This window comes from Phenylobacterium sp. LjRoot97 (genome assembly GCF_964254345.1).
Taxonomy (GTDB): Bacteria; Pseudomonadota; Alphaproteobacteria; order Caulobacterales; family Caulobacteraceae; genus Phenylobacterium.
This window is the reverse complement of record NZ_CAXUTH020000002.1, coordinates 1-55240: the sequence shown is the minus strand read 5'-3', so window position 1 is coordinate 55240 and position 55240 is coordinate 1. Positions and strand designations below refer to the sequence as shown.

Below are 55240 nucleotides of genomic sequence, written 5' to 3'. Positions count from 1 at the left end.
TCCGGCCCGCGCTTGACGGCCAGGCTCTCGCGGCCGTCCCATTCATGGACTGGCGGAAACCGAAAAGCGCTTGGCCGCGTGAGGACCGACCGCTCGCCTTCTTCGCCGGCATCTGGACCCCGAACGCCTGCGTCCAGATGAGTCGACGTCTGGATGCGGGCGCCGTGGGAAGAGGCCAAGGCGCTTCAACGGCCCCGGCCGGAAGGGGCGCTGCAGATCGTGGCGCGGGGTCTAAAGAGGTCGCGATCGAGGCTCTCCGAGCCGCGCGATGATCCGCAGATTTCCGCTTCACCCGGAAACCAGCGCCGGCCGAATACCCGGCCAGGAGAAATGTCCCGGTTTCACCTAAGCCTCACTTAGGGGGTGAAACAAAGGTCGCTGCGCCCGCGTCGACGAGAAATTCGTCGAGATACTGACGCATGCTCATCGCGGCCGCTCGAACGTCGTCGAGGGGCAGACTGTCGTCGATGATCTTCGTCATGTCGTCGGTGAGCGCGGACATGTACGCGCGAGGGTTGGCCGTGCGATCAGCCTCCCGGCAGACGAGCTGCATCAAGAGATGGTGGTGTACCACTGCCCGCGCCTGAAGGTCCGCGATGAGCCGCGTGAGCTCGAGTTCCTTATCCATGAGGACCTTTCCTGAGGACGCGGAGGGCGCATCCGGTTCAGTGTTGGCCGACGGTCTAATCCGCCGGAGGGCCCGTCTCGATCCAGGTCGCAGGTTGGTCCTCCGAGGGTCCTTACCTACGCGGCTGACGGGCAGGGTTTCGCTTCGCGCGGGGCCCTGGCTTCAGCGCGGACATGAAAAAGGCGGCCGGCTTACGCCCGCCGCCCATCCAGTCCTGTCGACAAGCCGACGGACGCCGATTTAGGCCGACTGAAGCTGGCCAGCCGACGTCTTGCCGCTGCGCTGGTCACGCTCGAGCTCATAGCCGAGCTTCTGACCTTCATTGAGCGAGGCCATGCCCGCGCGTTCGACAGCGCTGATGTGCACGAACACGTCCGGGCCGCCGTTGTCGGGTTGGATGAAGCCGAAGCCCTTGGCGGGATTGAACCACTTCACGGTACCAGTAGTCATAGTAATCACCATTTTTTGCATGTTTCCGCGCGCCCAAAATGGGGCGTGGGATCAAAAATTCGGAGAGGGTCGAGGTGGGCTCGGGCTCGATCCGAAGGGCAAGCGTGGAGAGCAACCGAACCGAAAACGATATTCGATCAGCCTTTATTGCATCTCTTTTCGTCCGACGCGAGACAATTCAGCGAATAATTTGTTCGCTCTCGATTTCTACGCGCGCCGCTCAGGTTTTTGGCCGTAAGCACCAGTATGAGCCGCGGCTTTGACTATCGCCGAAAGTCTAGCGCGAAGGTCAGCTAGGGGTCGGATGCGGTACTGGGTCGGTGTGTCAGGGACCCTGGCCGGTTATCCTGTGAGGAAAGGTCGGCCTGCGGCATCGAACTCATCGACGTCGCCAACCGCGCGTCCGCCATGGCGACGCGCGAAGTCGATGAATGCCTTGAACGCAGCAGTCGGGTTGCGCCGGCTAGGATAATAGAGGCTCAAGGGCAGCAGCGTAGGCGTCCAATCCTCCAACACACGGACAAGGCGGCCCGCATCGATGTCGTCTGGCACGTAGGACTCCATCGCCAGAGTGAGACCCGCGGACACCAGCGCCGCGGTGCGGGCGAGGCTCGCCTCGTCGAGAGTAAGACCGCCTTCCACGTCGACATGGATCGATCGCCCATTCTTCTCGAAGGGCCATCGATAGATGGCGCCATTGGGAAGGCGGACGCGGAGACAGGTATGTGCGGTGAGGTCCTGCGGGATCTTCGGTGTCCCGCGCCCCCAGATAGCTCGGCGCGCCGACCACCACATTGCGCCGGGAACCACCCAGCGGCAGGGCGATCATATCGGCGGCAACGAGATCTTCGCTGCGCACGCCAAGATCGAAGCCGCCCGCCACGATGTCGACCAGACGCCCCTCCGTGACGATGTCGATGTGGACTTGGGGGTGAAGGCGCTGGAACGGCAGGACGAGCGAGGACGGCGCCAGCTTCGGCGCGGCTGGATTCCGATGCATGCCCGCATTCCCAGGCGATCTTGAGCCGGTCCTAATGGCGCATCGTGTTTGGGAGGGCCCTCATACCTGGTCATTCGGCCGGCTCGGGCGGCGGTGCGCCGCGGGCAGCGGTGACCGCCTTCGGCTCGATGTCTTCAACTGCGATGTATGAACCAACCCCCCTCGATTGCGGGCCGTAGGAGGGCCTGCGCAGCCGCGGAGGGGCGCCCAGGAAGTCGTACCCCGATGAACCGGGGGGCTTGGCCTTGAAGAACAAGCGCCCCTGGCACACGCCCATGTCCAACACGCGCTGGCAGACGCCGGTCTTATCCCAGAGAACCAGGCCAGGTCCTCGAAGCCTGATCATGGCGTCGAGGTTCTCCTGGCGCTGAACCCCGCAGGTTTCGCAAACCGATCGGATGCGCCAGTTGTACTTCCACATGTCGGAAATCGTGTTGGCCTTGCTCCGGTACTCGGAGACGTGGACCCGGTCGGTGTTTCGCGCGCCCATGGCCGGTCACTTCGGCCACGCGAGCACGCTGCAGGTCGGCATGCGGCCGATTTCCTCGCCGCTCGACCTTTCGTCATGACGCCCCAGGCCGATGCGATAGTGAGGACTGATGTCGGCGAGGGCGGCGGGCATGAACCAGGCGCTCACCTCGTCGGCCAGGCGCATAAGCCGGTGCACACCGGCCGGAGACACGCCAAGCTGCGCCCGCCGGCTCAAAAGTGTTCCTGGTCCCCGCGCCACGGCCTTCAGATGCGCCTCGCGCGCCTGGTATTCGGCTTGCGGTCGGTTTCTCATTTCGCGGCTTTCGGATTATCGCCAGTCACCGGCTTGGCCAGCACGGCGTCGGGCGATGGTCGAGCGGGCAGCGGAACGACGTCTGGAGGCCTCATGCTTCGACGTGAACAGAACCAGAACATTCGAGTCAAGCCCGAGCGCTGCCCAGAGCCACGCTGCGCGCCTACGCCGCGCCGGGCCCGGGGGCTGAGACCGCCAACCACCCGGTCGACACAGCGGGCTATCAACCTGTCACAGCGACTGATCCCGTCCACGCCGTCGGCGCCGATCACGAATTCGGCATGTATTCGTCAAACGGGACGCGTCACTTCAACGCACCAGTTCACGCATCCGAGATTTGAACTCCCACTCACAAGAAACCTACCCATCTTTACTGCAGCGAGAGCAGTTTCATCGAGTAGGGCTTAGCGTCATCGTGTTGGATTCGCCTATCGACCTTATCCAGGCGACCGTTCAGATCGAGCAGACGACCGGGCGTGGAGAACGCATCGTCGGCACGGGTTTCCTGCTTTCTTCCCCGACCGCCGACGGCTCGCCGGGAACCCTGCTGGTGACGGCCAACCACGTGTTTGCAGGCATGGGCACCCCGCAGGCCCGGATCGGCTTTCGCACGGTCAAACCAGACGGGTCGTGGCTCTACACCCCCGCCGCCCTCGACATCCGCGACGCCTCAGGCGCAGCCATGTGGACGCGCCATCCAACCCGCGACGTAGCGGCGCTGCGCATTACGGCCCCGCCGGAGTTCGCCCGCGCGGCCATTCCGATCGATTACCTGGCGGCGGACGAAGCCTTCGCCGAACAGAACCTGCGGCCAGGCGACGAGCTGATGGTCCTGGGCTTCCCCCGCGGCGTTTCGGCCAACGGGGCCGGCTTCCCGATCCTGCGCGCCGGACGGATCGCCTCTTACCCTCTGTCGCCGAAATCCTCGCCGACCTTCCTGCTCGATTTCTCGGTCTTCCCGGGCAATTCCGGCGGGCCGGTCTTCGTGACCCGAAGTCTGCAACGCGCCGGCGGGATGAAGGCGCGGCCCTTCATCGCCGGCCTGCTGACTCAGCAGGTGCGAATTGATGACGAGCGGCTGGAGATCGGCATCGTCACGCACGCCAAGTACATCGCCGAGACGATCGACCTGATCGAGGGGGTGCGCCGGCCCCGCTCGGTCGCCGCGGAAATCGAAACGGCGCAGACAGCCGACGCGGAGATGTTCGCCGCCGAGCCCGCCGCCTCGACGCCGAAACCTGTTTCGGCTTGGCGGCGCCTGGGCCTTGCGATCATCCATGCCCCGGCCGCCATCGCGAACGCCTCAGCGAACGCAATCGAGCGGTTCACGCATCGGGTGGTCGCTTGGCTAGCTCCGACCGCGGCGACCGCGTAGCGGTCAGGCGGCGATCGCGAGCGCGAATAGCAGGTGAAACAAGGTCGCACGCGCTGACGCGCGAGGCTGTGCGAGGCTACTTCTCTCGACCCAGTCGCCACGTGTGGCGATGGCGTATGGCTGTGCCGGCCAACGCGAAGGCGAAGATCATCGTCGCCCAATTGGCGACAACCTCCAGAGAACTGACCACTTCCATGCCTCCGATGCCGCGCGCGGCGGATCCCTCGGCGGCAAAGCGCATCAAGACCTTAATGGTTCCGCAACCATGATCACGCCGCCGGTCAGGCGAGGGAGAAGGGCGCCGCCCCTTCAACAGTGACCTCGCAGACCACGCCTTTTGGCTCGTACTCGACCGCGACGGCCGTCAGGCCAGGCTGGCGCCGAAGCAGTCGCGAACCCAGGCCACGCCGCGTCGGCGGCGCGACGGGCGGCCCGCCTTCCTCCACCCACGTGATCAGGCAGTCTTCTCCAACCACGCGCCACTGCAGTCGCACGAGGCCGTCAGGTGTCGAGAGAGCGCCGTACTTCGCCGCGTTGGTGGCCAGCTCGTGAAGCGCGAGGACCAAAGGAACCGTGCTCCGGGCTGGCAGGCGACAAGGCTCCCCGTCGAGTTCGATGTCGCCCCGCCCCCGAAAGGGACGCAATGCCGCCTCGGCGAGATCGGGCATGAGGACGACGTCGAAGTCCCCGTGCGACAGGATCTTATTGGCGTCGGCGATGGCCTGCAGCCGCTCGCTGAACGCGCCATAGAATGCATCCGGTGTCTCGGCATGCCGAACCATCTGTTGCGCAAGCGCCTGCACGACCGTGAGCGTGTTATTGACGCGATGCTGCAGCTCCATGTTCAGCGCTCGCTCTTTCCTTGACCGCTCATCGACCTCGATGACGGAACGACGAAGCGCCTCGGCGGCGGAGACCACCAGGCCGCCGAAGAGCAGGAAGCCGGCGTCTGCGGTAAGTTCGGCGGCGCCAAAAGCGAGCGCCATGTTGGGGGGTTGGAACATGTAGTTCGCCACCAGGGCCGACGCCAAGAGCACAAGCCCGCCCCATCGCCAGCCCAGCGCTAGCGCGCTGAGGAGAACGGCAGGAAAGAAGGTCAGAAAGGGAACACCTTCCACCCACGGCGAAAGCAAGAGGCGCAATAAAAGGGCCGAGCCGACCGTCAACAACGCCCAGGCGATCGCTGAGGGCTTATCACCGTGGCGATTGATTATTATTTTCCGGACAAATCCCAGCCGAGTCATTTACCGCAATCCGAGGCCTCAGTGGTTGCAGAGCATAGCGAGCGCAACGTCTCTCGCCTGATCATTTGAGATCGATCGCTCATATGTCGCGGACAGATCTCCACCCTGGTCCGAGTGCACATCCCGGCAGGTGATGCTGTCGCCCCACCGAAGAGAGCAGGCGCGGGGCGGCCCGCGGCGGCGCTTGACCTTACGAGCCCCATCAACCTCACTTGCTTCAGCACCGCTCGCTTGGAGCTGCGCGGCGTGCAAACGGGGACCGCTTTGTCTGTCGATACGCTCACGCCATCGCAGAGGGCCGCCCTGGCGGAGGTCGCCGGGATCGATAGAGGCTGCGCCCTGGTCCCTAGGCCCGAACGCCACGGCGATTTCCACGCATTGGTGGCGTTAGGTCTGGCGCGGTCCTACGGTCCTGGCCTGGGTGGGGAAGGCTTCGCACCGACAGCGGCTGGACGCAAGGCGGCGAGGAGGGCTTCAGGGGCAGGCGCACGCGAGGCGCAACCGCGAGGCTTCGCGCTGCTTTCTCCCGAAAGACGACGGGAGATCGCCAGCATGGGCGGCAGATCCGTCGCCCCCGCCGATCGGGCGTTCTCGAGGGACCGAAATCTCGCTGCCGCGGCCGGCCGCATCGGCGGTGAGGCCGGCACGAAAACTCAGGGCGAGTAGCGCTCGCGCGCGAGGTCAACTGAACACTAAGTCTGCGGCGCTCGGCGCCGACTTCGTGACACCGCCCCGGAAGAAGGCGTCCGTCCGACGTGATCAGCGTGGCGTCGCCGGTCTCGCTGAACTCGGCCGACAGCGCCGCGAAATTCGCAGCGTCCGACTGTGAGATCTGGATCCAATTCCCTCGGCGTACGAGATCGCGGCCGAAGCCGCCGGCGATGGTGAGCAGGTCCGCCCCGGCTTTCCGACCAGCACGGTGTCGCTTCCAGGTCGCCGAGCCGCAGGTCGGCCTGCACGACGTCAGCGGCCAGGCGCGCTGTGACGTCCGCCATCGAAGCCGTCCCGTCGGGCCGCCGCCCGACATGGCGATCGCTGTTCGCCGCGATGACGCGCGTGCCGGATGCAACAGCGCCACGAGCGGCGGCGAAGCGGTGTCCCGCGCGAGAAAAAGCCAAGCTCAAAAGAAGATCTGCAAACTTCGACCGCGGATACGCGGATTCGGAAGATCAGCAGAGATCGCTGCTGACCGCGCGGGCGCGGAGCTCATGGAGCTACGAATATTTCGAGTGAAAGTACTTGATTTTCGACAATGTTACGCCCACCTTGGAAAATCAAAATTCGCTCAGGCGCCGTCAGCCCAAGTTCCGAAGCAGACATTTTCGGATCATTTAGCTGCAGACCCTCCTCGAAAATTGGACCTTAGCGCCCATCCGGCGCTTGAGAACTCATGCCTTGAGAGGACGACCTTTGCGATCGCACAGGGGCATGTGCCTCGACAACCACACCCGCGTCGACAAGCCGCCGCCTCCGCGGCGTCCGCTCGGGACGCGCCTCAATGACCTTTAATCGAGCCATCTTTGAATTTCAGATACCGAGCCGCCTCCGAGGCGGTGCTTAGCGACATCCTCGCCCGTAATCCGCAGGCGAGCCTGCACGACATCCGACATGCCCACCCAAGTCTGCTGCGACTGTCGCCCGACCATCTGGGCCTGCGTGTCAGCCGCGTTCTTGAGCGGCACGCCCCCGACAACCTCAAATAGCTGGAGACGCCGCCATGGACATTGACTCTTCCCTCGATCCCGCGCTGCAGCGATTTCAGCTCAAGGCCGAGGAGTATAGAGCCCGAGCCCGAGAAGCCCTGGCCGAAGCCAACGGCGCGACGCTGGACCGTGTCCGCGAGCAGCGTCAGGCGTCCGCCGACACCTGGGCGGGGCTGGCCTCCGCCGAGGAAGCGCGGATCGTGTCTCGGCGCGCCCGTCTTGTGGAAGGAATTAAATGAACCAGACCGAAAAAGCCGGCTACGCCGAACGCTTAAAGACGGCACAGAACGCCCGAAGCGCCTTGCTGGCCAAATTCCGGCCGCAGGCGGCCGCTCCGGCCGCCGAGCTTATCGATCGCCCGGCCCGCAAGGCCGCCGAGCTTGCCGAGGTTCGCGGCGCGCGCGAAGCAGCCAAGACCGCTAAGCGGCAAGCCGCGGCCCTGAGCCTGCAGCAGGCGCGCGAGGCCGTTGAGGCGTCCATCGAGGCGGACGCCCAGGCGAAACGCGCGGCGCGGAAGGAACGCAAGTCGCTCACGGCCGCCGAGGCCAAGGCCAAGCGCGATGCTCGCTATGCAGCGCGCAAGGCTCGCAAGTAATTCAGGGACATACATGGCGAAAGAAGAGCCCATCGAGTTCGACGGCCAGATCGTCGAACTGCTGCCCGAAGGCCGGTTTCGGGTACGCCTGGAGAACGACCACGAGATCTTGGCCTACACGGCCGGGAAGATGAGGAAGCACCGGATCCGCTCCTCGGTGGGCGACAAGGTGACCGTTGAAATGACGCCGTACGACATGAACCGCGGTCGGATCACGTTCCGCCATCGCGACACCGCGCAACGCGCCGGCGGTCCCCCGCGGCCGCAGTTCAAACGACGCTGAGACGCCAGCGGGGCAGGACGGAGCGAAGCGATTCGCCTCCTTCCGCGCCTCCCGCCTGACGCCCCGGACCTTGGTGGCATGTGGAGCTCAGCGCCCTCGCAGGCGCTAGAAGCTCATGCGAAATCCCGCGGAGCCATAGGCGCCATAGCTGTCGCTGAAGTTCGAGAGCGACGTCTCGATCGAGCCCTCTCCATAGAGTTGGTAGCGGCCCGCGCCCCAGGCATAGCTCATGCCCACGGCGAGGCCGCCCCAGGTGCGCTCGGCCTGGTTGGAGATCTGCGCGCCGGAAACGTCCACGCGCGTCCCGTCCAGGAACTCGTGGGTCACGTTGACGAGGCCGTAGACTCTGCCCTGGCCTGCGGCGGCGCCCCGCCATTCGCGATCGAGCGAAAGCCCGAGCCGACCAAGCAGGCTGTCTCCTTGATCGGCCGAGACCCGCGCGCCGAGCGGATCGACGAAGCTGTCGAACTCGACCTTCGAATAGGTGACCTGGGCCTGCGGGATCAGGGTGACCTCGTTCCCCGTGGCCAGGGGCCGGCCAGCTTCGAGGGACGCAGCATAACCCTTTGCGTTGTTGCTCCTGACGCGCTCGCCGAGCACATCGGATCGCAGGTCGGTCTTGTACCAGCTCGCCTGGGCCTGGGCGTCGAGATAGGCGCCCGCCTGCGTCATCCAGGTTAGGGTCGCGCCTCCGCCCCAGGCGCTGGCCTCCACACGCCCGCCCCCATGCGGGGAGGCGACGATGCTCTCTGCTTCTGCCAGCTGGGCGGTCAGCGCTCCCACCAGCCGCCCGCCCGCAAGCGCGTCCGCCAGGACATGATCTGCTCCGAACTGGAGCTTCCAGTAGTCGGTCTTGAACGTCGCCTGGCTGGTGGACGCCGCCGGCTCGGCCTTGAGGTGACGTCCTTCGACGCGGCCCCAGACGCCGGAGCGCTCCTGGCCCGCCCACGACGCAGCGCCGATCCGCTGGCGCAGGGTGGCCAGGCCGTTCATCGCCTGCAGAGCCTGAGGATAGGCTTCGTAAAGGGGAACACCCGGCTGGTAGAGCGTCTGCTGCGCGCCGTCTGGGTCGACTGGCGGGCCAGGCTCGCCCCCAGGCCGCGCGGGGTCGGCGACGGAGGGCGGGCCGACGTCTGCATCGACGTTCGAGCGAAGCCTCCAGCCGCCGCCCTGTGCGTCCTGGCGCAGCACATAGGCATAGGCCCCGGCCACCAGGGCGTTCTCCTGCCCGAGCCGCAGATCGCCGCGCGCCAGGGTGAAGACGCCGTTCGAAGCGCCGTCCACTTCCACGACCAGGATGCCGTTAAGGGTCCGTGCGCCGGCGCCGCCGAGATTGGCGACCTCGACGAGGGTCAGGCCCGAGGCGGAGCCGCCAACCACCAGCCGGTCGGCGGCCGCGTCATCGCCGCCGAGCACGGCTTCCAGGTGAAGCCTTCCTCCCTGACCCTCATAGTCGCCGGCCACGCGCAGGACGCCGATCCCATGGCCGGGAGCAACGGTCCCGCCGGCCTGATTCAGAAGCGGGCCGACCTGGCCGATCCCGGTCAGACGCGCCCCATCAAAGACCATCACGGCGCCCCCCATCCGGCCGTCCACCGCCAAGGTTCCCCTCTGGACCAGCGTGCGTCCGGTGAAGCCGGAACTGTCGGCGCTCAAGGTGGTGACGCCGGAACCCCTCTGGCGAACTTCGCCGCCCCCCGAGATCGCGCCGCCGAAGGTCAGGGCGTCCGATCGGTTGAAAGCCAGGACGCCGTCGGCCGCCACGTCGCCGAGGATCGAGCCGCTCGTCCCGCCATCGCCCAGCTGCAGGACGCCCGTCGAAATCCGGGTGCTCCCCGCATAGCTGTTTTGCCCCATCAGGATCAGCGTGCCGAGGTCGGTCTTATGGAGCTGACCAGGTCCGGTCAGTTCAGAGGCGATCGTCGCCGCAAAGGCTGAGCCTTCGGACGTGCCGTCGCCGACCCGGACGATGGCCTCGCCGGCGCCCAGGCCGATCGCACCGCCGGTGATCCTGTAGCCGTCCGTGGCGAACTGCAGGCCGCTGACGCTGATCGCGCCAGGGCCGTTGTCGACCGTCACCGTTCCGGCGCGGGACGTGAAGATCGCGAAGACGCCGTTGACGAACTGGCCGTTGGTCGAGCCGTCGGCCTGCGTCCAGAGCGAGCCGCTCGCGCCATGCCAGACGCCGTCGCCGCCCGTGATCGCGCCATCGTCCGCCCGGCCGGCGTCGCCGTCCCAGAAGTTCCGCTGCGCGGGCGGCGGCGGGGGTGGGGGATCGCCGCCGCCACCGCCACCGCCGCCTCCGGGCGCCGCGGTGAAGACGAGGTTCACCTGCCTGGCGACGGCGGTCTGAATGCTTTTGGTTCCCGCCCCTGGGAGGACCCCTATCGCCAGCCCTTGATCATCAAGCGTCCCGTCGTAGTTGATCAGCCGGTAAACGCCGGGCCCGAAGGTCCCGCCGGCCGATTGGGTGACATTGAGCAGTCCGTCGAGCGTCAGGTCCCCGTGCACCACTAGCAGATCGTTGAGCGCGCCGCCGGCCACTCCGGCCTGGCCTAGCCGGTAGTCGAGGCGTGCGGCCGCATCGAGGATCAGGTCCCCGTTTATGGTGAGGGTTCCAGGTCCCGCGGCGGCGCCTGGCGAGACGGTTCCGCCGACGACCTCGACATCGCCGCCGAGGGTTCCTGTTCCCCCTAGCGCGCCGCCAGGGTTCACGCTCGTGCGGCCCGCCGCTCCGCTCTGGTCGCCGTTGATGTCCAGACGCCCGGCGTTCACCTCGGTCGCGCCGGCATAGGTGTTGGCGCCGGACAGGGTCAGCACGCCGGTCCCGGTCTTGGTCAGCGTTCCAGCCCCGACAAGGCGGGGCGCGATGCCGATGTTGAAGCTGTTCGTGTCGATCACCGCGCCATTGGCGCCGAGCGTGACGTCGCGGGCGGCGAAGCCTGAGAAGAATGCGGAGCGATTGCGCAGCGCTCGCACCACCCCGCCGTCGATGGTCACGCTGACAGCGCCCTGGCCGGCAAAGATGGCGGACGTTTCCAGCACGGCGAGGTTTGCGCCGGCTCCCCGGAGCACCAGGGTCCCGCTGGCGGCAGGCGCCGAAACCCCCAGGTCGAGACCATCGGCGGCCCGCACCAGCCCGCCGTCTTCGATCGTCAACGTACCGGTCCCGAAGTTGCCGACATTGATGTTGTAGAGGGTCGTCACCCAGCTGGAGCCGGGCCCGGTCACGGTCACCTGACCGTCGGAGCCAGGGCCTGATCCGATATAGCCCTGGTTGCTGGTGACTTTTCCGCCGTCTTCGACCAGCAGATCGCCTTGCCCATAGGAGCCGACCGTCAGCTGCCCGGCGGCGACCCAGCTCCCCCCTCCCGTCACCACAACGTCCCCGTCCGCGTCGACGTCAGCGCCGACGACGCCATCGGCGCTCGAGACCTCGGCCTGGCTATCGATCCGCAGAAGACCGATCCCCGAACTGCCGATGCTGAGCCGTCCGAGGACCTCCCAGGCGGAGTCCTGCCCGGTCACCGACACCTCGCCGTCGCCAGTTGAATCCAGACCGATGGTTCCTGACGCACTGGTGATCTGGGCGCCGCCCGAGACGGTCATCGCGCCGACGCCATAGGCGCCGATCTGCAGGTCGACGCCATCGTCGATGTCCCCGGCCGTCAGCGGATCGTTGTCCCCGATCAGGACGACCGACTGGGCGTGCGCCTCGACAGTCCCGACCAGGGCGAAGGCCAGGGCCAGCGGAGCGGCGGACGCATATAGCCGCCGGCTCCCAGCCGGACCGAGAGCTGCGCCTTGCAGGGCGCTTCCCACTGCGCCGGCTCGCGGCCCGGCCCCCACGATCGTCGTACGTCGGCGCATCTCCGCCTCCCCCGTTGAAGGCGTACGATTGACCACCCAAGGTGGATAATCCGTCACCAGGATCGCGCTAAAGGTGTCCAGCTCGATGCGCCGCCAAGCGACCGGGGTCGGGCTCCCTGACGCTGGCTTGGGATGGCCGGCACGACCGGCCAATCACGATGCAAGAAATCTCGCTTGCAGGCTTGAACCCGCCTGACCGCGATCTAAATCCTCGCTCGCTGGACGCCTTTTCGGGTCCAGGTCAGGGAGCCCAGGGGTCCTGGCGCTGCCCGTTCAACTTGCTCTCGTTTGAGGAGATGGACATGCGAGCTGCTTACGACTTTTCCCCGCTCTATCGATCGCTCATCGGCGCCGACCACATGGCCGTCCTGGTCGAGAACGCGCTGCAAAGCGTGGGCGGGCGCGACTATCCGCCTTACGACGTCGAGAAGACCACCGACGACGGTTACCGGATCAGCCTGGCGGTCGCCGGCTTCCGCGCCGATGAGCTGGAAATCACGGCGCTGCCCAACTTGCTTGTGGTCCGTGGTCGCAAGGGCGAACCTGCGGCCGAGGTCGCCTATCTGCACCACGGGCTGGCGCTGCGTCCGTTCGAGCAACGATTCGAGCTTGCAGACCATGTGATCGTAACCGAAGCCCGCTACGCCGACGGTCTGCTCGTGATCGAGCTTGAGCGCCAGATCCCCGAAGCCTTGAAGGTCCGGCGCATTGCCATCGACGCCCCCGGGGCCGCACCCCCCGATAGGCTGGTCGATCAGGATATTCGGCCTCAGGCGGCCGCTTAGAGGGGCGGCGCGAGGCTCCTCCCGCCTCGCGCAGTCCTCCCCCTTACGAAAGGAAGATTTCGGAGAGAGACGCCATGCTTCTGGCGACAACGGAGCAACAGATCCACACCCTTGGCCTGAGCGCCGGGCGCGAGCGCTGGTTGCGTCCGGCGGTAGGTTTTCTCCATCCAAGAGACGTGCTGAAGGATCCAGACCTTACGCTGGCGGACAAGCGCGCCGTCCTTGCCTCATGGCTGTCGGACGCCTCGGCAGTGCAGGATCAGCCGCATCTGCGTTGGCTGCTCGGCACGCCCGAACCCGTGGCGGCCGCCGATATTCGCGAAGCGCTCGCACGACTGGACCACACGGATTGGACCGAGCGCCAATGACGACCGGCGAGCGCCCCGGCGACCCTCGGCGCCAAGGCGTACTCGATGGCCGCGGTATTCCGGCGCCAGCGTGCGATCATTGAAACGCCTGAACGACGGCTGGCGACCCTCGCAGCCTCTCTCGAAGCCTGAGGTGCTGCGCCAGGCGGCCAATCGATCGAGGTCGACGTCCTCGAAGTTCGCGGCCGGCATGCAGAATGAGCCGCGGCGGCCAGGAGGGCGACGACCTCGTTCAGGCCTTGGGAAGCACGCACCCCAGCAAGGCGCTCAGCTAGATCCCGAACACTTTCATACCGGCGTCGATCATGCCCTCGATGCCCCGGCGGACCTGACCTGTGCGTCGCCCGGCCAGGGGGGCCTCCTCAATGATCAGGACGCCTTCGCCTTTGTCCACGTGATCCTTGAGGAGTTGCTCGCGCCCAAGGAAGTAGGGCCAGAACGTCTCAGTACGGGTCACTGAATAGGCAAGGTCGGTGGAAAAGCCGACCAGCTGGTCTTGGGCGAAAATCCGCCCCTGCTCGGCGCGCTCGACGCGTACTCCGCGCCCGCCCTTCACCACCAGCCCCACCGGGCCATGGAAGACCAGGTAGCGCAGTTGGAGGGTGAGCCAGGCCTTGATGGACAACAAGCGCCAATGGCTGGTGATGCGTAGCGGCTGTGCGTTGGACTGGACCAGCGCCGCCAAAGCGCGGGGCTGCAGCACGCAACGCGCCCCATCCGGCAAGGTCAGCATGGTGACCTCCGCGAAAGGGTCGCGCACCGCGGAGACGGTCGTGACCTCGCCCTCACCGCGAAGTCGGGTGAGGAAGATGAGGCCGCTCGCCAAGCTGGTGATGGGATGGCGCCGGTCGACAAACCATTGCGTGCTCTTCGCGCCCGTAGCGCTGCTGGTCTGCAGATAGTCCTGGCGCACCAGCAGCTCCTCGCCTGCGGCGAGCCTCACGCCGATCGACGTCGTCGATCTTTCAGCTGGCGCGATCTCCGCATGCGACGCGGTGGAAGTCGGAAGCCGGATCGCGGGACGCCGCATGACCAGCGGCGCGAGAACGAAGTAGCAAAAGAGCCGGATCAGGAAGGGGAGGGCTACGATCAGCGCCAGGGCGGCCGCGGCCTGCCAAAGGACGCTTGAGAAATGAACACGCGCAGCCCACAGCGAAAGCCTTCCGCCCCATGATCTCGCCGCATCGGCGCGCTCCTTCGCAAGTTGCTGTTCGAGACCACGCGTCACTGACCCGATGTCGCCCCCACTCCAGCCGCGGCTCTGGGCGTAAGCTCGTCGCGCGTCGTGGTAGGCCTTCAGCCTAACTGCAGCGTCGCGCTGGGCGTAGGCGGCAGCCGCCGCCGTGCGACACCGCTCTTGTGCACCAGACCTCAGATCGCCGTGGCGCCCGCGGTCATGCAGGTATGAGCGAAACTCCCAGCTGTCCTCGAACGCCGACAGCGCCTGCGCCGATGATCTGCACGCCTGCATGGCCCGAGAGGCGTCAGCCTTTGCAGTCTCCAGTCTGGTCGTGAGGTCTGTCGGAAACCTGCCCAGGTCCGTGCGCTTGGCGAGTTGATCCCGCGTGGCCCTCAAGCCGGTGATTTCCCGTTCCCTGTACTGGATCTCCAGCTCCAGCTGACCCTCTGCCCGCAGGGCCTCTGTGTCGGCCGACAGCAGGCTCTTGGTTCTGGCGAGGTCGCCCAGCCGCCGCTTCTCCGCAGCCGCCTTGGCTTTCACCGCGTCCTCGAGAGCCCGGTCCAGCTCGTCGACGCTCTTGCGTTGCGCGGCTGTAGCGGCCGCGGTCAGGCGTCGCTCGGTTGCCTCACGCTGCGTCTCGAGCTCACCTCTGACGGCTTCGAGACGGCCGACGCGCTCGGCTTGAGTATGGGCACGCGTCCACTCCGACTTGAGCCACGGCGCCACGACCGCACCGACGAGGATCGCCGTGACGAGCGCGACATAGAGCACCACCTTGCTTCCGAGCCATCCGAAGATCGCCTTGAGCGCCGACAATCATCCCTCCGATGCGAGCGGGACCAACCGCCCCGGGCGGCTCCGTCTTGGGCCAGGTCAGCGCAATGCGCAAACGCCGCATCGGCCGCCGCCGCTCCAGTAGGCCGCGCAGGAATCTGGCGGGCCGATGAGGCTCGAGCCTCTTCTGGCGGAAATCGTCGCCGGGCGCCGACCTTCCGCTCCCGGATTCGGGACGGCGTTTTCGCTCGGCGGCCTGCTTGACGACGACCGATCAGGTTCTAAATCCTTCAGCCGTTCAGCTTGGAGGTATCAATGAAAGCCATTGAAATCATCCCAGCCGAGGGTGGCTGGATGGTGCGCAGCGACGCCATCGAAAACGATCTGTTCTTCCGGAGCGGAGCATCCGCTGAGAGCGCTGCGATCCGCTTGGCGCAAGGCCTCGCGGACGCCGGGGAGCATTCGGATGTGCAGATCTACCTTCGCGACGGCTCGCTGGCGCGTCGCTTCACCGTGCCGTCCATCAAGAGGCTCGAAGCTTTAATGATGCGCGACGTGGCTTGATGCAGCGCCGGCCCGATCCTTACAAAGGGCGGAACTTTTGGCGTTCCGGGCGGGCACGCTCTCGGCGTCCACGAATGCATGTCGCGGATCTGCGCTCCTGCAGAGGGCGGCCGCGCATCACCGTCGGCCACCCAACGATGTCGCTTCTTGGAGCGTGAGTGCGGGCGCAAAGCCAGGGCCTGCCAACGGGGACCTAGTTGCCCGGTGCCCGCCCGCCTCACCAATGTTGGCGGCGCCGGCGTCCGCGAGATTCGGGACGATGCGGATCCTGGAAACCAACGGGCGCTCCGTCAGTTTCGCAGCAATGGGTGGCAAGATGCTTCCATATTCGATCGCCCTGAGCTCAATCCTCGAGGATTGGCTCATCCGCGCGTCACCCCAGGAGCTTGAGGTGATCCGAAAGCGCATTGCCGTCTGGCCGGACGACGACGCCAGAAGCCGAGCCGCCGAGATCATCGCTCGCCGTTCCCTCAAGCAGGCCCGATCCTGACCGCCTGTCGCGCCTCGGTGCTTGCGGCGAAGCTCCGGCTTTTGCCTCACTGCGGACAGAGGCCCGCCGGCCCATGATGTCATGGGAAACGAAAGCGCGATGCAACTCACCGTCACACGAGGCCCGCCAGGATCTGAAGCTAGGCAGCAGATCGACTGCGACACCGACGCTGAAGCCCTTACCGAAGTTTGGCGGATGCTCGTCAGCCATCCAGCCCCCGACCTGCTGGATATCTGGTGGAAACGGTCCGATGGCGTGGAACTTGGCCTTGCAGATCTCCAGTGCTGGGCCCGCGAACGCTAGGTCACAGGCCGCCGGGCGCCGCCGGTATCCTGCCGGGCCACGGTCCGCCTTCGGCCCGCGCGGGTACTTGGGCAGATCATGACAAACCTCATGCCCTGCCAAATCTGCCCCTGTTCGGCTCAAGGGTCGTCGGCGAATAATTAGCACGCCGGCACAGGTTAAGGGCTAATGCTATCGCATCGGCGCGATCACCGGTCGAATAGCGGTGAAAATACAAGGCCGAGCAATGACCTCGCCGACTCCAAGCGGTCGGATGGCCGTCATCATACTCACAGAGCTGCCAGCCAGCGTCGCGGGCAGGGGTGAGCGCGTCGAGGATCGGCGCGACAGGCGCGGTGGAGTCCGGGCCGACGGGGGACGCCGTCACCGCCTTACGGTCGGCGCCCACCTTCGCGAAGCCGCTGTCAGGCCCCCGCGAGCCTGCGCTTCAGTTCACAGTCGTCGTCTTACGTGGTCATGGACGGTGCAGCGCACGGATCGGCCGCGCGTCCGTAGGTTATGTTCGCGCGGCGCAGGGCTCCCGAAGTGAAAGCGCTCTAGGCCCCCCGCACTAGAGGCGCGCCGCCGGAACGAGGCCCAACGCCAACCGTTGATCGAGCGCGGAGCGTATTGCGCGCGGCTGGCGACAGCGATGTTCGTGAGCAGTCTAAGGCGTAGGTTTCGGTCCATCGCCCTGGCCGATCAGCTCGGACCGGGTCTGGTCACCGGCGCTGCGGACGACGATCCGAGCGGGATCGCCACCTATTCCCAGGCCGGCGCGCAGTTCGGATTCGGGCTGCTTTGGACCATGCCGCTGACCTATCCGCTGATGTCCGCGATCCAGCTGGTCAGCGCCCGCATCGGCCGGGTCACCGGCAAGGGCCTGGCGGCCAATCTCTGCGAAGTCATGCCCAAAGGCCTGGTTCTGGCCCTGGTCGCCCTGCTGTTCATCGCCAACACGATCAACATCGGCGCGGACCTGGCGGCAATGGGGGCCGCCACGCAGCTCAGCCTCGGCGGGGGCGATCATCTATCGGTCATCGCATTCGCGATCCTGTCGCTGCTGCTGCAGCTCTTCCTGCCCTATGCCCGCTACGCCCGCGTCCTGAAGTGGCTGACGCTGACCCTGCTCGCCTATGTCGCCGTCCTGTTCATGGTCAAGGTCGACTGGGCGCAGGCGGCCAGAGGCCTGGTCTGGCCGCGCGGGCCGCTTGGCCCCCCGGAAATCCTCACCATCGTCGCGGTCTTCGGCACCACCATCAGCCCCTATCTCTTCTTCTGGCAGAGCGCGCAGGAGATCGAAGAAATCGATCGAGATCCAAGCGCCGCCCCTCTGAAAGACGCCCCTGCACAGGCGCGCAGCGAATTAAGGCGCATGCGCATCGACACCTTTGTCGGCATGGCCGCCTCCAACCTGATCGCCATCGCCATCATCATCAGCACCGCGACGACCCTGCATGCGGCGGGCAAGACCGATATCACCAGCGCCGCGGACGCCGCCGAGGCCTTGAGGCCTGTCGCCGGGCCGTTCGCCTTTGCATTGTTCAGTCTGGGCATCATCGGAACCGGTCTCCTGGCGATACCGGTTCTCGCCGGCTCGGCCGCCTATGCGATCGGCGAGTCCCGCGGCTGGAAATGCGGCCTTGAGTACAAGCCCTGGGAGGCGATCGGCTTCTACCTGGTCATTGCATTCGCCACCCTGGTCGGCATCCTTATCGACTGGTCGCCGATCGATCCGATGCGCGCCCTATTCTGGAGCGCCGTCGTCAACGGCGTGATCGCCGTGCCGATGATGGCGGCGATGATGTGGGTGGTGAGCCGCCATCGACTGATGGGGCGCTTCACGGCCGGCCTGCGCCTCAAGATCTTCGGTTGGCTCGCCACCGCTGTGATGGCCGCAGCGGTCCTGGCCCTGGCGATCGTGCGATAGTTGAGCCGGTCAGGCCGAGAACCGGGTGTCTGCGCCGCCCCGCCTAGTCGAGCGCCAGCTTAGTCTCGCAGTTTACCCCCTCGGGATCGAACACAAGCTCCACCGCTCCCCTGGACTTCGGCAGGGCGCTGTCGAACAGGCGCGAGCCGAAGCCCCGGCCGGCCGGCGGCGACACCGCCGGCCCGTCGCATTCCCTCCACTCGATGAAGAGGAAGTCGGCTCGGACCGTCCAGCTGAGCTTCACCCGTCCTTCGGGGACCGACAGCGCGCCGTGCTTCGTCGCATTGTCGCCAGTTCATAGATCCGCGGACAGCAGGCGCTACTAGGTGAAATTAGGAGCTGCGGCGCGGCCGGTTCGCCGGGCGACGGCAAGGCCCGACGCGCGCGTGGCGCCTGCCTCAGCGACGGTAGGGCTCGCAGGCGACGCCGTCATTGTCGCCATCCCATTCATGCTGATAGCCGGGTTCGCCTCGCCTGGCGCCGCCCTGCGCCCTTAGCTCTGCGCAGGACATGCGGCTGCTCGTCTGACCCCGTTCGGTCGTCAAAGCCCGCGAGCTGAAAGGCCCGGGCGTCTGCTCCACGCCGTTTCCACCCTCTTTGACGTCGGCCCTCAGCATGGCCTCGCCGACCGCCTGACCATCGATCGAGCACCGCGCCGCGATGCTGTCGTAGGTTCCAAGACCTGCGACACATCGGGCCGTCCGCCCTGACGCGATGCGTTCAAGGGCCGCTCGCGCCGAGCGTCCGGAGACGCGGCCGTACTCGGGAGCGGAGAAGTCGGCCAGCCGCACCTCAACCCAATCGGCTCCCTCACGCGGCCCTACGGCGACACAGAAGGAGTCGCCGTCGATCACGTGCACGACGGGCCCGGAGAAGACGCGCCCAAACGCGAGGTAGGAGGGGGGAGGGCCGCCGTCAGGAATGGCGGTGCAGGGATCGGCCCTGGCCAGTGCGGGCGCGAAGGCCAGCATCGCCAGGCTCGCCACGACAATCGCCTTCATCACCCCTCCTGACCTTGCAAGCACATCCACTGATCACCGCACCGGCTTTCCAGGCAAGAGACGTCGATGGCGGGGTCGAAACAATGCGTCGGACGTAGGTCGCCGACGCACGGGGGCACGGCGGAGCTCGAGAGCTGGGCGGAGGCTTAGGTAGCTGGCGGTGAACCCGTCCCGCTCACGATCCTAAGGGGCCTTTTCCTCTTCGCGCAGCGGCGCCGTAGCCCAGGGATGCATGTCGCGGATTTCCGACCTCTGGAGAAACGGTGGCTGTGCGTCCCGGAGCATAACCGCCAGGCATGCGACGAGGTCGCGCGTTTGAGCCGATCGCCTGCGAAGCCTGAATGAACGAACGCCCAATGAACTCGTCTCCCGACCGGAGAGCAAAGTTAACAGGCGGCCGTGCTCGCCGGCCCTTACCTATGTTGTTGGGGATGCATCAATCCCAGGGCGGCCCATCTTCTTGCTCGGCCGGCTCAGCCAGCGGCGTGCGTTCGCCATTGCGCACCTTATCCCGCCAAAATTCCCGCGCGCCTTCGGTCAGCGCAAGTCAGGGCGGCTTCTGACGCAGGGGACCGAGCGGGTAGGGGATCGCATGAAGCGCGATGGCGAGGTCTTCGATCTTTTCGTCGGTCATCCCGGGACCGGGATGACGATTCCATTTTTGCGGAGCAAGTTCCACGGACCTGGAACTCCAGGCGTCTCACGCAGTTTCAGGGATGGCCATGCTGTCCAGGCAGGCCGTCCGGGATCACCACCAGATCCTTACCTGCGATCGCACCGCCTCCGTCACCCCCAACGGAGGCGGTGTCGTATGCGGCCTGTCTGCGCAGTCCGGCCCTGTGGGCGCGGGCACGTGGCCATGAGCTCCCGACGTGGCCGGCTTTCTCAAGCAGGCTGAGACTTTCCGCGGATGGCTCCGCAGGGCCCCTGCGAAGCACCGCGAAAATCGCCGAATAGAGCCGCCGCTGCATCTGTTCAAATGCCGAGATTGATAATGACGCGGGCTAAGCCGCTGCTACGCGGTTGCGAGCGGAACGCCTTCGCGGACGACCGGCGACCCGGTGCGCGCGCCTGATGATCCGACACCTAGCGGACTTGCACGAACGAGGATTAGGGTGATGCCAAGGGCCGTCAGCATGACGCCGGCCGCATGGCCATTCGTCACGCAATCATCCAGGAAAAGCCATTGACCACGTCATCTCGATTGCAGGTCGGCCGCGACGTTCCATGGGTGACAAGCTGGTCGGACGAGAAGCTGACCGGCGTCGCTCGCTGCCCAAGCGTGGACGGGGAGTTAGCCGTCCGGCAGCGACACGATCCGGGCGCCGGGCGACCGCTCTATTCAAGGAACCACCTATTCAGGCAGCGACGATCCGTTCGCGAGATGCTCTGTCCCATGTGCGGACAGCCGACGCCGGACGATGACCGTTGGAGTCAGACGGCGACATTCACCACGGCGGGGACCATGCGCAACCGCGGGTTCGGGTGGGCCTTATGTGCATAACGACCCATTCAACATGATCGATCCTAACGGGCAGGATTCACTGCAGCTGGGAGTCAATATTCAAGTTGGACCGCTGCGTTGGGGGTGGGGGAGTTACCGTGTCGGTAAGGAGAAAGGGGACGTGCTGCGGCCATCGAGTTCATCCATCGGACGGTACAGCTCAAGTGGTGGTGGGCTTGGTCTAGCGTTGGGTATTGAGGTTCAGGCGACGTATTGTGAAACGTGCTTTGGCGTATCTGACATCGCGGGGAAATCTGCAGGCCTACAGGTTGATTTGGGCTTAGGTGGAGGTATCGGCGAGACTTCGGCCAAAGAGGTGCCAGACGGGTTTGGCGGGACTATGATCGCTGGCGGCACTGGCAAGCAGACTGTGAGCGGTTCGATCGGAGCATCGGCTGGGTTTGTACCTATCGGGCGCGACACGACAAAGGTAACGCCATCTGGCGGAGTGGAGGGGAAATCCTCGACCGAAAACAAGTCGTGGTGGACGACGCCTCAAGACGTTTTGCTTAGGAAGTGATGCAGTGTCGAAGCGCGAAAAACTGGCGCTAACTGTCAAATATGTCGCTATTTGGGGTGTTTCGTGTGCGGCAACCATTTGGTTTGCGCCGCGCACCTTGGCATATTTCATGTTGCCGGTGTTATGGATTTTGTTCGCGTGGAGGATTGTGGTCGTCCTGCGGCGATGAGAACTTTCAGATATCATCAGGGCCTGGTTGGTCCCGTTGGTGAACCATTGCAGCGCTGCCCGACACGCGCCCGAAACTCAGCGAGACGGTCTAATTGTTGTAGCGGTCAGCAGGAGCTCGCCGGCGGTACTCAACGGGACGGATCCAGCTGATGGCGGCGTTTCCAAGAGCGGACCTTCAGATGGGGCCGCTGTCAGCCTTGCCGCCAAAGTCCGTGTGTGGACGCCCCTACGGATGCAAGATGGTTTTTCGAGAGTTTAGGCGCGCAGGTTCAGGTGCTTCCGTGTGTCCGGCCTGATGGTTGCGGCCTTCGTCGCGGCCGCTGGCCTGTAGGGAGTTCGCGGACCGGGTCCATGCCGCAATTGCGCCCTCGAGGCGCTTCAGACATTTCTGGTTCTCCCGGCCCCGTCTCATTGACCGTTGCGCCATACGTCTCGTCTGACCTTCCTGCCTCCTCTGACGTCTCAGGCCATCACAGCGATCGGGCTGCCGCGGCCGGAGTTCTGTAGGATCCGCCGTGCGCCATCAGCGCCCAAACGATCCTCGCGATCTTGTTGGCGAGCGCCACCGTCACCAGCATGCGCGGCTTGCGCGATAGCATGCTGGCTAGCCAGGGGCTTGCCCGTGATGGGTCTCGCGCCGCGACCTTCGCGGCGGAGCTGGCGCCGAGGATCAGCAGTCGGCGCAGATTGCGCTCGCCCATCTTCGAGATGCGCCCGAGCCGCTCCTTGCCGCCGCTGGAGTTCTGCCGGGGCGTGAGCCCGAGCCAGGCGGCGAAGTCGCGACCTCGTCGGAAAGTGTTCGCTGGCGGCGCCGACGCCACCAGCGCTGTGGCCACAACCGGCCCCACGCCCGGAATTGTCATCAGCCGCTTGGCGATCGGGTCGGCCTTCGCACGTGCTCCGATCTCGCGGTCGAGCGTGGTGATCTTCGCCTGCAGCGCCTGAATGCTCTCGGCGATGATCGTCAGGATCGGACGGGCCTGATCCGGCAGATCCGTCGCCGGATCCGCGGTCAGCTCGATGAGCCTACGAACGTGTCCGGGCCCCTGGGGCACGACGTAGCCGAACTCTGCCAGGTGGCCTCGCAGGGCGTTGCTCAATTGGGTGCGCTGACGCACCAGAAGGTCCCGAGTCCGGAAAATAACGGCAGAGCCCTGGGCCTCGGCTGTCTTGGGCGTGACGAAGCGCATCGTCGGACGTAGCGCCGCCTCGGAGATCGCTTTGGCGTCGGCCATGTCGTTCTTTTGCCGCTTCACGAACGGCTTCACATACGACGGAGGGATCAGCCGACCTCATGGCCAAGCGCGCCGAGCTCGCGCGCCCAATAGTGCGCGCCGGAGCAGGCTTCCATCGCCACCAGGCAGCGCGGCTGGCCCGCGAAGAACGCGAGCATCTGATCGCGCCTTAGCTTCTTACGGAACACGACCTCGCCGGCCGCATCTGCGCCGTGCGCCTGGAAAATGCTCTTCGCCAGATCGAGCCCGATCGTCGTAACCTCGCCCATGGACGCCTCCTTCGAGTGGTGTTTCAACACCTCCACTCTGGCACTTCGATGCCGTCAGGGGGCGTCCACCCCATCGCAATTGGCGCCGAACCGACATCCTGCGTGGCGACGGGCAAGTGGCTCGAAAGCGAACGGCAGGAACGACTTTGCAGGGTGGTTAGCGGTCGTTCAACTCGCAGTCGAAAGCGGCCGTTCCATTGCGTAGTTGTGGATCGCGACGCCCCGCACTTCGAAGTCCCGTCGGTGCGATACTGTGAAGCCTTTCCGTTCGAAAAGTCCTTTAGCGAGCTCGCTCGCTTCCACGTAAAGGCGCTCGACACCCTGGTCGCGCGCGAGCCGCTCCAGCGCTTCGAGGAGGGTCAAGGCGACGCCAGTTCCCGCCGCCTCGGGGCGACAGTAGAGATGATCAATGTGTCCGTCAGCTTCCAGGTCGCCGTAGCCCAGCAAACGGCCTCGATCATCCACGGCGACAAGGGTGGTGCGGCCGTCGCCAGCTCTTGCCTGGACCGTCGCGGCGTCGACTGGAGCCGGCGCCCAGGCCACGACCTGTTCGGGTGAGTACCGTCGGCCGCCCAGCCGCTGAACAGACTCATAATAAAGCTCGGATAGCTCCGCTGCGTCTGTTTGCAGGTAAGGGCGAAGCGAGAACCGAGGTGCGGGATTGGAAATCATCCGGCTCGTCTAGTCTCCGCTGAGGCGGAAGTCAGCAAGGGGTCGGATCCGGACGAACGCGACGTCCTGCCGGCGGACCTTCAAACGAGTCTGCTTCCGCCCCTCCGGTAGTGGCGCATTCGCAACCTAGCTCGCCATGCTGCCGCCCGGGGCGGCCTGTCCTGGCATGAAGGGTTGGCGAACCAACTGCCAGCGCTTATTATTATTCTCTGATTGGAGAATGATTATGACGGACAGGGCGCGCCTCTACACGCCTTCCGAAGCGGCCGCCATTAGCGGCCTTCGGCCGAAGGCGGTGAACAACCTGATCGATAAGCACATCGTCGATGTGGCGCGTCCGGTTCGCGGCGGTCGCGCGCCGCGCCGCTACCTGACCCATAGCCACCTGCTGTGCATGCGCCTGGAACATTTCCTGGCAGGCTCCCTGCCGGTCGAGCGGCGTCAATGGCTGTTCCAAGAAGTGGCGGCGCACCCCGAGGCCAGGATGGTCAAGGCCAACAGCGTGCTGCATGTCGACCTGGCGCAGGCGCGCCGAGAGGTGGACGAGCGCGTCGAGGACCTGGAGGAGGCCGAGCGCCTGATCCATAGCGATCCGGCGGTGATGGGCGGCGAGCCGGTCTTCAAGGGCACGCGGATCCCGGTCTACGGGGTGGCGGCCATGCTCGAGGGCGGCGCCGATCGCGAAGACCTGCTGTCGGGCTACACCGCCCTGGACGCCCGCAAGCTGGACCTAGCCCAGCTCTGGGTCGCCGCCCATCCGCGTCGCGGGCGTCCCAAGCGTCTGGCCGACCGCGGCGTGGCTCCGAGTTCTACTAAGCGCGTTACGCTGATGGGCGACCCGCTCAAGGGCGCCAAGGGCGCGGCGGGCACGCGTTGAACATCCTGATCGACGAGTGCCTGCACGCCTCCCTGGTCGAGGTGGCACAGGAGCATGGCCACCAGGCCACGCACGTCACCTGGCGCGGCATGGGCGGGATGCAGGACTGGAACCTTATGGAGCCGATCCGCGAGGAGTCGCTGACCTTCGTCACCAACAACGCAAAGGACTTTCGCCGACTCTACGCCCAGGCCGAACTCCACGCAGGCCTGCTGATTATCGTCCCGCAAGTCCCGCCGGCGGCTCAGCGAGAGCTTTTCGCCGCCCTGCTGGAGGACATTGCGGGCGAGGAGTTGGTGAACGAGGTGGTGGAGATCGCTTTTGTCGAAGGTGAGGCGGCGATCAACCGCTACCCGCTGCCCGACGAGCCGGGCGAGCCGGAGGAGCCCACGGAGCACGACGCCTAGGTCGCGTTGGCGGCCATGATCTGGGCGTGGGCCGTGAACTTGTCGGAAAGCGCCACCCCGGCCTCATCGGAGAACGGGTCCATCTCGACGAGCTTGGCCGCCAGATCGAGGAGGTCCTGGGCGATGGCCCCTAGTGAGGGGGGCAGGCGGGCGATCGTGACGTACTGCTAGCGGACCATAAAACGAGTCCGCTTTCGACCGCGGAGCCTTCGTCTCCTAGTGGCGCTTCCGCGACCATGCAGCGGGAGGGCAGCTTCGAAGCCTCGATTGTCCACCTGGACGAGGCGGACAGGTTGGCGAAGCTTGTAGAAGCGCCATGCGCCACTCTGGCCAGCCGAGTTTCGCGACCGCGGAGTGGAGGCGGGCGTCCGGTAGGGCGACTTCAGTCGGCCCGAGGACGGGAGCCGTAGCGGCGCATAGCCTTGGGACGAGGCGCGCCTTCTCAGGCGACCCTCAGGGCTCGTTGAGTTGGCAGTCGGTGATCCGAAAGGCGCCGTCGGACTCCCGAGTGAACCTTGCCCGGAGCGCCAGCCAGATCTGGTCCGTTTGGACCTCGAAGCTGCCGCTGCAGGATCTGCGGATCTCCGGGGGGCCGGCGCGACTGTAATAGATATAGGGAATTACGCGCCAAGGCAGGCAACGCGTGCGCCTGCCCCCCTGCCTTGGCCTATTTTTTTCGCAGCCAACCTAACGGAAACCCTCGCGGGTTATGCGAATGCAGCCCTCACGACGGGCCGTCATGCCGGGTGCGCGTGACGCGGCGGGGGAAGGGCGACCTTCCCCGGACTGCGAGTGCGGAGGAGCGTCAGCTTGGCTGATGTGCAGTGAGTCCGCAGCTCAATGGTGTCAGCGCAGCCATCGAGCCGCGCAATGAAGCTTTCGGGGAATGGGCCGTTCGACGTGCCTCATGCCGCAGTGTTTTAGTCCGGTCGCCAGCTGAAATGCGGGTCTCGCAGCAAAGCTGACTGGCCCGGCTTCACTACCGCCTCGAATGTCCCCGCTCCGGCTGTGGGGGCTCGCTTAGGAGCGGGGCTCTTTCGGGGATCGCCGGGAGGGACATCCCAGCCGGTTTCAAACTCGCCGGGCCTCAGGTCGTTCCCTAGTATCGCCCTCAGGCTCCTCGCCCTCCCGCAGGCGCGTCGCGATGCTTGCCGCAATTTTCCGTCGCCCCCTCCTTCCAGCGATCTTCACGGTCGCAAGGAATTCAGGCCAAGCCCAGCATACTGCCGACGCTCTCCAGGCTTTGGGGGCCGCCTTCCGCCGCCGGTGGGGACCGGCGGTTTGGGGACTGATTGCGGACTTAGCGTGCCGCCCGGCGAAGCTGCTGCAGCTTCAGATCGCAGGCTTCCCTAACCAGGTCGCGCAAGGCTCCTATCCGCCCCTGAAGCCATGAGAGCTCATCAGCCGAGATCTGGTAGCTGGGGGAGTATCGCGCCTCCACATACGCCCGCCGCAGCTGTTCGAAACAGCGCTGCTCGAACCGGGTGGCGCGCGGCCAAGCCTCAATCAGCGATGGAGCAATTCGTTCGGCCTGCGAGCGTAGAAAGCTTAGGCGATGGGACTTTGGCGCATACAGCGTCTCGACGAGCAGCAAGCAGACGTAGAAGCGCTCGACTGCTTGGTGCAGTTCGAAGACCGCTATTTTCAGCGCACCGCGATCGGCATGGAAATTTGCGCCGACTAGAAATTCCGCTGCACTATCAAACCACTCCCTGAAATACCCCTCAGCCTCCTCCAGCGCCGCCTGCGGCGTCAGCGGTTCGGGCTTCACGAACTCGAAGCCCTCGGCCTCGTAGAGCGCGATCCCGTCACGCAGCACGTCGAGGAAGAACGGACGGCCTTTGCGCAGCTGGGCGTTCACGTCGGCCAGGCTATGCACGATGAAGTTCACCGGCGCCGACAGGCGCTTGGCGACCAGGCGCTCGCGCATCAGCTGGTCGTCGGCCGCAGCCCAGTACTCGACCACGTCGGTGAGGGCCTCGTGATCGACGACCACCAGCAGGTCGTAGTCGGAATAATAGCCGCCGACCGGATCGGCCACCCAGTCGCCGCGGGCATAAGACCCGAAGAGGATCACCTTCAGGATGCGGCCGTTCTTCAGGTGCGCATGGCTGCGGCCGGCCTTGGCCGCCTCGAACCCGTCGAACAGGATCTGCAGCACGCGCCCCAGCTCGGCGCGCTTGCCCTCCGGCAGATGATCCAGATCCCTCCGCATGTCCCTGTCTCGCGTCTCTACCCCTGATTGGCAAGGTGAAGGTCGGCCATGGCGGCGTCAGGGGCGGACGTTCGGGGTCGCGCTGCATCGCCCTGCGCCAACAACAGCAAGGCTCAGGCGCCGGCCGGCGGAAGGATGAGGTCTTTGTCGACGATCAGCCGCAGCGGCCATCCGGGACGCACCCGCAAGGTCGGCGCGCGGCGCAGGTCGCGTTCGACGATCTGTCGTCCGGTGTCGCTCGCCGTCGCCGCAAGCCCGCTCGCCGCGTCTTGCAGGACCAGGTTGTCCGAGCCCCGCGCCAGGCTGTTCTGAGCCGCCGCGCCGCCAATGCTGACCAAGGTCGAGAGCCCGACGGCGCGGGCGAGGGCCGGCGCATGGGTATCCACCTGGTCGGCGAGACCGCCGGCCCCGGTGACGTCGGCCGCCGACATCGCCCCGATGTCGAGGCTGCGCCCATCCGGAAACACGATCCGCGTCCAGACCACCATCACCCGATCCTGGCCGTGACCGACCTGGCTGTCATAGCGCCCGATGAGCCGCGCACCTTGCGGGATCAGCTCTCGACGACCAGTCAGGTGATCGAACACCGGCTCGGTGACCTGGGCGATCACCGGTCCTGGCAGATCGGAGTTGAGGCCGGTGACCAGGGCCGCCGGAATGATCGCTCCGGCTTTGATCTCGAACCGAGAGAGCGGGGCGGCGGGCAGGTGGGGCGAAACCGTGCCCGGGCCCGACGAGGCGATCACACCCTGCCGCGAGCCTCCGTCTGTCGAGTTCACATCCTCACTGTTCGATGCAGATCCGAGGCCCGGGTCAGGTGCTCTGGACGATGTAGAGGCCGCGCCGCGATGCCCGGCGAAGAACGGCCCAGACGCTCGGGCCGCCGCACGTTCCTGGGCGAGGGGGCTTGGAGCAGGGGAGGGGGCAGGCGCTTGCACAGCGGCAGGTGCGGCCCCCGCCTCATCCGGCGCCGGCTGGGGAGGCCGCAACGCCAAAGGGTCGTCGTAGGACGCCGGCAAACGACTATCGATTTCCACGGGCGCGGGGGCGGGCGGTTCGGCCGGGGAATTCTCTTCACGCGATGTCGGACGGCCGCTCCCGAAGCCGATCAGGAAGCCGGCGCCGACCACCAGCATCAGGGCGCCGGCGATCGCCGCGATCACCCAGGGCCGGTAGCGCGTCACCTGCGGCCGCGGCGCGCCAAGTACGCTCTGGACGCTGACCTTCCTGTGCGGCGCGGCCTCGCTCACGCCCTTGGCCCCAGGCGGGTGATCCGCACGATCGTCTGGGACTTTTCTCCAAGCCGCAGTTCGGCGCGCTCGATCAGGCGATCGACCACATAGTAGCCGCCTTGCACCCGGTAATTGACCAGCTCGGCGCGTCCGTCCTCGCCCAGCAGGAAGAGGGGCGGGGCCTCCATGGTCGCAAAGCCGGCTGGGAAGGCGATGAAGGTCTTGGCGCCGTCGTCGAACACCCGCACCGGGCTCCAGCGCGGCGTGCGGCCCTTCACCGTCGCCACCCGATAGCTGAAGTCCAGGGCCTCGATCGGCGCGCTCAAGGAGGTTCTGGCCGCCTCCGCTGAGGCGCGCGCCGCCAGCGCGCGGGCCTCGTCCAGCGGATAGTTCCAGCTCAACACGCTGGTATAGGCGCTTCCGGCTACGCTGCTCGCGTCGATGAGATAGGTGCGCTGGTCCGTGGTCAGGACGATGTTGGTGCGCAGGTCCGGCCGGATCGGCTTGACGAAGATGATCACCTGCTCGCCGCCAGGCGAGCCGGCGAGCGTCTCGCCCATCACCCAGCGCACGGTGTCGCCGGCCGCCTTGGAGATCAGCTTCTCGCCGGGCCGCAGCGCGATCGTGGTCAGGAACCGAGGGCTGGTGGTGATCGTGTAAATCCGGCCCGGCTCGTAATCATAGAAGATCGCCGAGTTCACATAGGCGCCAGGCGTCGGCCAGTCGCGGGCCTGGGCGTTGGCTCGGCCGATGGTCGCGCTGGACGCCGGACGAACCGCCGGCTTCGCCGCGGGACGCGCCGCCGGCCTTGGCGCGGCCTGAACAACCGCCCGCGCAGGCGGCGAGGTTGGAGCAGTCGCCGGTGGCCGTGCCGGCGCCGTCTGAGCCCAGGCCAGCGGCGCCCCAGCAAAAGCTGCGATAGCGGCGACCACGGCGAGGCAGGAGTTTCGGCTCATAGTTCACGGCTCCACTGGAACGAGGTGATGAAGACGCCAAGTGGATTGGCGCGCAGCTGCTCTTCTGTGCGCGGCTGGCGGACGGCCACGGTGAAGAGGCCGGTCCAGCGGGTCGGAACCTGCGCGGCCCCCTGCTCGAAGACCGTCTCTCGCCACTGCACCTGGTAGCTCGTGGGGCTGCGCGGCAGCACCGAGACGATCTCGACGCTGACGGCCTGCTGGCCGAGCCTGGCGAACGGGTCGTGCTCGCGCGCGTGAGCCGAAAGGGTGGCCTGGGCGTCGCCGGAGACGAAGCCGTAGGCGCGGGTCCAGTTCTGCCGCAGCACCACCGGGTCGGTGCTCTTGGAGCGCACCAGCTGCACGAACTCGGCGACGAAATAGCCGGCCTCCGCAGCGCTCGGCGCATAGACCCGGTCGGCCAGTTCGATCCGGCCGGGCCGGCCATAGCGGTCGACCGGCACCACATAGGTGGCGATGTGAGTGTCGAGCTCGCTCCATATGAAGCCGCCGACCGCCAGGGCGGCTACGCCGGCGCAGGCGAAAGCCATCAGCCGCCAGCTGCGCGCCTGCACCCTGGCCGAGCCGATGCGGTCGTCCCAGACCTGGGCGGCGCGGTGATAGGGCGTCTCCACCGGCCGGGAGTCCCCGTAGCGATCCTGCGCACGACGAAAGCCGTTGTCCATGGAGGCTCCTTTGCGGCTAGCCAGCCGTATCCGGCTTGGGCGGGGGCGGAGGCGGGGCTGGCGCAGGGTCGTCCGGCGGCCGCCGCGTGAACGACGCGCGCGCCTTGGCGGCGATCGTCGCCACCGGCGCGCGGCGATAGGCCGTGACAGTGTCGTGGCCAGCGCCCGGGCTCGGCGGCGCGCCTCCAGCCGGGGCGCCGGTTCCACCGCGCGTGCGCGGCGGGTTCGAAGCGGCCATGGCGTCAGCGGCCTTGGAGCCCGAGCCGGCTCCGACGAGGCCGCCCAGGCGCCCGGCCAGGGCCAGGCCGCCCACCCCCGCGGCCACGGCCGCGGCGCCGGCGACGGCCGAGCCGGCGCTGAGTTGCGGGCCCCCGCTCACCAGCGCTGCGGCGACGGACGGGATTTTCAGGGCGAGCATGACCATCACCACGGCGGCCAGCAGCAGCCCGCAGCATTCTTCCCAGCTGGGGTCAGGACTGACGGTGTAGGTGGTGAAGATCTGCTCCCCGATCGAGATGATCAGGGCCAGGGCCATCAGTTTCAGGCCGACCGAGAAGACGTAGCCGATCGACCGCTCGGAGAGGAATGCGGTCTGGGTGAGAATGCCGAACGGCACGACCACCAGGGCGATTAACGTGACCAGGTGGAATTCGATGATCGTAATGGCGATCTCCACCGCCAGGATCACGAAGGCGATGATGATGCCGACGACCGCGATGCCCGCGATAAGGATTGCGTCGAAATTGGCGAAGAACCCGGCGCCCAACGCCTCCTTGGATAGGCGCCCGATGTATTCCACCAAAGCGAACGCGACGTTGAGCCCGTCCGCCACCACCATCGACGGGGCTTCTAGTATGTCGTTCGTCGAAAGCGCACCGCCGCCGGCTTTGAGGCCAAGTGCGACGAAGCCATTAGCAACCGTCTGGCTCAGCGCGCGCCACCCGGTGATGACCCACGCGAACACGCCGAAGAGCATAACCTTTCGTATGAGAGCGGCTGGCACGTTGCGGCTCTCGTCCAGCGCCCAGAACAGGGCCGAGAGCGCCAGGCTGATCACGACCAAAAGCGCGAAGACCGTTTGAACGTCGCCCTGGATGAGTCCGAACCCGGTGCCGATCTGTTCGCTGAAGCGGGCGAGAAACTCGTCCAGGGCGGCTGGCGATGCGGTGGCCATGGCTAGATACTGTCACCGCGGAAGCGCCGGGGCCTGCGCGTGACCTTCGCGTTCTTTTCCGCGTTGGCGCGGCCTTTCTCGAAGACAGCCGCCCTCTCAGCATCGCTCAACCCCTGGCCTGCGGGTGTCGGTGTGGGACTGCTCTGCCCGCACCCCGCCAAGGACAGGAGGATCGCGAAGGCTAGGAGATTTGATATCGGCCGCATCAGATCCCGCTCCCGTTGAACCGCCGAGGACGCCGCGTGACCTTCGCGTTGCGTTGCGTATTGGCGGCCGCACGGTCAAACACCGCCCGCCGCTCCGCCTCGAACGTCTCGGCCTGCCGCGCCTGAGTGATCAGCAGCGTCTGCAGCTGCATGAACTGGGTGGAGAGCACGGCGAGCAATTGGTTGGTCGCCTGGACGGCTGCGGTTTGCCCCGCCGCGTCCTGGCTGGCGTCGACCGCCGCCCGCACCGCGGCGGCGGTAGCCGGCTGTGTCTGGGCGATCTGGTTCTGGACCGCCATGGCTTCTTGCAAGGTCTGGCGACTGGCCTGGCTCCAGGACGCCAGTCTGGTGGCAAGTTCCTTCGCAGACATCCCCGCCATGTCGGCGGGGTAAAGCTCGGCGAAGGACCGCCCGATATCCAGGGCCTGGTATCCGAGGCCCTGGGCCTGCTTCAGCAGGCCGGTGGCTTCCGAGACGATCTGGCCAAGCGGGCCGGTCACGTCGATGCCGAGCCGGGCGATCATCTGCGCCTGCTGGCTCAGCTGGTCGCGCAGGGCCTGGATCTGCTCCAGCCCCTGGCTGACCTGCTTAATCGCCTGGGTGACCGCAGCCGGATCGTAGACCGTCACCTGGGCCTGCGCGGGACAGACGATGAAGGGCAGGGCGGCGATGGCTCCGGCGCTGGCCAGTAATGCGCGTCGGTCAGGACTCATGGAGAGGCTCCTTCGCTCTTCAGTTCGTTGACGGGAAAGGACGGGCCAGCGGCCGCGCCGGCCGCTTCGCTGGACGTCAGGCGCGGCTTCAGGGCTCGACAGGCGAGCAGGACGGCGGCGATCCACCCGAGGCCCGCGGCGAGCCATAGAGGATCGTGCCTCAGGTGCGTCCCCAGCACGCAGACCAGCACGCCAGGCGTCGCCGCCGCGACGAGCGCCAGCCTGCGTCTGCGTTCACCGACGCGCAGCGGGCTGACAAGTCCGGCCATAGGGCTCCGAGACCACCAGCCGATCATGCCGCGGCGTCGTCGAGATAGGCGGCGACCTCTGGCAGGCCCTTGGCTGCGAAGAAAGCCGCGGCAAAACCGTGCTCGCCATGCTCATCGAGCAGCCGATCGATCAGGGCGTGATCGGCGGGCGCCCCGGAGGCGACGGCCGCCAACGCCACGGGCCCGAGGCCTAGCTCGAACAGCCGGTCGCCGGCGGCGCTCTGATAGTAGTAGTCGCGCTTGGGCGTGGCGGACGCCAGCAACTCCAGCTGGCGCTCGCTCAGCCCGAAACGCTCATAGAGCCCTGCGATCTGCGGGCTGAGCGCGTCGCGATTGGGAAGGAAGATCCGGGTCGGACAGCCTTCGACGAGGGCAGGCGCGATCGAGGAGCCGGCGATGTCGGCCAGGCTCTGGGTGGCGAAGACCACGGCGACGTTGGACTTGCGCAGGGTCTTGAGCCACTCGCGGATCTTCCCGGCGAAGGCGGTCGAATCCAGGAACAGCCACGCTTCGTCGAGCAGGACCAGGGTCGGACGTCCGTCGAAGCGCCGTTCCAGGCTGCGGAAGAGATAGGTCAGAACCGGTCCCACGGCGCCGCGGCGCGCCATCAGCTCGCCCATCTCGAAAGCCTGCCAGCGCGCGTCGGGCAAGCTGTCCCTGGCCGCGTCGAGAAGGCTTCCGTGCGGACCGCCCAGGACGTAGGGCGCCAGGGCGGCCTTTACCGACTGGTCCTGGATGCTGGCGGCGAGCACGGTCAGGGTGCGCTGCTCAGGCGGGCCGGCCGCGAGGGTCGCGAGCGCCGACCAGAGCGCCTCCTTCATGGGCGGATCTGCGACCACGCCTTCGGCCGCCAGCAGGTCGAGCAGCCAGTCCTGAGCCCAGGCCCGGTGCTCGGGCGCCTCAAGTCCTGCCAGCGGCTGGAACGCGACCTCGTCGCGCTCGCCGCCGAGGTCGTGGTGGCGCCCGCCGACCAGCAGGGTCGTAGCCCGGGCGCTGCGGCCCTTGTCGAAGATCACCACCTGGGCCTGCGGATAGCGCAGCCACTGCAGGGCCAGCGTGTTGAGCAGCACGGACTTGCCCGCGCCCGTCGGCCCGACGACCAGGGCATGGCCGACATCGCCCTGGTGCAGATCGAGCCGGAACGGCGTGGTCGCCCCGGTCAGGGCGTGGAGCAGGGGCGGCTGGGGGCCGGGCGCGCCGGCCCGGCCGCAGACGTCGCTGAGGTGGGCGTTGCGGCTGGGTCCGGCCCAGACCGCCGAGACCGGCAGCATGTCGCAAAGGTTGAGGGTGCTGACGAGCGGGCGGCGCACATCGGCATAGGCTTGGCCCGGCAGGCTGCCCAGCCACGCCTCGACGGCGTTGAGAGTTTCCACCTTGGCCACGAAGCCGGCCCGGTTGATCGCCGCCTCCACCCGGCGGACCTGTTCGGCCAGGCGGGCCGGGTCGCGATCGCAAAGCGTGATCGTCGGCGTGAAATAGCCGAGGCTGGCGGCGTCGCCGCCCAGCACCATCAACGCGGCGTCGGCGTCCTCGGCCTTGGCCCGCGCGTCGGGGTCCTCGAGCAGCGATGGCTCGTGGGTGATCGCCTCCTTGAGCAGGGCGCCCACGCCCTTGCGCTTAGCGAACCAGCGCTTGCGCAGGGCCGTGACCGCGCGCCGCGCATCCTCCTTGTCTAGCGGCAGGAAGCGGCAGCTCCAGCGATAGGCCAGGCCCAGCAGGTTGAGCTCATCGAGCAGGCCGGGCGAGGAGAGGGCCGGATAGGCCCTGATCGATATCGTGCGCAGATAGGACTCGCCGAGTTTCGGATAGAGGCCGCCCTGGAAGTCGTCGTCGGTCAGCAGGGCGTCGAGATAGGCCGGCGTCTGCGGCGGCGAGACGAGGTGGGCCTGGGTCGAGACGCAGGCGTGCAGGAAGCTCAGGGTGTCGGCGTCGTCGAGCATGCGGACTTCGGCCATCACCGAGCCGAGGATGTCCGCCACCCCCGCCACCACCGCCTGGAAGTCGGCCAGCGCGGCGCGGTAGAGCGCCTGCGCGCTGCGTCCTGCCGGCAGGTTCTCGACCAGCAGACGCTCGGCGCGGCCGATGGCGTCGGGCGGTGGAAGGTAGGTGAAAGTCAGGTAGTAGCGGCTCTCGAACTGCACGGCTTCCTGCTCGAAGGCCGCGCGGCGCTCCTCGTCGACGATGTGGCTCACCGGGTCGGGAAATCGGCCCTCCGGGTAGGCCTGAGAGGCGCGGCGCAACGCCTCGAAGTGCAGGCACCAGCGCGATCCCAGCCGGCGCAGGGCGTTGTTGAGCAGGGCGCGCGCGCCAACCAGGCCCTCGGCGCCCGTGCTCGCCAGGTCCGGACCGCGATATTCGAGCGTCTGCTGGAAGGCGCCGTCCTTGTTGAGCACGACGCCCGGCGCGATCAGGATCGCCCACGGCAGGTGGTCGGCCAGGCGCGAGGAGCGAGCGCGATACTCGTTGAGGAACAGCATCGCGCCTCAGCCCTCGAGATAGGCGCGCTGGCGCAGGTGCCGCGCCAGCACCTCCAGCGCGTAGGGATCGGTTCGTGTCGCCCAGAGCGCCAGGCCGTGCAGCACCAGGCCCGTCGGCAGGCCGAGCCAAGGGACTTGCAGGCCCAGCGACATCACCGCCGTCAGCGCCCCGATGAGGATCGCGGCCGTGCGCGGTACGCCGGCGATGGTGATCGGCTCGGAGAGCGCGCCGGGCAGCGCGATCTCAAAGCCGGGGACGTCGCGGCCCACGGCTAGAAGCCCGCCCCGCCGGTGAAGCCGAAGAAGCTCACCGCGAAGGAGGAGGCGGTGAACGCAATGGCGAGGCCAAACACGATGCCGAGCCCCCGACGCACCCAGGACCCGCCTTCGGCAAAGGCGACGCCTAGCCCGGTGACGGCGATGGCGATGATGCCGATCGCCTTGGCCACCGGTCCGGTGATGGAGTCCGCCAGGTTCTGCAGCGGCGTCTCCCAGGGCATGGCCGCGCCGCCGCCTGCCGCCTCCGCGCCGCTGGCCACCGACAGGGCCAGTCCGAGGGCGAGGGCTCCGCAGGTCAGGCGACGCGTCAGGTCCCGTTTGTTCATAGTTGTCCCCCGCTTCTTTTACACCCCTAGGATGCTGCCGGAGGACCCCGGCCTGAAGCAATTCGGAGGAAAAACTGGAGCAGAAATACGGGTGCGCCGATCGCTGCCTTCAGATCTCGCCGCGTCGGACCGCTTCGGCCACGCCCTGTGCGCGGTTGCGCGCCCCCAGCCGGCGGCCGGCGTCGCCAATGTACTGATCGACGGTCCGGAAGGAGATATTGAACTCGGCCCCGATCTGGATCGAGGTCTTGCCCTTGGCGACCAGGCGCAGGCAATCGCGCTGCCGCCGGGTGAGGATCGGTTTCGTCACTCCATCACTCCTACATCGCCGGGACGTCGCGTCCCCGGCGGCGAAGGTGCTCGTCCAAGGCGGACCTTGGCGATTTCCCCTCAGCGCGTGCGGCGCAAGTATTGACGGCCCGCCCGCCGCACAGGATTCTCCCACTCGGCCCCGTGCGGCGCACCCCACAAACTCCCGCGCTGCACGGCGGTCACCGCGGCGCCACCCCTGCGCGTGATGAACGTATTTTCAAACTTATAGTCGTGGTTGGCAACGCGTCAGAAATACTGAGGTATTTGTACGCGTACCGAGCATTAGCCCGCCGGGCTGATCCCCCGCGCGCGATCCCGCCGCCATGAGGGCGATCAGGATGACGCAAACGACGAGGACGATGGCGAAGGTCACCACCCTGCCGACCGTGCGCCATGACCTTCTGTAGTCCTCCGACATCGTCGCTTGTGGCGCTGTGGGGATCACGGACGCGCCGCGTTCATCAAATCGAACGTCCGGCCGATGTCGCCGGTTCGGACCTCGGCGCTTCGACCCGTAGAACTCTGACAGCCCGAATGCGGCCGTCGTCTTCGGTCCATCGGAATACAGCGCCCTCAGGCAGACCGAGCAGGGCCGCGCCAAGCGTCTCGGAGACGGGGACCTCGCTCTCCGAAGGCGTCGCGGAAGGTTGGAGCACGACCGTCACCGTGCGCTCGCGCTTGGTGCGCAGGTCTCTGAAGGTCACCTCCGTACCCAACCCGACGAACGGCTCCAGAGCGCCGGCGGCCGGCGACAGGCGGGAAATCTCCTGGCGCAGCAAAGGGGTCGCGGCCCCGCCGGCCTCGGAGACAAGCAGATGGTTCAGCTTCTCCTGGTCAGAACCGGTGGCGTAGATGATCGGCGGGGAAAAGGCGGCTTCCAGGGGGCGCAAGTCAGAACTCCTTTGGAGACAGGGGCGACGCCGTTTGCGTCGTGGGTGAGAGGTGGCCATCCCCTTGCGACACAGGCGGAGCCGAGCCGCATCAGCCAGGCAGAGGCGTGGGGTCTCCGCTTTCGCGAACGCGACACATGAGGCTTCGACCGACCAAAGTCGGCGACGCACCGTGCCGAGGCACAGTAGTGTCAGATTTTTACTTGGAAATTTCGGCGCCCGAGATCGACCGGCCAGTCATGTGGCCCCGCTCGGGCGCTAATGCTCTTTGACTTTACAGAGCTCGCCTTGCCGCTGTGGGCAGATCGACTTCACGTTACGCATGACGCTTCGACAATCGCCTAGCGCGCAAACAAAGTCAAATTTGACAACTTTCCGCACCTTGCGCATCGGGCGGACTTTGACGGCCGTCGCTGGAGCCTCGCGAGCCGCTGGCCCGGCCGCCTCGTCGACGTGAGAAATTTCGCGCAGAGGCGGAACAGCGAGCCGCCCTAGGCGTCGCGTTGGCTCTGCGGGAGACGACGATCCACGCCTGGGCCTTCACGACCGGGCGACGCACATGGTGGCGGATTGGCCGAGCATTCGAAAATCGGGGGCCGCGTCCCCGGCTCCAGCCCGGGGTTCGAGCGTTGAGTCCCGAGCGCCGCGCTGGCAAATCCGATGACCGGATTGCGCCCAGCAGCGGCCAGATAGCGGCAGTGATCCGAGGGAGTTTTGCATGGTGCAGGGCGTCGTCAAATTTTTCAACGCAAACAAGGGCTTCGGCTTCATCAGCCCGATCGATGGCGGCGAGGACATCTTCGTTCATGTCACGGCCCTGCATGACAGCGGCATCGACAACCTCAACGAGGGCGACGAGGTGGCCTACGAGCCCACTCGCGATCGCCGCAGCGGCAAGTCGACGGCGACGAACCTGCAACTGCTGGGCGCCGCCCCGGCGTCGCCGCGTAGCGCTCGCGGTCCAAGCAGCCCCGCCGACCGCGGCGGCGTGCGCACATCGCTTGGAACCGCCACCGGGGTCGTCAAATGGTTCAACGCCTCCAAAGGCTTCGGCTTCATCCAGCCCGATGTCGGGGGCGCCGACGTCTTCGTTCACATCTCCGCCGTCGAACGCGCAGGCCTCGCCACGCTGAGCGACGGCCAGACCGTTAGTTTTGAGGTCGAAAAGGATCAACGCAGCGGCAAGCTGACCGCCACCAACCTGCGGGCGGACTGATCCATGGCGCGGCCGGCGCCCCCGTCTCGTCCGAACTCTCGAAAGGGTCCTGGGACGAGCGAAGGACGGCTGACCGCTCAAAGCTGATGGAGGCTAAGGCTGGCTCCGAACCAGTCATCGAAACCGTGCGCCGCCGCCCAGCTAACATTTGACGTGTCCCGAAAGTCGCGACGTTTGCCACCACCGAAGCGTTGGCCAGGCGTTAAAGAGCCGAGCCCCGTCAGGCGTTCATCGCGCGCCGGTCCACGCTGAATCTTGAGACTTGGCCTTGCGATAGAAGAGTGCGCGGCCAGCGGGAATGAGCTGCAAGAGCAGATCGAACTCCGCGACATTGGCGCTGAGCAGGGTAAAGCCGAGCTTTTGGGCCTGAAGGAATAACACACAATCGTGCAGGGCCTTTTGACGGGCGTCACGGTTATAGCCCTGCAGCCGGGCGAGTATGCCCGCAAGTAACGCGGCCCGCCCCAGGACCTCGCTGTCGGGCACAAACACGCGGTGCTCTGGCATCGCTTCGATCTGCGCGCGCGCTTGCGCAATCACAGCCGGGGTCCTCCGATCATGAGGATCAAGGACACCGACCGTGTGCGTCAGCTCTTGAATGGCGATGGTCGAGTGATTGACTTGCCGGACCGCGACGAGTTGTTCGACAAGTGAAGGCGCGCGTCCTTGCATTTGATCGATATACACACAGGTATCGAGCAGGAGCGGCTGTCCGGTTAGATCATATTCGCTCGCGAATGGCAGGGTCTCATCTGGACGACGCGCCAATGTCCGACCGGGATCAAAGCGCGCCCAACGCATCGCGCTGGCGATGTCGAACCCCGCCATCTTAGAATGAAAGGTCGAGGTCCGGGTCGACAGTGCCGCGTGCGGACTTGAAAGCTTCCGCAAACTTGTCTTCCAACGCGATGTTGGCGAGGGCGAATTCGATCAGATCGGTATCGGTCGTGATGCCGGTTCGCGCCTTGGCCCTTGCGACCAGGGCCTGGCTTACACGACCACCGATGCGGCCGCTCTTCTCAAGCAGCCCGGAACGCTGGGCTGCCGAAATGACTGCCTCGACCCGTGCATCGTTGACAGTGGAGGACCGGCCCGCGCCGGCCTTGCGTTTCAATGCCCACTCGCTGGTCGTCGACACGCCTTGCGGGGCTTCGCGGCCTCGGGGTTATGGGCCGCCACATTCTTGGCCATGTGGAATGTCCAACAAAATCGAATTTCGTTCAACGTAGTTGGTCGGCCATGCTGAATCAAGATGGGGTTCGGCCGCCGCGCCGTTGAGGCCCTGGCCGGTGCGCGTTGATTGTTGGAGAAGCATCTCGCCTACGTCATACGACGCTGCTCGGCCCGAAGGTGCCCCCCGAGCAGAGCTCAAGATGGGACCGGCGCCTACTTCCTGATGCCTCCTTGTGGCGCACAGGCGCGAGCCCGCCATCCACACGATGGGCGGGCCGCCCACTCGGCGGCCTGTCGTCTCGATATTCGGGCCACTCGCAAGCTGTGAGAGGCCACTCTTAATTTGGGGCGACGGATCAGGGAGGGCCGCCGGCTGCCGGGGGGTCCAGGGGCGGGACGTGCTTATCGCCGCTCTGTCGGTCTCGATAGAGCGCGGCCCGGACCACGAGCATCAAGCTGATCGGTGTCGTCAGGGTGAGGAACACCGCGATGAGAACTTCATGCATCATCGGCCGGCCGTGCAAGACCGAGAAAAACAGGATCGAGCTGGCCAGGATCAGGAACATGCCCAGCGTCGTGGCCAGCGTCGGCGCATGTACGCGCTGATAGAAATTCGCCAGCCGCGCCAGCCCGAGCGCGCCGGTGAATACGAGCAGGGCGCCTGAAAGCATCAGCGCCGACACAGCGATCGCGGTCCACATCGGCAGGTCGTCTGCAGCGCTCACTCAATCACCTCGCCGCGCATCAGAAACTTGCCGAGCGCCACCGTGCTGGCGAAGCCCAGCAGCGCCATGATCAGGCTGGCTTCAAAATAGTGGGTGCTGTCCGTGCGCACGCCCAGAGTGATCAGAAGCAGCATGCCCGCGACATAGAAGGCGTCCAGGCCGATCACCCGGTCCTGCGCCCGCGGCCCCCGGATCATGCGGAACAGGCAAAGCGCCATGGCCAAGACCAACATCGCCTGGGCGATGGTGATCGAGACGATCAGGATGAAGGCGCTCATTCGAAGATCTCCCTCAAGGGCCGTTCATAACGCTCGGCGATCGTGCGGATCCACGTGGTTTCATCGACCAGGTCGAAGACGTGGATCAGCAGCACCCGTTCCTTGGGTTCGTAACTCATCCAGATGGTGCCGGGCGTGGAGGTGATGATGCAGGCGAGGATGGCCAGGCCGTATTCGTTGGTCAGTTCCAGGGGCACCCGCACGAAGCCGGAGGTCAGCTGACGATCGCGCCTGGCCAGGATGATGGTCAGAACGGCGATGTTTGAGCGGATGATGTCGCGCGCGACCCGTCCCGCCAGCAGGACCAGCAGATGCGGCCGGCGAACCCGAACCGGCGGCAAGTCCAGGCGGCCGACCAGCGCCGAAAGAACGGCCCCGAAAACGGCGCCCAGCAGCAGGTGGCCGGGGGCCAGACTCTGGTTGAGCAGCAGCCAGATCGTCATGAGGGCCGCGGCCATGACCGGGTGGGGCAGCCAGCGCCTCATCGGCTGAGCACCGCATTGACGTAGTTGGACGAGGTGTGAAGCTGCGCGGCCGTGCGTTGCGCATATCCGAGCGGTCCTTGCGCCAGCACTGTCATGGCCAGCAAGAGCGCGAGGAGTCCGGCCACTGGAACGATCTCGACCACACGGAGGGTCGGGGGGGCGCTGTTGTCGTCGACCCACCAGATCTGCATGCCCGCCCGCATCAGCGCGATGAGCGCGAGCAGGCTCGAGCTGATCAGCAGCGTTATCAACAATATGCTCGGCCAGGTTTGCACCTCGCCCGTCAGGGGAGACAGCATGGCCGCCTTGGCCAGGAAACCCGGCAGCGGCGGGATGCCGGCGACGGTCAGCGTTACGCCGAGAAAGGCGGCGCTCAAAATGCCGACCGGTGCGGCGATCACTACAGCCCGCTCGTCCTCTTCGGTATAGGCTCCCTCGTCTGCCGGATCATAGGCTTCGAGCCGCGGCGGTTCTGCGAACGCATCGCCCCGTTCGCCGGAGATGAGGCCGGTGAACAGGAAAAGGGCGGCGGCGCCGATGGTCGACACCACCAGATAGAACAGCGCGCCGGCGGTGACGGCGGGATTTTCGAATGCGGACGCCGCCAGCAGGGTGCCGGCCGAGACGACGAGATTGTAGCCGCCGAGGCGCCCGAGGTCGCGCACCGCGAGCATGCCCGCCAGGCCCGTGAGGATGGTGAGGGCCCCGGCCGCCAGCAGCCACGTCGCTCCGAAGCCTTGGAAGCCCCCGGCCCCCGCGCCGAACAGCAGCAGCCCCAGGCGCAGGATCGCGTACACGCCGACCTTGGTCATGATCGCGAACATCGCCGCCACGGGCGCGGCGGCGGCGTCATAGGCGCCGGGCAGCCAGAAGCCCATTGGCCAGGCTGCGGCCTTGACCAGAAAGGCTACCCCCAGGACCGCCGCGCCGGCATGCAGCAAGCCGCGGGTGTCTGGCGGCGCAGAGGCGACGCGCTCTGCGAGCATCGCCATGTTGAGCGTGCCGGTGACACCGAAGATGAGGCTGACCCCGATCAGGAACAGCAGCGAGGCGACCAGGTTGACGACGATGTAGTGGAGTCCGGCCTTGACCCGCTCAGGCCCTGAACCGTGCAGCAGCAGGCCATAGGACGCGGCCAGAAGCACCTCGAAGAAGACGAAGAGATTGAAGAGGTCGCCGGTCAGGAAGGCCCCGTTCAGGCCCATGAGCAGGAACTGGGACAGCGGGTGGAAGAAGGGCCCGAGGCTGGACCACCGGCCCGCGGCGAACACGCTCGTGGCGAGACCGAGCCCTGCGGCCAGCAGCAGCATCAGCGCTGAGAGGCGATCGGAGACAAGCACGATCGCAACCCAGGCCGGCCAGTTTCCGAGACGATAGGCCACGCCGGCCCCGCCGCCGGTGTCCGCCGCTACGGCGAGTGCGGCGGCGGTGACCAGGAGCAGGCCGCAGGAGGCGATTGCAATGGCGCTCTCCCAGCGACGATGCCGGGCGGGAAGCAGGAGCATCGCCGCCGCGGCGGCGAGGGGGATCAGAATGGGGGCGACAATGAGGTGCGGGTTCATGCCCCGGGCTCCTCGCCGTCGACGTGGTCGGCTCCGGTCAGCCCGCGCGAGACCAGCACCACGACCAGCAGCAGGGCCGTGGTCGCAAAACTGATTACGATGGCCGTCAGCACCAGCGCCTGGGGCAAGGGATCGGCATAGAGCGCGGGGTCGGGCCGGGCCCCTGTCAAGATCGGCTCAGCGCCGATCCGCAGGCCCCCGGTCGAGAAGATGAAGAGGTTCACCGCGTAGGAAAGCAGGGTCAGCCCGATGATGACCTGGAAGGTCCGGGGGCGAAGAATGAGCCAGACGCCCGCAGCCGTGAGGACGCCGATAGCCGCGGCGAGGACGAGTTCCATTAGTTTGACCTCGCCGTGAGGTCGGAGGGCGTCGGCCGCGTTCTGCGGGGTCGGCGCTGAGACTGATGGGCGAGCGTGATCAGGATGAGCGTCGTTGCACCGACCACCAGCATGAAGACGCCCAGGTCGAACAGCATCGCCGAGGCGAGGGGTGCGCGGCCGAGCAGGGGTATCTCGAGGTAGCGGAATTCGGAGGTGAGGAACGGATAGCCGAGAAGCATCGCCGCAGCGCCGGTGAGGAAGGCGAGCACCAGCCCCGCGCCCATCCAGCGCACAGGCGCGACGCGGAAGCGCGCCTCCACCCAGCGAACCCCGCCGGCCATGTAGAGCAAGATCAGCGCCACCGAACCGGTCAGGCCCGCTGAGAAGCCCCCGCCAGGCAGATCGTGCCCGCGCAGGAAAAGGTGGAGCGCCAGGAGGACGACAACGGGGAACATCAGTCGCACGATGAGGCCAGGCACTCGCAGATACTCGGTGAGCGTCTCACCTTCGTCGCGGCCTTCGCGGTCTGCGTCGAGGGCTGCCTGGGTGGCTTGTTGCACCGGCGCGCCCATGCTCTCAGAGCTCGGCCGGAACCGGCGCAGCAAAGCGAAGACCGACAGCGCCACAATCGCCAGGACTGTGATTTCCCCCAGGGTGTCGAAGGCGCGGAAGTCGACGAGGATGACGTTCACCACGTTGCGGCCGCCGCCGCCGCTATAGGCGTTGTGCAGGAAGTATTCGGAGATCGAGTCCGCGACCGGATGCATCATCACCCCATAGGCCAGCACCGACATGCCGATCCCGGCGGTCACCGCGATCACCACGTCACGCATTCGGCGCGTTCGATCGGCGGAGCGCATGGCGTTCGCCATACGCAGCCGTTGCGGGAGCCAGCGCAGTCCGAGCAGCAACAGGATCGCGGTCACCACCTCGACCAGGAGTTGGGTGGTCGCCAGATCCGGCGCCGACAGCCACACGAAGCTGATGCACGACGCAAGGCCCGCGCCGCCGGCCAGGACCAGGGCGGCCAGGCGATGAAATTTTGCAAAGGCCGCCGCGGCGATCGCGCAAGCGCCGCCGATCGTCCAAAGCATTGCAAAGGGCGGGTCGAGGGTGGCCAGACTTAAGCGCGGCAGGTTGATCGGATCGACCCAGGCGCTGAGCCCGGCGGCGACAAGCGCGGTGACGACGATCAGCAAGAGTTGAGGTTGGAGCTTCCCGGCGGGAAAACGCATTTTGATCTGGTCGGGGAGCCGCTCGGTGATCAGTCGCATGCTCGCTTCGAATATGCGAGCGGCGCTGAGCGCGCCCAGGACCGGGGGCCTGGTCCAGCGGCGCAGTTGCGCGTGCAGCAGACCATAGGCCGCCAGGCCGATCGTCATCGCGATCGCGCTCATCACGAGCGCCGGCGTCAGCCCATGCCATAGAGCCAGCGTGAACTGAGGAGCGAGATCGCCAAGCACAGATTCGGCCGCCAGATTCAGCAGGGGCTGGATCGTCACGGCAGGCAGCACGCCGACAGCCACGCAGGTCAACGCCAGGAAGGCGATCGGCGCGAGCATCCAGCGCGGCGGCTCATGGGGCGGTTTGGGATAGCTCTCGGGCGGCGCCCCAAAGAACGTCCTGGCGACCAGGCGCAGGGAGTAGACGACCGCAAAGGCGCTGGCGGCCACGACCGCGAGGGTGGGGAGGATGTCAAACCCGCTTCCGGTCCGCGCCGCGAGCGTTTCCTCGAAGAACATCTCCTTGGAGAGAAAGCCGTTGAGCAGCGGCACGCCGGCCATGGCCGCGGCCGAGACGCAGGCGAGCCCGCAGGTGAGCGGCATGTAGCGCGCCAGCCCGCCCAGCTTCTGGAGGTCGCGCGTCCCAACCTCGTGATCGACGGCGCCTGCCGCCATGAACAGCGAGGCCTTGAAGACGGCGTGATTGACGATGTGGAAGATTGCAGCGACGCAGGCGAGGGGGCTGCCGAGCCCCAGGAGAAAGGTGATGAGCCCCAGGTGGCTGATGGTCGAGTAGGCCAGGACCGCCTTCATGTCGCGCTGGAACATCGCCAGATAGGCTCCCAGCGTCAGCGTAACCAGGCCAGCGGTTCCGACGAGCCAGAACCAAAGAGCGGTGTCGGACAACACCGGCCAGAAGCGCACCAGCAGAAACACGCCTGCCTTCACCATAGTGGCTGAATGCAGATAGGCCGAGACCGGGGTTGGTGCGGCCATGGCGTTCGGCAGCCAGAAATGAAACGGGAACTGAGCGCTCTTGGTGAAGGCGCCGACCAGGATCAGCAGGAGTGCGGGTCCGTAGGCCTGGCTTGCGCGGATCTGCGGGCCGGCGGCCAGGATCGCGTCGAGTTCGTAAGACCCGGCGACGGCGCCGAGCAGCAGCAGGCCGACCAGCAGGCACAGGCCGCCGGTGGAGGTGACCACCAACGCCATGCGCGCGCCGTCCCGAGCCGCCGCGCCATGGTGCCAGTAACCGATCAACAGGAAGGACAGGATGCTGGTCATTTCCCAGAAGATGACCAGCTGGATCACATTGGCTGAAAGCACGACCCCGACCATCGCACCTGCGAACGCCAGCAGCAGGGAGAAGAACCGCGGCACTGGGTCGGCTGGCGACATGTAGTATCGCGCATAGATGCTCACGAGCATGCCGATGCCGCTGATCAGCAGCAGGAACAGCCAGGCGAGGCCGTCGGCTCGGAGCCCGAAGGTCAGGCCAAGCGACGGAGCCCAAGGCAGCGTAAGGGTGACGATCTCGCCGGCCGCAAGCGCTGGGTAGAGTGCGATGGCGCAAGCCAGCGTCAGGCCGCTCGCCGCCGTCGCCAGCCAGGCGGCGGCGTTGCGGGCATGGGGTCGAAGGCTGGCTGCTGCTGCGCTCCCGATGAAGGGTGCGGCGAGCACAATGACAAGCAGCAGCTGAGCCCCGGTCATGGGTTGCTGTGATCCTCCAGATGCAAGGGCGCGGGCGGCCGCGCCGCGAGCGCCCATCCTCACCATATGTCGCGCCGCTTCAAGGCTTGGTCCGGGAAAGTCGCCCGCCGCGGCGGCGCGGCGCGGGCCCCCGAGTTTGTTTTATGCTCAGCAGCCCCCAGATGAATGGGGTCCGCGCACTGCGGCCAAAAGCATGTGGAGGTGAGACCTGTGGCCGATTGGCCCCGTATGCCGCCCCAGCGGATTCTGCTGGCGAGCGATCTGAGCAGCCGAGGCGATCGCGCGCTCGACCGCGCTGCGCAGCTAGCGCAGCAGTGGGGCGCCGAACTCCTGATCTTGCACGCCATCGAAGGCGAGGGTCTGGCGTCGCCCGAGCACCAGGGACTGCCGTCATGGCGCCGGCCTCCCAACACCCTCGCGCTGGTCGAACAACAGATCCGCGAAGACGTGCACTGGGAACGCCCGCTGAAGGTTCTGGTCGAGGAGGGGCCCGCGGCTCGGGCGATCGTGGCCGCCGCAGAACGGGAACGGTGCGACCTGGTGGTGGTGGGCCTTGGTCGTTCGCGGTCTTTCGCATGGCCGCCCCTCGGCAAGACCATTGATGAACTCTTCCGCCGTTGTCCGACCTCGCTGCTGGTGGTCAAGAAGCGGCCGCGCGCGCCCTACGCCCACCTCCTGGTCGGCGTCGACTTCACGCCCGAGGCGAAGGCGGGCCTGGAAGCGGCAGGCCAGCTGTTCCCCGACGCCAGCGTCACGGCGATGAACGCCTTTGATATGCCCTATAAGACGCTGCTGCCGGACAGCCAGCTCGGTCGCGACTTCGGCGAAATGGAACGCGCCACCCTAGACGCGTTCACGCAAGAAGCGCGCTTGCCCCAGGCTTTTCGCGGACGGCTGCGGACCCTTATCGAACACGGCCCGCCAGAAGTGATGCTCAGCGCCTATGTCATGGAGCAGGGAGCCGATCTCACCGTGGTCGGGGCCTACGAGCGGGGCCGGATCTTCCACGCCCTGGTCGGTGGGAACGGCCCGCGCATCGTCGAGGCGACGCCCTCCGACGTCCTGGTCGTGCGCACTCAGCGTGACGCGGCAACTGACAGCCCCGTGTAAGTCCAGCCGGCGGCTTAGGTCACCTTTGGGCCCTCAGGCGTGCGCTTCCTCACCCCGTCTCGGCTGAGCTCGAGGCGACTGGGGTTTCAGAGCGAAGGCGAGGCGCAGGAGGCTCAGCAACGGCATGGTGATGCGTCCGACAAGGGTACTCAAGTGGTCCAGCCACGCCGGCCAGCCCGACTATCGGCGTGACCAGGAAGGGGAGGGCTAGTGCTTGACCGCGTCGGCCGCCTTGCCGACCGCATTCGGCTGCGCCCGGGCGCCCTGGCCGGCCTCGTCGTCGGCCGTCGTCGACCGGTCGAGCTTGGTCACCATCTGGGCGTGCTGCTCCAGCTTCGGCGCAGTCGCGGCGGCGAAGGCCTTCACATCGGGGTTGTCGCCTGCCTGGGCATAGCCGTTGAACGCCAGCAGCGCTTCATGGTGAGCCATCGTCTGCTGGTCGAGATAGCGATCGTCGAAATCATTGGCCGAGGCGCCGGTCAGGTTGTCCAGCATGCCTTTGCGGCGTTCGTCGAGCGTAGTGGGCAGCGGGCCGGGCGCCTTCCCGGCGGCGACCAGGGCTTTCAGCTGCTCGTCGGCGGCCGTGTGGTCGGCGATGATCTTCTTGGCTGCTGCCTGGACGTCAGGGCTCTTCGACTTGGTGGGGGCGAGCTTCGAAGACTGGATTTCGTACATCCCGCCGATCGCCGCGTCGCGGACAAAGGACTCGGTATCGACGGCGCCCACGGCGGCGGTCGCCACCCCGGTCGCAGCGCCGGCGACGTCCTGAGCGACATTCACGGGCTCATTGGTCTGCCCGGCCGAACGTTTCTCGTCACCAGCCGGCTGGCAGGCGGCCACGAGTACCGAGACGGCGGCGAGGGGAAGAAGCTGTTTCACTGGGCGCGCTCCGAGGTTTTCGGAAAATCAGCAAACGGTCCCGAGCGCCGCCCGTTCCTAATCACACATAGAAACAATCGCAAAAAGACCAATTTTAACAATTGTTAAAGCGAGAATCCTCAAGCCTTCGAAGGCCTGTCAAGACCGCTGCGAACTGACCATGTCGAGCACCGCGACCCACGACGCGGTCGCATCTGGCGATCCAGATTTGTCCGCGGCGCGGCGACCGACTAAATCGCGGACAGGCGGTCCTCGTCGTCGATCAGGCTCAGCCGAGAGGGAGGGCCGGAGCCCCACCGCCATAACACGAGATTGAGATCGTGGGCCCCGGCGCCCGACGCGAAGCTTCTCACCAGGAGGCCGCTATACCCCCTCGCGCTCAGCTCCCTGCTAAAGATTTGGGTTCGGGATTCACCTGTCGCCCTCATCTGATCGCGCCATGTGTGATCGGCCAGCGCGGCCTGATCCAAGCCCTCGGCCGAAAGCGCCGGGACATCACGCGTATCGAACACGTTTTGGATGTCGGCGTCGTAGGATACGAGTGTCGTGGGCTGGAGACTGCCCACTTGGTTGGCTTCTCGCAGGGCGGTCATCACACTTAGCGACGTATAGAGCGCGGGCGTCCCCCTGCTGTTGAAGCGGCCGCCGTGGAGCGCGGCCCCGCGACCCGACAAAGGCTCCCGTGCGTAAATTGGATTGAGCGCGCGATAGATAGGACCGGTGTGGCGCATCGCCTAATCAGGCGTGGACGCCGGCGTCGACCGCGTCGATGTAGTCGAGGACTTCATCGGCTCGACCGTTGCGAACCAACTGCATCGCGGTCTGGCCTGAGAACCCCGGGAGCGGCTCCGAACGGTACCAGGCGTAGGCGATCAGATCTGACCCAAACCGGGGCTCGACCTTGTTCAAAACCTCAGCCATTTCCCGAAGCCTGCGCTGCGTCTTGGGAGACTGGAATCTATCCCTACGCTGCACCGCGTCCTTGCCGAGCCCAGCCGTACGGGCGACTTCCTCGATGGTCGTACGAAGCGCGTCGGCGATCTTGCGCGGCGCGAAGAAGCCGCCATCCGCGTATTTCACCAAGCTCATGAGCACATTCCCATCATTGGCGATCCGATTGACGCAACATGGCGTCAAATTTCCTGGCATTCAAGTCACCAACCTCTTCGGCGGCCACCAACGCATGAAGCGCTACGCGCGGACCTCGCCTGATCTGGTGCTCGCCGATTTCCGATAAGATAGATTAGACGATCCAGCTGCTGGGCTGGCTTGCGGTTAGCAGCGCGCCCATAAAGGAAGCCCTAGTTTAGGATTTCCTCAGTTTGCTAAGTCAGACTTTGCAAATCCACACGATTCCAAACTTGTCGGAAGCGCATCCCGAGCGGCCGCGCCTAGGCAACACCCCAGCGGCGGAAGGGAACGGCTCGGGCGGATCTTTAAGTCGGGCGAGCGAAGACTACACCGATTGATTATCCTTGGGGACAGTTCCTGCGCTACTTGAGCTTGATGGTCATACCGGACGCCCCGACCTTCAGATCCGCGCCTGCGGAGGTCCCGGTCGCCTTGATCAGAACGCCGTTGCTGTTCTTCATCTGGATCCCGCCCACGCCCCCGCCCACCGTCACGCCGGCGCCCACGGAGGCAAACGTGCCCTCGATGTCGGACCTGGCGGAGGCTATAGACGTCGCCGCGAGCGTCGAACTTCTTGACGCCGACCGCACCGACCGTGAGACCGCTCACCTTGAGCGGGATGTCTTTGCCCCGGTAGTGCAGGGTTCCACCGCCCCAGTTGTTGCCGCGAAGGCATGACGCATGGCCATCCGATGGACTACTCAAAGCGACAGCGGATTAACCCCGCTGCCTAGACTGGGCGGGCCGGGGTGAGAATGCACGCGAGCGACCAGCGTCAGAGGAGGCAGGAAGGTCAGACGAGACGAGCCGAAAGCGGGCTCGTTTGAAGGTCAGCTAGAAGGAACGTCGCGATCGGCCGTCTGCCCGCCTGTGGTAAGGCTATCTTAATCGCGACGTAAAACCTTGCCGAGGCTGGGGCGCCACCAGCCGTTGTGTTTTGGGTCGGTCGAGGGACGCGTGCTGAGTTTGGAAGTAGCGGCCGGGAACCGGTCTGAAGTCGTGTTCGTCGATACCCGCGTCGAGGGTTATGAGACCATCGTCGCCGGAGTGGCCCCGGGCGCCGAGGTGGTGCTGATCGACGCCAGCGGCGACGGCGTCGCGCAGATGGCGCAGGCGCTTGCGGGCCGGACGGACATCGCGGCGATCCACATCGTCGGACACGGCCAGGCCGGCGTCATCATGCTGGGCTCGGCCACGCTTGGGGTGGGCGACATCGACGCCTATGCCGGCGAATTGCGCGCCATCGGCGGCGCGCTGGCGCCGGACGGGGATATCCAGCTGTGGGGATGCGAAGTCGGCGCAGGCCCTGAGGGCGCAGCCTTCATTCAGGCCCTGGCCGCCGCCACCGGCGCCGACATCGCCGCCTCGGACGACCTCACCGGCGCGGGCGGCGACTGGGTGCTGGAGACGCAGACGGGCGTGATCGAGACGTCCGTCGCGATCACTGCGGCGGGACAACACGCCTTCGCCGGCACGCTGGCCATCGGCAGCGAGAACTTCGACTCATTGGGACTGATCACGACGTCTGGCACGACGCTGACCGCAGGCAATTGGCAGTTCACCAGCAGCGGCGACACGGATCACGCCGTGGTGTCCTCAGACGAATTCGCTGTTTGGCTCAACAATGACGAGGGTGGCGCGAGCGACCGCGCGGTGGTCCTCAACTACAGCGGCCAATCCATCACGACCTACGCGATGAAGTCGGCCGACGGGACCAACTTTGCATTGCAGTCTTTCAAGATCGGACAGAGCGCCGGTGCGACCCAGACGCTGACGATCGCAGCCTTTTCCAATGGCGTTCAGGTCGTCGCGCCGGAGACGGTCAACCTGGCGGCGTCCGACTCCACTGGGGGCGTCAACTACGCGCTTGGCGGGAACGATGGAAGCGGGGCCTACGGCACGCTTACGTTCAGCAGCGCCTATGCGAACATCGATGAAATCCGCTTCGTGTTCGGCGGCCTTTCGGATCTGCATATCGACGATATCGCCGTCGCGCCGGCCGTCGTAGACGTTACAGCGCCCGTCTTCGTCTCTGCGGCGGTCAACGGCGCCACGCTGGTGATGACCTACAACGAGGCGAACACGCTGGACGCCGTCAATGCGCCGGCCGCCGGCCGTTTCGCGGTTACGGCCGACGGTGCTTCAGTCGCCGTCAACTCCGTCGCCGTGAACGCGTCCGCCAAGACGGTCACGCTGACGCTGCAGAGCGCGGTGACCGCGGGCCAGGCGGTGACGGTGGCCTACACCGATCCGACCGGCGGCGACGACGCCAGCGCCATTCAGGACGCCGTCGGCAACGACGCCGCCTCGCTCCCCGCTACGAGCGTGACCAACAACACCTTGGACCCGCCGCCCTCGGTCAGCGGAACCATCGCCGTACCGGCCAATGGCAGCTATGCGGCCGGACAGACGCTGAGCTTCACGGTCACCTTCAACGAGAACGTCACGGTCGTCGGGACCGACAGCGTGCTGGGCCTGACCATCGGCAGCACCGCGCGTGAGGCGGTGTTCGCCTCCAGCACGGCCAACTCGGTCACCTACGCCTACACGGTGCAGGCGGGAGAGACCGACGCCAACGGCGTCGCGGTCGGCGGAATTACACTGGGCGCGACGACCATCCGCGACAGCGCCGGCAACGACGCCAACCTGACCCTGGCCGGCCACGTGCCGTCCACGGCCGGCATCCTGGTCGACACGACCGCCCCGGCCGTCGCCAGCGTCAGCGTGCCCGCGAACGCCACCTACGTTGCCGGCCAGCATCTCGATTTCACCGTCAACTTCGACGAGAACGTGACCGTCACTGGTAACGACAGCGCCCTGGCCCTGACGGTGGGGTCGGCCTCCCGCAGCGCCACCTTCCTTTCAAGCGGCGGCAATACGATCACCTACCGCTATGTGGCCCAGGCGGGGGATATCGACGCCAACGGCATCACCGTGGGCGGCCTGTCGCTCGGGGCCTCAACCATTCGCGACGGCGCCGGCAACAACGCCGTCCTGACGCTGAACAGCGTCGGCTCGACCTCGGGCGTGCTCGTCGACGCCACCGTGCCGAGCGTCGCCGGCGCGGTCTCGGTTCCGGCCAACGCCACCTACATCGCGGGCCAGACGCTGAGCTTCACCGTCGCCTTCGACGAGAATGTCATCGTCACCGGGACAGGCAGCACCCTCGGCCTGACCCTCGGGGCCACGTCGCGCACCGCGACGTATGCCTCTAAGACGGCCAACTCGATCACCTACACCTACACGGTGCAGGCGGGCGACAACGACGTCGACGGAATTGCGGTCAACGGCGTCTCGCTGAACGGCGGGACGATCCGCGACGGCGCCGGCAACAACGCCAACCTCTCTCTCTCCGGCCACCTCCCGGCAACGGCCGGCGTGCTGGTGGACACCGCCGCGCCGGCTTTCGTAAGCGCCAGCGTCAACGGCGCCACGCTCGTCATAACCTATTCCGACGCCAGCTTGCTGGATGCGGCGCATGCGCCTGCGGCAGGCGCCTTCAGCGTCATGGTGGGCGGCGCTCCGGTTTCCGTGACAGCGGTCGCCGTCAATGGCGCGGCGCATACCGTCACCCTCACGCTGGCCACGCCCGTCGCGGCCGGGGCGGCGGTCACCGTCGCCTATGCCGATCCCACTGGCGGCGACGACGCCCACGCGATCCAGGACATCGGCGGCAACGATGCGGCGAGCCTCGCCGCCGCCAGCGTCACGAACAACACGCCCACGCCCACGCCGACGCCCGATCCCACGCCGACATCCCCGCCCGTCACGACGACGGTGGACGGCGTACAGGTGCAGACGCAGACCAGTACGGCGCCGGACGGTTCGGTGAACCAGGTCGTGACCATTCCGGTGGTCCAGGCCGGACGTGTGGAGCAGGTCGGGAACAACGCGGTCGCCGACATCCCGCTGGTGAAGGACAGCGCCGGCCAGGCCCTGCTCGCGCTGCAGGTCCCGGTCGGTTACGGCTTGCAGGCCAGCGGCCCGGCCCAGCCGAAGCCGGCCGGGGATGCGCTGACCGACCTGATCCGCGAGATCAGAGCGCACACCAGCATCAGCTCGCAGGATCAGGGGCGACTGGGCGGCGCCGGGACGGACTTTGTGAACGGCCTCGACACAAGCACACCCCTGCTGGTGCAGACCATCGTCACGTCGGGGGCCGACACGGCCCCGGGGGCTCGACCGCTGACGATCAGCGGCCAGCCACAGGCGGTTGGCCAACCGCAGACCGCGCTGGTCATCGACGGGCGCTCCAATCCGGGCGTCCACATCGAACTGCAGAACGTCGAATTCGCCGCGATCATCGGCAACGCGACCGTGACGGGCGGTGCGGGCTCGCAGCATGTCTGGGGGGATGGCGCGAGCCAAACCATCTTCCTGGGGGCTGACGACGACGTCCTGCATGGCGGCGGCGGAAACGACACGGTCGGCTCGGCCGGCGGCGCCGACGAAGTCTATGGCGACGACGGCGACGACGTCGTGTTCGGCGGCGAGGGCGCCGACTTCGTGCACGGCAACGCCGGCAACGACACCGCCCGGGGCGATGCGGGCGACGACCGCGTCTACGGCGGCAAGGGCGACGACCAGGTGTTCGGCGGGGCCGACAACGACCAGCTGTTCGGCGACCTGGGCCAAGACACCCTGCAGGGCAACACCGGCCACGACACGCTCGACGGCGGCGGCGGCGACGACCTGATGTTCGGTGGTCAGCACAACGACCTGCTGCTCGGCGGCGAGGGCGACGATCGTCTCAACGGCGATCTTGGGAACGACACCCTGCAGGGCAATACCGGCAGCGATACCCTGGAGGGCGGCGCCGGAGCCGACCTCCTCTACGGGGGTCAGGACAATGACGTTCTGCATGGCGGCGACGGCGCCGACACCCTGATCGGCGATCGCGGCGACGACACGCTGACGGGCGGCGCCGGCGCCGACCTTTATGTGACAGGCAGCGGCAGGGGCGAGGACCGGGTCCTCGACTTCAACTTCGCCGAGGGCGATCGCGTCGGCCTGCTGGCCGGGACCACCTACAGCACAGCGCAGGTCGGCGGGGACACGGTGATCACCCTGACCGGCGGCGGGCAAATGACCCTGGTCAATGTCCAGCTATCCGGCCTGGGCGACGGCTGGATCACGACGATGTAACGCCCCGGGGCGCCTCCGGGGAAGGAAGCCCTTGCTCCAACCGATCTTGTGAGCCGGAAACGGTCGTTCACCGCTTCGGCGTTGAGCCCACAGGGAACGCTGCGGGCCAGGACAAAATCTTTGACCGTGAAAAGACAGAATCTCTGATCGCGCGGGACAGAAACTGATTGGGCTCCCTGCCGGCTGTTGCAATTCAGGGCGAAATCCCCGGCTCAGCGGGACATCAATTCTGACCCTTTACAGTACGCGAACGCTGCCCCGCCCGACACGGCAATGGACCATATAGAGCGTATCGAGCAGTTCATTTCAGGGCCTGCGCTGGGACCAGTACGCGGCCTCGAATGGATCATCTCGGTCAACTGACGGAGATGTTTCCGGAACGCGCACCGAGCGGTCTTCAAGGGCGATACCGGCCGTCCCTCGTTGTAGGCGGGTTTCAAGTGCGTCCAAGGCGCAAAGGTGCAGGCGAAGGCCTCTACCGCAACCCCGACTGCGTGATCCGATCGGCGCGGTCGTCGACGAACGTCACTGTCATGCTGGAGCCGTCGGGATTCAGCCAGCGATAGCTCGTCAGGTCATAGCCGCTCGACGCGCCGGTTGTAGATTCGAGTTCTCCATGGGCCTCGGTGATCATGTCGACCTGAGCCTTGGTCATCCCAATCTCGATCCGTTTGAACTCGTCGAAGGTGACGGCCTGCGGCGGTGAGCACGATGCCAGCAGCAAAGCCCCGATCAGATACGCAGCACGCCTCATATGTCCGCCCCCCATACGGCTGAATGACGCCAGACATAGCAAATAGGCCGCCGCGCTGCCAGGAGCGGGCCCCGAAGCTTGCCGCCGTCGGCCCATTCGGGCCGCCCCAATGGACGTTCCGCAGGGTGCCGGCCGCAAAGAGCTAGGCTTCCGTCGCTAGGGGCCCGGAGGCGCTTCAGCATGCCCATGTCGGGGCTGAAGCCGGTCTTGATGCTGCCAGCGTAGGTCAGCCTGCTGAAGTCGTAGACACCCACCAGCAGCCCCTTGAACGCTCGGCCCGGCTCCTGCTTCCAGCCGCCGATGACGACCTCTTGCGACGGCCCGCACTTGGCCTTGACCCAGGTGTCAGAACGGCCGGCGCCATAGGGGGCGTCAAGCCGCTTCGAAACGCTCCCCTCCAGCCCCACTTGCACGCCGACGCCAGGATCGCGGGCCCGCCCGTGGGCAGGCTGCTGACCTCGCGCAGCCGCGTGCTTTCCGAGACGCCCAGCACCTCCTCGAGCACATATCGTCGGGTGCTGAGCGGATAGGACCGTATGTCCTCGCCCCGGCCCCAGATGATGTCGGAGGAAGACGAGGAGCGACTTCGTCCGGCCGGGCGAGATCGAGGTGCGTTGCTTGGTGAAGCTCGGCCGCCCCTGCCCGTCCAGGGCGCATAGTTCGCCGTCGAGGATGCAGTCGGGCAACTCGCCGAGGTGAGCCGCCAGCTCCGGAAATTTGGCGGTCCAGTCGTGGCTGTTGCGGGTGAAGATCGTCGGCGTCCCGCCGTGCACGTGCAGCTGGACGCGGTAGCCGTCGAACTTGATCTCGTGCGACCACTTCTCGCCGGCCGGCCC

At 66.5% G+C, this 55240-nt stretch carries 53 protein-coding genes and 2 pseudogenes; 17 read left to right on the top strand and 38 right to left on the bottom strand.

All coding sequences use genetic code 11. From position 1 onward, the window contains the following. Positions 1-352: 352 nt before the first annotated feature. The 6 genes and pseudogenes from ACSQ2H_RS22410 to ACSQ2H_RS22385 all read right to left on the bottom strand — a co-directional run bounded on the left by ACSQ2H_RS22410 (position 353) and on the right by ACSQ2H_RS22385 (position 2862). Positions 353-628 carry a hypothetical protein gene (locus ACSQ2H_RS22410; protein ID WP_436063658.1) on the bottom strand — a complete coding sequence of 92 codons (276 nt, stop codon included), beginning with the start codon at positions 626-628 and terminating at the stop codon, positions 353-355. A gap of 240 nt (positions 629-868) precedes the next feature. Beyond that, on the bottom strand, positions 869-1078 hold the full coding sequence (locus ACSQ2H_RS22405) for a cold-shock protein (RefSeq protein ID WP_436063657.1): 210 nt from the start codon (positions 1076-1078) through the stop codon (positions 869-871). 342 nt (positions 1079-1420) lie between these two features. Then, on the bottom strand, positions 1421-1873 hold the full coding sequence (locus ACSQ2H_RS22400) for a LysR substrate-binding domain-containing protein (RefSeq protein WP_436063656.1): 453 nt from the start codon (positions 1871-1873) through the stop codon (positions 1421-1423). Positions 1874-1910: 37 nt separating this feature from the next. Continuing rightward, positions 1911-2078: pseudogene (locus tag ACSQ2H_RS22395) on the bottom strand (LysR family transcriptional regulator); the annotation flags it as partial. 70 nt (positions 2079-2148) lie between these two features. Next, positions 2149-2568 carry a hypothetical protein gene (locus tag ACSQ2H_RS22390; protein WP_436063655.1) on the bottom strand — a complete coding sequence of 140 codons (420 nt, stop codon included), beginning with the start codon at positions 2566-2568 and terminating at the stop codon, positions 2149-2151. Between the two features lie 6 nt (positions 2569-2574). Then, positions 2575-2862: a hypothetical protein gene (locus tag ACSQ2H_RS22385; RefSeq protein ID WP_436063654.1), complete on the bottom strand. Its 288-nt coding sequence runs from the start codon at positions 2860-2862 to the stop codon at positions 2575-2577. A 337-nt stretch (positions 2863-3199) separates the two neighbouring features. On the opposite strand from ACSQ2H_RS22385, the gene ACSQ2H_RS22380 reads away from it, so the two are divergent. Further along, on the top strand, positions 3200-4237 hold the full coding sequence (locus ACSQ2H_RS22380) for a S1 family peptidase (protein WP_436063653.1): 1038 nt from the start codon (positions 3200-3202) through the stop codon (positions 4235-4237). Positions 4238-4353: 116 nt separating this feature from the next. Next, positions 4354-4506, top strand: a complete 153-nt coding sequence (locus tag ACSQ2H_RS22375; RefSeq protein ID WP_436063652.1) for a hypothetical protein — start codon at positions 4354-4356, stop codon at positions 4504-4506. 12 nt (positions 4507-4518) lie between these two features. Here ACSQ2H_RS22375 and ACSQ2H_RS22370 read toward each other — a convergent pair whose 3' ends face one another. Further along, entirely contained in the window at positions 4519-5481 is a 963-nt protein-coding gene (locus ACSQ2H_RS22370) for a sensor histidine kinase (protein ID WP_436063651.1), read from the bottom strand. A gap of 1520 nt (positions 5482-7001) precedes the next feature. Here ACSQ2H_RS22370 and ACSQ2H_RS22365 point away from each other — a divergent pair. From ACSQ2H_RS22365 to infA, 4 genes are read left to right on the top strand one after another with little or no spacing between them, the layout of a single operon-like run. Further along, a complete protein-coding gene (locus ACSQ2H_RS22365; protein ID WP_436063650.1) occupies positions 7002-7184 on the top strand; it encodes a hypothetical protein in 183 nt (60 codons plus the stop codon). 14 nt (positions 7185-7198) lie between these two features. Further along, the gene (locus ACSQ2H_RS22360) at positions 7199-7423 is read left to right on the top strand and encodes a hypothetical protein (protein ID WP_436063649.1); all 225 of its coding nucleotides are present in this window, start codon (positions 7199-7201) and stop codon (positions 7421-7423) included. Next, positions 7420-7779 (top strand): DUF6481 family protein, encoded by a 360-nt coding sequence (locus ACSQ2H_RS22355; RefSeq protein ID WP_436063648.1) that lies wholly within the window; start codon positions 7420-7422, stop codon positions 7777-7779. Before ACSQ2H_RS22360 ends, ACSQ2H_RS22355 begins: the two co-directional genes overlap by 4 nt. 13 nt (positions 7780-7792) lie before the next feature. Then, positions 7793-8062, top strand: a complete 270-nt coding sequence (gene infA / locus ACSQ2H_RS22350; RefSeq protein ID WP_436063647.1) for a translation initiation factor IF-1 — start codon at positions 7793-7795, stop codon at positions 8060-8062. 105 nt (positions 8063-8167) lie between these two features. On the opposite strand, the gene ACSQ2H_RS22345 is transcribed toward infA, so the two are convergent. Continuing rightward, positions 8168-11932, bottom strand: a complete 3765-nt coding sequence (locus tag ACSQ2H_RS22345) for an autotransporter outer membrane beta-barrel domain-containing protein (RefSeq protein WP_436063646.1) — start codon at positions 11930-11932, stop codon at positions 8168-8170. Positions 11933-12234: 302 nt separating this feature from the next. Here ACSQ2H_RS22345 and ACSQ2H_RS22340 point away from each other — a divergent pair, with 302 nt between their 5' ends. Beyond that, positions 12235-12717 carry an Hsp20 family protein gene (locus ACSQ2H_RS22340; protein ID WP_436063645.1) on the top strand — a complete coding sequence of 161 codons (483 nt, stop codon included), beginning with the start codon at positions 12235-12237 and terminating at the stop codon, positions 12715-12717. Between the two features lie 74 nt (positions 12718-12791). Further along, positions 12792-13085, top strand: a complete 294-nt coding sequence (locus tag ACSQ2H_RS22335; protein ID WP_436063644.1) for a hypothetical protein — start codon at positions 12792-12794, stop codon at positions 13083-13085. A 271-nt stretch (positions 13086-13356) separates the two neighbouring features. Here ACSQ2H_RS22335 and ACSQ2H_RS22330 read toward each other — a convergent pair whose 3' ends face one another. After that, complete coding sequence (locus ACSQ2H_RS22330) at positions 13357-15081, bottom strand: hypothetical protein (RefSeq protein ID WP_436063643.1); 1725 nt, start codon at positions 15079-15081, stop codon at positions 13357-13359. A 273-nt stretch (positions 15082-15354) separates the two neighbouring features. Here ACSQ2H_RS22330 and ACSQ2H_RS22325 point away from each other — a divergent pair, with 273 nt between their 5' ends. From ACSQ2H_RS22325 to ACSQ2H_RS22310, 4 genes are all read left to right on the top strand, one after another. Beyond that, on the top strand, positions 15355-15603 hold the full coding sequence (locus ACSQ2H_RS22325; protein ID WP_436063642.1) for a hypothetical protein: 249 nt from the start codon (positions 15355-15357) through the stop codon (positions 15601-15603). 259 nt (positions 15604-15862) lie between these two features. After that, on the top strand, positions 15863-16093 hold the full coding sequence (locus ACSQ2H_RS22320) for a hypothetical protein (protein WP_436063641.1): 231 nt from the start codon (positions 15863-15865) through the stop codon (positions 16091-16093). 99 nt (positions 16094-16192) lie between these two features. Further along, positions 16193-16396: a hypothetical protein gene (locus tag ACSQ2H_RS22315; protein WP_436063640.1), complete on the top strand. Its 204-nt coding sequence runs from the start codon at positions 16193-16195 to the stop codon at positions 16394-16396. 631 nt (positions 16397-17027) lie between these two features. Beyond that, positions 17028-18305 (top strand): Nramp family divalent metal transporter, encoded by a 1278-nt coding sequence (locus ACSQ2H_RS22310; protein WP_436063639.1) that lies wholly within the window; start codon positions 17028-17030, stop codon positions 18303-18305. A gap of 43 nt (positions 18306-18348) precedes the next feature. Here the strand turns inward: ACSQ2H_RS22310 and ACSQ2H_RS22305 are convergent, their stop codons facing one another. From ACSQ2H_RS22305 to ACSQ2H_RS22290, 4 genes and pseudogenes are all read right to left on the bottom strand, one after another. After that, on the bottom strand, positions 18349-18549 hold the full coding sequence (locus tag ACSQ2H_RS22305) for a hypothetical protein (protein ID WP_436063638.1): 201 nt from the start codon (positions 18547-18549) through the stop codon (positions 18349-18351). Positions 18550-18703: 154 nt separating this feature from the next. Next, entirely contained in the window at positions 18704-19306 is a 603-nt protein-coding gene (locus tag ACSQ2H_RS22300) for a thermonuclease family protein (RefSeq protein ID WP_436063637.1), read from the bottom strand. Positions 19307-21971: 2665 nt separating this feature from the next. Further along, positions 21972-23005, bottom strand: a pseudogene (locus ACSQ2H_RS22295) (IS110 family transposase). 168 nt (positions 23006-23173) lie between these two features. Further along, positions 23174-23677: an N-acetyltransferase family protein gene (locus tag ACSQ2H_RS22290; protein WP_436063636.1), complete on the bottom strand. Its 504-nt coding sequence runs from the start codon at positions 23675-23677 to the stop codon at positions 23174-23176. 226 nt (positions 23678-23903) lie between these two features. Between ACSQ2H_RS22290 and ACSQ2H_RS22285 the strand changes: the two genes are divergently transcribed. Further along, on the top strand, positions 23904-24554 hold the full coding sequence (locus tag ACSQ2H_RS22285; protein WP_436063635.1) for a DUF433 domain-containing protein: 651 nt from the start codon (positions 23904-23906) through the stop codon (positions 24552-24554). Then, positions 24551-24961: a DUF5615 family PIN-like protein gene (locus ACSQ2H_RS22280; RefSeq protein ID WP_436063634.1), complete on the top strand. Its 411-nt coding sequence runs from the start codon at positions 24551-24553 to the stop codon at positions 24959-24961. The genes ACSQ2H_RS22285 and ACSQ2H_RS22280 overlap by 4 nt, the downstream gene beginning before the upstream one ends. Positions 24962-26261: 1300 nt before the next feature. Here ACSQ2H_RS22280 and ACSQ2H_RS22275 read toward each other — a convergent pair. The 12 genes from ACSQ2H_RS22275 to ACSQ2H_RS22220 all read right to left on the bottom strand — a co-directional run bounded on the left by ACSQ2H_RS22275 (position 26262) and on the right by ACSQ2H_RS22220 (position 36693). After that, a complete protein-coding gene (locus ACSQ2H_RS22275) occupies positions 26262-27122 on the bottom strand; it encodes a HEPN domain-containing protein (protein ID WP_436063633.1) in 861 nt (286 codons plus the stop codon). 167 nt (positions 27123-27289) lie between these two features. Continuing rightward, the gene (locus ACSQ2H_RS22270; RefSeq protein WP_436063632.1) at positions 27290-27955 is read right to left on the bottom strand and encodes a TrbI/VirB10 family protein; all 666 of its coding nucleotides are present in this window, start codon (positions 27953-27955) and stop codon (positions 27290-27292) included. A 467-nt stretch (positions 27956-28422) separates the two neighbouring features. Then, entirely contained in the window at positions 28423-29364 is a 942-nt protein-coding gene (trbG, locus tag ACSQ2H_RS22265) for a P-type conjugative transfer protein TrbG (RefSeq protein WP_436063631.1), read from the bottom strand. Then, positions 29361-30047 (bottom strand): conjugal transfer protein TrbF, encoded by a 687-nt coding sequence (gene trbF / locus ACSQ2H_RS22260; protein WP_436063630.1) that lies wholly within the window; start codon positions 30045-30047, stop codon positions 29361-29363. The genes trbG and trbF overlap by 4 nt, the downstream gene beginning before the upstream one ends. A 16-nt stretch (positions 30048-30063) precedes the next feature. Continuing rightward, positions 30064-31221, bottom strand: coding sequence for a P-type conjugative transfer protein TrbL (gene trbL / locus ACSQ2H_RS22255; RefSeq protein ID WP_436063629.1), 1158 nt, complete (start codon positions 31219-31221; stop codon positions 30064-30066). 205 nt (positions 31222-31426) lie between these two features. Further along, positions 31427-32140 carry a conjugal transfer protein TrbJ gene (locus ACSQ2H_RS22250; protein ID WP_436063628.1) on the bottom strand — a complete coding sequence of 238 codons (714 nt, stop codon included), beginning with the start codon at positions 32138-32140 and terminating at the stop codon, positions 31427-31429. Further along, complete coding sequence (locus tag ACSQ2H_RS22245; RefSeq protein ID WP_436063627.1) at positions 32137-32409, bottom strand: hypothetical protein; 273 nt, start codon at positions 32407-32409, stop codon at positions 32137-32139. The genes ACSQ2H_RS22250 and ACSQ2H_RS22245 overlap by 4 nt, the downstream gene beginning before the upstream one ends. Before the next feature lie 23 nt (positions 32410-32432). Beyond that, entirely contained in the window at positions 32433-34886 is a 2454-nt protein-coding gene (trbE, locus tag ACSQ2H_RS22240) for a conjugal transfer protein TrbE (RefSeq protein ID WP_436063626.1), read from the bottom strand. Between the two features lie 6 nt (positions 34887-34892). After that, positions 34893-35156, bottom strand: coding sequence for a VirB3 family type IV secretion system protein (locus ACSQ2H_RS22235; RefSeq protein ID WP_436063625.1), 264 nt, complete (start codon positions 35154-35156; stop codon positions 34893-34895). A 2-nt stretch (positions 35157-35158) separates the two neighbouring features. After that, entirely contained in the window at positions 35159-35491 is a 333-nt protein-coding gene (locus tag ACSQ2H_RS22230; RefSeq protein ID WP_436063624.1) for a TrbC/VirB2 family protein, read from the bottom strand. A gap of 109 nt (positions 35492-35600) precedes the next feature. After that, a complete protein-coding gene (locus tag ACSQ2H_RS22225) occupies positions 35601-35801 on the bottom strand; it encodes a LuxR C-terminal-related transcriptional regulator (RefSeq protein WP_436063623.1) in 201 nt (66 codons plus the stop codon). 463 nt (positions 35802-36264) lie between these two features. Continuing rightward, complete coding sequence (locus ACSQ2H_RS22220; RefSeq protein WP_436063622.1) at positions 36265-36693, bottom strand: GreA/GreB family elongation factor; 429 nt, start codon at positions 36691-36693, stop codon at positions 36265-36267. Between the two features lie 718 nt (positions 36694-37411). Here ACSQ2H_RS22220 and ACSQ2H_RS22215 point away from each other — a divergent pair. Next, entirely contained in the window at positions 37412-37909 is a 498-nt protein-coding gene (locus tag ACSQ2H_RS22215; RefSeq protein WP_436063621.1) for a cold-shock protein, read from the top strand. A gap of 228 nt (positions 37910-38137) precedes the next feature. Here ACSQ2H_RS22215 and ACSQ2H_RS22210 read toward each other — a convergent pair whose 3' ends face one another. From ACSQ2H_RS22210 to ACSQ2H_RS22175, 8 genes are all read right to left on the bottom strand, one after another. Then, a complete protein-coding gene (locus ACSQ2H_RS22210; RefSeq protein WP_436063620.1) occupies positions 38138-38737 on the bottom strand; it encodes a type II toxin-antitoxin system VapC family toxin in 600 nt (199 codons plus the stop codon). A 1-nt stretch (position 38738) separates the two neighbouring features. Beyond that, positions 38739-39047: a hypothetical protein gene (locus ACSQ2H_RS22205; protein WP_436063619.1), complete on the bottom strand. Its 309-nt coding sequence runs from the start codon at positions 39045-39047 to the stop codon at positions 38739-38741. A gap of 391 nt (positions 39048-39438) precedes the next feature. Beyond that, the gene (gene mnhG / locus ACSQ2H_RS22200) at positions 39439-39807 is read right to left on the bottom strand and encodes a monovalent cation/H(+) antiporter subunit G (protein WP_436063618.1); all 369 of its coding nucleotides are present in this window, start codon (positions 39805-39807) and stop codon (positions 39439-39441) included. Further along, positions 39804-40085, bottom strand: a complete 282-nt coding sequence (locus tag ACSQ2H_RS22195; RefSeq protein WP_436063617.1) for a K+/H+ antiporter subunit F — start codon at positions 40083-40085, stop codon at positions 39804-39806. Before ACSQ2H_RS22195 ends, mnhG begins: the two co-directional genes overlap by 4 nt. Beyond that, entirely contained in the window at positions 40082-40543 is a 462-nt protein-coding gene (locus ACSQ2H_RS22190; RefSeq protein WP_436063616.1) for a Na+/H+ antiporter subunit E, read from the bottom strand. The genes ACSQ2H_RS22195 and ACSQ2H_RS22190 overlap by 4 nt, the downstream gene beginning before the upstream one ends. A gap of 23 nt (positions 40544-40566) precedes the next feature. Next, positions 40567-42132, bottom strand: coding sequence for a monovalent cation/H+ antiporter subunit D (locus tag ACSQ2H_RS22185; protein ID WP_436063615.1), 1566 nt, complete (start codon positions 42130-42132; stop codon positions 40567-40569). Beyond that, on the bottom strand, positions 42129-42470 hold the full coding sequence (locus tag ACSQ2H_RS22180; RefSeq protein WP_436063614.1) for a Na+/H+ antiporter subunit C: 342 nt from the start codon (positions 42468-42470) through the stop codon (positions 42129-42131). Before ACSQ2H_RS22180 ends, ACSQ2H_RS22185 begins: the two co-directional genes overlap by 4 nt. Further along, positions 42470-45442, bottom strand: coding sequence for a monovalent cation/H+ antiporter subunit A (locus tag ACSQ2H_RS22175; RefSeq protein ID WP_436063613.1), 2973 nt, complete (start codon positions 45440-45442; stop codon positions 42470-42472). The genes ACSQ2H_RS22180 and ACSQ2H_RS22175 overlap by 1 nt, the downstream gene beginning before the upstream one ends. 153 nt (positions 45443-45595) lie before the next feature. Between ACSQ2H_RS22175 and ACSQ2H_RS22170 the strand changes: the two genes are divergently transcribed. Next, the gene (locus ACSQ2H_RS22170; RefSeq protein WP_436063612.1) at positions 45596-46495 is read left to right on the top strand and encodes a universal stress protein; all 900 of its coding nucleotides are present in this window, start codon (positions 45596-45598) and stop codon (positions 46493-46495) included. A gap of 207 nt (positions 46496-46702) precedes the next feature. On the opposite strand, the gene ACSQ2H_RS22165 is transcribed toward ACSQ2H_RS22170, so the two are convergent. From ACSQ2H_RS22165 to ACSQ2H_RS22155, 3 genes are all read right to left on the bottom strand, one after another. Then, positions 46703-47374 (bottom strand): DUF4142 domain-containing protein, encoded by a 672-nt coding sequence (locus ACSQ2H_RS22165; protein WP_436063611.1) that lies wholly within the window; start codon positions 47372-47374, stop codon positions 46703-46705. 230 nt (positions 47375-47604) lie between these two features. After that, a complete protein-coding gene (locus ACSQ2H_RS22160) occupies positions 47605-48105 on the bottom strand; it encodes an RES family NAD+ phosphorylase (RefSeq protein WP_436063610.1) in 501 nt (166 codons plus the stop codon). Between the two features lie 7 nt (positions 48106-48112). Further along, positions 48113-48463, bottom strand: coding sequence for an MbcA/ParS/Xre antitoxin family protein (locus tag ACSQ2H_RS22155; protein ID WP_436063609.1), 351 nt, complete (start codon positions 48461-48463; stop codon positions 48113-48115). Positions 48464-49462: 999 nt separating this feature from the next. Here ACSQ2H_RS22155 and ACSQ2H_RS22150 point away from each other — a divergent pair. Beyond that, the gene (locus ACSQ2H_RS22150; RefSeq protein WP_436063608.1) at positions 49463-53650 is read left to right on the top strand and encodes a DUF4347 domain-containing protein; all 4188 of its coding nucleotides are present in this window, start codon (positions 49463-49465) and stop codon (positions 53648-53650) included. A 475-nt stretch (positions 53651-54125) separates the two neighbouring features. Here ACSQ2H_RS22150 and ACSQ2H_RS22145 read toward each other — a convergent pair whose 3' ends face one another. Together ACSQ2H_RS22145 and ACSQ2H_RS22140 are read right to left on the bottom strand one after the other, a co-directional pair. After that, a complete protein-coding gene (locus ACSQ2H_RS22145; RefSeq protein WP_436063607.1) occupies positions 54126-54404 on the bottom strand; it encodes a hypothetical protein in 279 nt (92 codons plus the stop codon). Beyond that, positions 54401-55240 (bottom strand): ATP-dependent DNA ligase (locus tag ACSQ2H_RS22140; RefSeq protein ID WP_436063606.1); only part of this gene is annotated, 840 nt, incomplete at its 5' end. The genes ACSQ2H_RS22145 and ACSQ2H_RS22140, both read right to left, overlap by 4 nt.

What these genes read in the sequence shown, in the direction of transcription:
- ACSQ2H_RS22410 (WP_436063658.1), bottom strand. Translation starts at nt 628, where the DNA reads ATGGATAAGGAACTCGAGCTCACGCGGCTCATCGCGGACCTTCAGGCG.
- ACSQ2H_RS22405 (WP_436063657.1), bottom strand. Translation starts at nt 1,078, where the DNA reads ATGACTACTGGTACCGTGAAGTGGTTCAATCCCGCCAAGGGCTTCGGC.
- ACSQ2H_RS22400 (WP_436063656.1), bottom strand. Translation starts at nt 1,873, where the DNA reads ATGTGGTGGTCGGCGCGCCGAGCTATCTGGGGGCGCGGGACACCGAAG.
- ACSQ2H_RS22390 (WP_436063655.1), bottom strand. Translation starts at nt 2,568, where the DNA reads ATGGGCGCGCGAAACACCGACCGGGTCCACGTCTCCGAGTACCGGAGC.
- ACSQ2H_RS22385 (WP_436063654.1), bottom strand. Translation starts at nt 2,862, where the DNA reads ATGAGAAACCGACCGCAAGCCGAATACCAGGCGCGCGAGGCGCATCTG.
- ACSQ2H_RS22375 (WP_436063652.1), top strand. Translation starts at nt 4,354, where the DNA reads ATGGCTGTGCCGGCCAACGCGAAGGCGAAGATCATCGTCGCCCAATTG.
- ACSQ2H_RS22370 (WP_436063651.1), bottom strand. Translation starts at nt 5,481, where the DNA reads ATGACTCGGCTGGGATTTGTCCGGAAAATAATAATCAATCGCCACGGT.
- ACSQ2H_RS22360 (WP_436063649.1), top strand. Translation starts at nt 7,199, where the DNA reads ATGGACATTGACTCTTCCCTCGATCCCGCGCTGCAGCGATTTCAGCTC.
- ACSQ2H_RS22355 (WP_436063648.1), top strand. Translation starts at nt 7,420, where the DNA reads ATGAACCAGACCGAAAAAGCCGGCTACGCCGAACGCTTAAAGACGGCA.
- infA (WP_436063647.1), top strand. Translation starts at nt 7,793, where the DNA reads ATGGCGAAAGAAGAGCCCATCGAGTTCGACGGCCAGATCGTCGAACTG.
- ACSQ2H_RS22345 (WP_436063646.1), bottom strand. Translation starts at nt 11,932, where the DNA reads ATGCGCCGACGTACGACGATCGTGGGGGCCGGGCCGCGAGCCGGCGCA.
- ACSQ2H_RS22340 (WP_436063645.1), top strand. Translation starts at nt 12,235, where the DNA reads ATGCGAGCTGCTTACGACTTTTCCCCGCTCTATCGATCGCTCATCGGC.
- ACSQ2H_RS22335 (WP_436063644.1), top strand. Translation starts at nt 12,792, where the DNA reads ATGCTTCTGGCGACAACGGAGCAACAGATCCACACCCTTGGCCTGAGC.
- ACSQ2H_RS22325 (WP_436063642.1), top strand. Translation starts at nt 15,355, where the DNA reads ATGAAAGCCATTGAAATCATCCCAGCCGAGGGTGGCTGGATGGTGCGC.
- ACSQ2H_RS22320 (WP_436063641.1), top strand. Translation starts at nt 15,863, where the DNA reads ATGCGGATCCTGGAAACCAACGGGCGCTCCGTCAGTTTCGCAGCAATG.
- ACSQ2H_RS22315 (WP_436063640.1), top strand. Translation starts at nt 16,193, where the DNA reads ATGCAACTCACCGTCACACGAGGCCCGCCAGGATCTGAAGCTAGGCAG.
- ACSQ2H_RS22310 (WP_436063639.1), top strand. Translation starts at nt 17,028, where the DNA reads ATGTTCGTGAGCAGTCTAAGGCGTAGGTTTCGGTCCATCGCCCTGGCC.
- ACSQ2H_RS22300 (WP_436063637.1), bottom strand. Translation starts at nt 19,306, where the DNA reads ATGAAGGCGATTGTCGTGGCGAGCCTGGCGATGCTGGCCTTCGCGCCC.
- ACSQ2H_RS22290 (WP_436063636.1), bottom strand. Translation starts at nt 23,677, where the DNA reads ATGATTTCCAATCCCGCACCTCGGTTCTCGCTTCGCCCTTACCTGCAA.
- ACSQ2H_RS22285 (WP_436063635.1), top strand. Translation starts at nt 23,904, where the DNA reads ATGACGGACAGGGCGCGCCTCTACACGCCTTCCGAAGCGGCCGCCATT.
- trbG (WP_436063631.1), bottom strand. Translation starts at nt 29,364, where the DNA reads ATGAGCCGAAACTCCTGCCTCGCCGTGGTCGCCGCTATCGCAGCTTTT.
- trbF (WP_436063630.1), bottom strand. Translation starts at nt 30,047, where the DNA reads ATGGACAACGGCTTTCGTCGTGCGCAGGATCGCTACGGGGACTCCCGG.
- trbL (WP_436063629.1), bottom strand. Translation starts at nt 31,221, where the DNA reads ATGGCCACCGCATCGCCAGCCGCCCTGGACGAGTTTCTCGCCCGCTTC.
- ACSQ2H_RS22250 (WP_436063628.1), bottom strand. Translation starts at nt 32,140, where the DNA reads ATGAGTCCTGACCGACGCGCATTACTGGCCAGCGCCGGAGCCATCGCC.
- ACSQ2H_RS22245 (WP_436063627.1), bottom strand. Translation starts at nt 32,409, where the DNA reads ATGGCCGGACTTGTCAGCCCGCTGCGCGTCGGTGAACGCAGACGCAGG.
- trbE (WP_436063626.1), bottom strand. Translation starts at nt 34,886, where the DNA reads ATGCTGTTCCTCAACGAGTATCGCGCTCGCTCCTCGCGCCTGGCCGAC.
- ACSQ2H_RS22230 (WP_436063624.1), bottom strand. Translation starts at nt 35,491, where the DNA reads ATGAACAAACGGGACCTGACGCGTCGCCTGACCTGCGGAGCCCTCGCC.
- ACSQ2H_RS22215 (WP_436063621.1), top strand. Translation starts at nt 37,412, where the DNA reads ATGGTGCAGGGCGTCGTCAAATTTTTCAACGCAAACAAGGGCTTCGGC.
- ACSQ2H_RS22210 (WP_436063620.1), bottom strand. Translation starts at nt 38,737, where the DNA reads ATGGCGGGGTTCGACATCGCCAGCGCGATGCGTTGGGCGCGCTTTGAT.
- ACSQ2H_RS22195 (WP_436063617.1), bottom strand. Translation starts at nt 40,085, where the DNA reads ATGAGCGCCTTCATCCTGATCGTCTCGATCACCATCGCCCAGGCGATG.
- ACSQ2H_RS22190 (WP_436063616.1), bottom strand. Translation starts at nt 40,543, where the DNA reads ATGGCCGCGGCCCTCATGACGATCTGGCTGCTGCTCAACCAGAGTCTG.
- ACSQ2H_RS22185 (WP_436063615.1), bottom strand. Translation starts at nt 42,132, where the DNA reads ATGAACCCGCACCTCATTGTCGCCCCCATTCTGATCCCCCTCGCCGCC.
- ACSQ2H_RS22180 (WP_436063614.1), bottom strand. Translation starts at nt 42,470, where the DNA reads ATGGAACTCGTCCTCGCCGCGGCTATCGGCGTCCTCACGGCTGCGGGC.
- ACSQ2H_RS22175 (WP_436063613.1), bottom strand. Translation starts at nt 45,442, where the DNA reads ATGGGCGCTCGCGGCGCGGCCGCCCGCGCCCTTGCATCTGGAGGATCA.
- ACSQ2H_RS22160 (WP_436063610.1), bottom strand. Translation starts at nt 48,105, where the DNA reads ATGCGCCACACCGGTCCTATCTATCGCGCGCTCAATCCAATTTACGCA.
- ACSQ2H_RS22155 (WP_436063609.1), bottom strand. Translation starts at nt 48,463, where the DNA reads ATGAGCTTGGTGAAATACGCGGATGGCGGCTTCTTCGCGCCGCGCAAG.
- ACSQ2H_RS22145 (WP_436063607.1), bottom strand. Translation starts at nt 54,404, where the DNA reads ATGAGGCGTGCTGCGTATCTGATCGGGGCTTTGCTGCTGGCATCGTGC.